Source organism: Helicobacter pylori (assembly GCF_009689985.1).
GTDB classification, from domain to species: Bacteria; Campylobacterota; Campylobacteria; order Campylobacterales; family Helicobacteraceae; genus Helicobacter; species Helicobacter pylori_CG.
This window is the reverse complement of sequence record NZ_QBAW01000003.1, coordinates 57672-115210: the sequence shown is the minus strand read 5'-3', so window position 1 is coordinate 115210 and position 57539 is coordinate 57672. Positions and strand designations below refer to the sequence as shown.

Here is a 57539-nt window from a genome sequence, read left to right as displayed (position 1 = left end):
CATACAACCCCCTATCTCTGATGATAAGGAAAAAGCGGAGTTTTTGAGGTCTGCCAAACAATCTTTTGCAGGAATTATCATAGGGAATCAAATCCGATCGGATGAAAAATTCATGGGCGTGTTTGATGAATCTTTGAAAGCAAGGCAAGAAGCAGAAAAAAATGCAGAGCCTAGTGGTGGGGATTGGCTTGATATTTTTTTATCATTTGTGTTTAACAAAAAACAATCTTCCGATCTCAAAGAAACGCTCAATCAAGAGCCAAGGCCTGATTTTGAACAAAATTTAGCCACTACCACCACCGACATACAAGGCTTACCGCCTGAAGCTAGAGATTTGCTTGATGAAAGGGGTAATTTTTTTAAATTCACTCTTGGTGATATGGAAATGTTGGATGTTGAGGGAGTCGCTGATAAGGATCCTAATTACAAGTTCAATCAATTATTGATCCACAATAACGCTCTATCTTCTGTGCTAATGGGGAGTCATAGTAACATAGAACCTGAAAAAGTTTCATTATTGTATGGGGATAATGGTGGCCCTGAAGCTAGGCATGATTGGAACGCCACCGTTGGTTATAAAAACCAACAAGGCAACAATGTGGCCACACTCATTAATGCGCATCTTAATAACGGCAGCGGGTTAATCATAGCGGGTAATGAAAATGGGATTAAAAACCCTAGCTTCTATCTCTATAAAGAAGATCAACTCACAGGTTTGAAACAAGCGTTGAGTCAAGAAGAGATCCAAAACAAAGTGGATTTCATGGAATTTCTTGCACGAAACAATGCTAAACTAGACAACTTGAGCGAGAAAGAGAAAGAAAAATTCCAAACTGAGATTGAAAATTTCCAAAAAGACCGTAAGGCTTATTTGGACGCCCTAGGGAGTGATCACATTGCTTTTGTTTCTAAAAAAGACCCAAAACATTTAGCTTTAATTACTGAGTTTGGTAATGGGGAAGTGAGCTATACTCTCAAAGATTATGGGAAAAAACAAGATAAAGCTTTAGATGGGGAGACAAAAACCACTCTTCAAGGTAGCCTAAAATATGATGGCGTGATGTTTGTCAATTATTCCAATTTCAAATACACCAACGCCTCCAAGAGTCCTGATAAGGGTGTGGGCACTACGAATGGCGTTTCCCATTTGGAAGCGAATTTTAGCAAGGTAGCTGTCTTTAATTTGCCTAATTTAAATAATCTCGCTATCACTAATTATATAAGGCGAGATTTAGAAGATAAATTGTGGGCTAAAGGATTGTCTCCACAAGAAGCTAATAAGCTCATCAAAGACTTTTTGAACAGCAACAAAGAATTGGTTGGAAAAGTTTCAAACTTCAATAAAGCTGTAGCTGAAGCTAAAAACACAGGCAATTATGATGGAGTGAAAAAAGCTCAGAAAGATCTTGAAAAATCTCTAAGGAAACGAGAGCATTTAGAGAAAGAAGTAGCGAAAAAATTGGAGAGCAGAAACGACAACAAAAATAGAATGGAAGCAAAAGCTCAAGCTAACAGCCAAAAAGATAAGATTTTTGCGTTGATCAATAAAGAGGCTAGTAAGGAAGCAAGAGCGGCCGCTTTCGATCCGAATCTTAAAGGCGTCAGGAGCGAATTGTCTGATAAACTTGAAAATATCAACAAGAATTTGAAAGACTTTGGTAAATCTTTTGATGAACTCAAAAATGGCAAAAATAATGATTTCAGCAAGGCAGAAGAAACGCTAAAAGCCCTTAAAGACTCGGTGAAAGATTTAGGCATCAATCCAGAATGGATTTCAAAAATTGAAAACCTTAATGCAGCTTTGAATGATTTCAAAAATGGCAAAAATAAGGATTTCAGCAAAGTAACACAAGCAAAAAGCGACCTTGAAAATTCCATTAAGGATGTGATCATTAATCAAAAGATAACGGATAAAGTTGACAATCTCAATCAGGCTGTATCAGAGACTAAATTAACAGGCGATTTCAGTAAGGTAGAGCAAGCCCTAGCCGAACTCAAAAGCTTGTCATTGGATCTTGGAAAAAATTCTGATCTACAAAAATCCGTTAAAAATGGTGTAAATGGAACCCTAGTTGGTAATGGGTTGTCTAAAACAGAAGCCACAACGCTCACCAAAAATTTTTCGGACATCAGGAAAGAATTGAACGAGAAATTATTTGGAAATTCCAATAACAATAATAATGGACTCAAAAACAACAACGAACCCATTTACGCTCAAGTTAATAAAAAGAAAGCAGGACAAGCAACTAGCCCTGAAGAGCCCATTTACGCTCAAGTTGCCAAAAAGGTGAGTGCAAAAATTGACCAACTCAACGAAGCTACATCAGCAATAAATAGAAAAATTGACCGGATTAACAAAATTGCATCAGCAGGTAAAGGAGTGGGCGGTTTCAGTGGAGCAGGGCAATCAGCTAGCCCTGAACCCATTTACGCTACAATTGATTTTGATGAGGCAAATCAAGCAGGCTTCCCTTTGAGGAGAAGTGCTGCAGTTAATGATCTCAGTAAAGTAGGGCTTTCAAGGGAACAAGAATTGACTCGTAGAATTGGCGATCTCAATCAGGCAGTTTCAGAAGCTAAAACAGGTCATTTTGACAAACTAGAACAAAAGATAGATGAACTCAAAGATTCTACAAAAAACAATGCTTTGAAGCTATGGGTTGAAAGCACGAAACAAGTGCCTACTGGTTTGCAGGCGAAATTGGACAATTACGCTACTAACAGCCACACACGCATTAATAGCAATGTCCACAATGGAACAATCAATGAAAAAGCGACCGGTATGCTAACGCAAAAAAACCCTGAGTGGTTCAAGCTTGTGAATGATAGGATAGTTGCGCATAATGTGGGAAGCACTCCTTTGTCAGAGTATGATAAAATTGGATTCAACCAAAAGAATATGAAAGATTATTCTGATTCGTTCAAGTTTTCCACCAAGTTGAACAATGCCGTAAAAGACATTAAGTCTAGCTTTGTGCAATTTTTAACCAATACATTTTCTACAGGATCTTACAACTTGATGAAAGCAAATGTGGAACATGGAGTCAAAAACACTACAAAAAGTGGTTTCCAGAAATCTTAAAGGATCGAGGAATACTAAAAACACCCCTTGCTAAAACAAGGGGATTCCTAACTAAAATATCCTAATAAACACTAACACGAAAGGCTTTGTTCTTTAAAGTCTGCAAGGACATTTCCTGCCCTAAAAAGACTTAACCCTTTATTCAAGATATTGTTCGCAGCGTTAATATCTCTGTGTTCTTTATACCCACAATCAGGGCACAAATATTGCCTGTGATTCAATTTGAGCTTGGGGTTGATGCTCCCGCAATGAGAGCAAGTTTTGCTAGTGTATTGTGGGGGAACTTTCACTAACAATTTGCCATTATGCTGTTGTTTGTAGTCTAGCAAACTTGTAGATAGGTAATTCTTTTCCAAATATAAAAACGCTTTTCTGGATCTCTCTAAAGCGCTTTATAATCAGCACAATACCCTTATAGTGTGAGCTATAGCCCTTTTTTGGAAAATTGTGTTATTTTGACTTTAAATTTTGCGTTACAATTTGAGCCATTCTTTAGCCTGTTTTTCTAGCCAAACCACATCGCCGCTCGCATGAAATTCTACTTTAGGGAATGCGCATGCGTTTTTCTTAAGGGCGTATTTTTGCTGCAAATATTCCACAATAGCATCGCCAGAATGGATGAGTAGGGGGGGCGTTGAAAGGGCAAAATGCTCCATAAAATAGCCCTCAATTTGGTGAGCGATCAAGGGAAAATGCGTGCAACCTAAAATAACCACTTTAGGCAAGATCTCTAATGGAGCAAAATAATAACGCATGCAAGTTTCTAACAATTCGCCCTCTAAAATATTTTCTTCAATCAAAGGCACAAAAAGAGAAGTGGCTAAATGCGAAACATTCAAATAGCCTTGTTGTTTCAGGGCGTTGTCATAAGCGTTGGATTGAATCGTCGCTTTTGTCCCTAGCACTAAAATAGGGGCGTTTTTATCTTTTACTTGTTGTTTGATCGCTAAAATGCTTGGCTCAATCACGCCCACAATAGGGATTTTGGAATATTTTTGCATCTCTTCTAAGGCTAGAGCGCTCGCTGTGTTGCATGCCACAATCAATAATTCAATCTTGTGCGGTTTGAAAAAATCCAAAGCCTCTAAGCCAAATTGCTTGATCGTGGTGGGGTCTTTAGTGCCATAAGGCACCCTAGCGCTATCGCCATAATAGATGATTTCATCAAATAATTGCGCTTTTAAAAGGCTTTTTAAAACGCTAAACCCTCCCACACCGCTATCAAAAACGCCTATTTTCATGACACTTTTTTAATTTAATGGGATTTTAATAAGGGATTTTATTTTTCATTCATTAAATTTAAAAATTCTTCATTGTCCTTAGTTTGTTGCATTTTAGAATACACAAAGCTTAAGGCTTCTATGTCATCCATTTGTTGCATCACATTCCTTAAAACCCACACTTTAGTCAAGCGGTCTTTGCCAAGCAAGATATTATCTTTTCGTGTGCCGGATTTTAAAATATCAAAGGCCGGGTAAATGCGTCTGTCTGCAATATTTCTCGCTAAAACGATTTCGCTATTCCCGGTGCCTTTAAATTCTTCAAAAATCACCTCATCCATTCTGGATCCCGTTTCAATCAATGCAGTAGCGATAATCGTCAAGCTCCCGCCTTCTTCAATATTCCTTGCGGCTCCAAAAAAGCGCTTGGGTCTGTGCAAGGCGTTCGCATCCACGCCTCCACTTAAAACCTTACCGCTTGAAGGCGTTACAGCGTTATACGCTCTGGCTAAACGGGTGATAGAATCCAATAAAACCACCACATCTTTTCCCATTTCCACTCGCCTTTTAGCCCTTTCTAGCACCAACTCAGCGATTCTTATGTGGTTGTTTGCGGGCAAATCAAAAGTGGAGCTAAAAACTTGACCTTTAACGCTTCGTTGCATATCCGTAACTTCTTCAGGGCGCTCATCCACTAAAAGAATAATCAGCTCCACTTCAGGGTGGTTAGAGGTGATGCCTTGGGCGAGTTCTTTCATGAGCTCCGTTTTCCCAGTCCTTGGTGGCGCAACGATCAAAGCCCTTTGACCTTTCCCCACAGGGCTGAATAAATCCAGCATTCTGCCGGTAACTTTAGTGGGTTCGTATTCTAATTTGATTTGTTCATCAGGGAATAGAGGGGTTAGATTGTCAAACAAAGGGCGGTTTTTAATCTCATCTGAAGGCAAATAATTGATGGCTTCTATTTTTAAAAGGGCGTAGTATTTTTCCTGGTCTTTGGGGGATCGCACTTGACCGGTAACAATATCGCCATTCCTTAAAGCAAAACGCCTGATTTGAGAAGGGCTGACATAAGTGTCATTATGCCCGTCTGAAAAACTCCCATCAAACCCTCTTAAAAAGCCATAGCCATCAGGCATGATTTCTAAAATCCCGGTAAAAAGAATGTATCCGCCTTGCGTAACTTGGGTTTTTAAAATTTCAAACATCAAGTCTTGTCGTTTGAATTCTTGGGGGTTTTCCACTTTGAGCTTGTTAGCGATTTCTAAAAGCTTTTCAGTAGGGTAGGTGCGTAAATCTTCAATGTGATAACCGCTCACTGGCGTGTGTGTTTTGACTTTGTGCGGACTTTTATGCGTAGGCGCGTTTTCGTTCATTAAATTTCCTTTTAATTAAAAAGAGATTTCTAGTTTGTTGCAATTAAGATAAAAATACAAAAAGCTAAAGCATTCTTAAAAAATTAGTGTAACCAAAAGATTCTAATAAGTGGCACATGCCACAAGTGTTGGATTTCGTAATGCTTCGCTATGCTATCATAAATTTTTTAACAAAGCAAATTTTATTTTAACTTTAGAGTGGTTTTAATTTATTGTTACTTATGCTATAATTTTAAGTTTAAATTTAAAAATAAAGGATACTTGATGAAAAAAGGCATTCACCCCGAATATATCCCATGCAAAGTTACTTGTGTAACTAGCGGGAAAGAAATTGAAGTTTTAAGCACTAAACCTGAAATGCGTATTGATATTTCTAGCTTTTGCCACCCTTTCTATACCGGTAGCGACAAAATCGCTGACACTGCAGGGAGAGTAGAGAAATTCAAGCAACGCTACAACTTGAAGTAATTCTTTTAAAAAGCGTGGCTTTTTGTGCTGTATTTTTTGCCCACTCCTATAGGTAATCTCGCTGACATTACGCTACGCGCCTTAGAAGTTTTAGAGCGTTGTGAGATTTTTTTATGCGAGGATACAAGGGTGAGTAAGAGGTTGTTGCACTTGCTTGCACAAAACCCTGTTATTAGCCATTCTTTCCCCAATATCGCTACTCAAAAAAGGGAATTTATCGCATTCCATTCGCACAACGACCGGGAATTTTTAAACAAAGTAGAGCTTTCTTTTTTTGACAAAGAAATCGCTGTGATGAGCGATGCGGGCATGCCAAGTTTGAGCGATCCAGGCATGAGTTTAGTCGCTCACGCTTTAAAACATAACATTCCCTACGATGTCTTGCCTGGGGCTAACGCGCTCACTACGGCGTTTTGCGCGAGCGGGTTTTTAGAAGGGCGGTTTTTTTATGCTGGCTTTTTACCTCATAAGAGTAAGGAAAGGCGCTTAAAAATCGCTAAAATTTTAAACGCTTTAGCGTATTTAGAAGAAAAAACCCCGGTGGTTTTTTATGAAAGCCCGCACCGATTGCTAGAGACTTTAAAGGATTTAAACGATTTGGCTAAAGGCATGCATTTGTTTGCGGCTAAAGAGCTTACTAAACTCCACCAGCAATATTATTTAGGAGAGGTTTCTCAAATCATAGAGCGGTTGCGACAAAATAATATCCAAGGGGAGTGGGTTTTAGTGCTTTTGAATGAGAAAAAAATAGAGCCTTGCATGGGGCTATCGGCGTTATTGGAGTTGGATTTACCTCCTAAAATTAAGGCTAAAATTGAAGCCGCTATGACACAAAAAAACGCTAAAGAGCTTTATTTCCAGCGTTTGTTAGAAGAAAAAAATCAATAAAAGGGGTTTAGCATGCAGGCAGTAATTTATGGCAAGCAGGTGATTATGCGCATTCTAAACTCTCATCAAGAAAAATTGCAAGAAATCTATCTTTCTAAAGAAATAGACAAAAAGTTTTTTTTCGCGCTCAAAAAAGCATGCCCTAATATCATCAAAGTGGATAACAAAAAAGCGCAAAGCTTGGCTAAGGGGGGGAACCATCAAGGGGTTTTAGCTAAGGTGGAATTGCCTTTAGCGCTTCCTTTAAAAGAGGTTAAAAAAGCTCAAAAACTTTTAGTGCTTTGTGGGATTACGGATGTGGGGAATATTGGGGGTATTTTTAGGAGCGCGTATTGCTTAGGAATGGATGGCGTTATTTTAGATTTTGCTAAAGAATTGGCTTATGAGGGGATTGTGCGATCCAGCTTGGGGCTTATGTATGATTTGCCTTTTAGCGTTGCGCCTAACACGCTGGATTTAATCAATGAATTGAAAACGAGCGGGTTTTTATGCTTGGGCACGAGCATGCAAGGCTCTAGTCAAGTAGAAAATCTATCCTTAAAAAAATGTGCTCTTTTTTTGGGGAGCGAGCATGAGGGGTTGTCTAAAAAAATCCTTGCTAAAATGGATACTATATTAAGCGTAAAAATGCGAAGAGATTTTGATTCGCTCAATGTGAGCGTGGCAGCAGGGATCTTAATGGATAAAATCAACTAGGTGGTCAATTGAATGGAACAGCATAAAAAAAGTTTAGAAAATTTAGATATTTCTGGTGTTCAAAACATTTCTAAAGATATTTCTGGTGCGGCATTAGAAGAATTATCGCTTAAAAATTTAGATAAAAATTTGCAGATTTTAAAAGAAGTTGGAGTAACAGAAATTTGCAAGGCGACTAAAATCGCTTCTAAAAATATCCATTCTATCTTGGAAAAACGCTATGAGTCTTTATCAAGGGTGCATGCTAGGGGATTTATACAAATTTTAGAGCGCGAGTATAAAATTGATTTGAGCGCATGGATGAAAGAATTTGACAAAGTGTGTGTTTTTAAAGAGGGCGTAAGTGAAGAGAAAAATCAAGAAACAGATCCTGAAGAAACAGCAAAAAAACCCCTTAAGGTTGAATTGGATTACAGCATCAATCAAGCCAATACTTCATTATCCAAAAAATCTTCCAAATGGAAACCCTTTGTTTTGGTTATAGGGGTGATTGTCATTGTGTTGGCGGTCGTTATCATTCAAAACAGCTCTTCTTTAAAAGAAGAAAAAGAGCGAGAAAGCGCTATTAAATCCGGCACTAAAAAGAGTTCTTTCAATGACGCTAATCTTGCAGAAGAAAACAAGCCAGAGCCAACGCCTAAACTAGAAGAAAAACCAAAAGAACAAGACAAGCAAGAAAAAGAAGCGATCAAAGAATATCCTAATACCATTTATATTATCCCTAAACGAGATATTTGGGTGGAAGTGATTGATTTAGATGAGAAAAAAAATTCTTTTCAAAAGGTTTTTAAAAAAAATTATTCTTTAGAAACCAAAAACCATCGCTTGTTGTTGCGTTTTGGGCATGGGCATCTTAGTCTTAAAAACAACCATCAAGAACAAAATTATAACGATAGCAAAACTAGGCGGTTTTTATACGAGCCAGCCAAAGGCTTAACGCTCATCAACGAGGCCCAATACAAAGAACTCCAGCAATGAAAAACCTTTTTTTAGCTTTTATTGTTGGGGGAACGCTATTGAACGCTGATGCTTTAAACGATAGGATTGAGAATTTAATGGGGGAGCGAGCTTATCATACAAACAAGCTTTTTTTAGAGCGTCTGTTTAAAAATCGTAAAGCTTTCTATGTAATGGGGCGTTTGGATTCCTTGAAACTGCTCAACACTCTCAAAGAAAACGGGCTTTTGTCTTTTAATTTTGACAAGCCAAGCATGTTAAAAATCACTTTCAAGGCTTCAAGCAATCCCCTAGCGTTTGCCAAAAGCATCAATAATTCTTTGAGCATGATGGGGTATTCGTATGTTTTGCCCATTAAAATGCAAAGCTCTTTGGGCGAGAATGTTTTTTCATACGAGCTTAAAACGGAATATGTTTTAGACCCTAACATTTTAATAGAAACGATGAAAAGGCATGGTTTTGATTTTACAGATATTAGACGGGTGTCTTTAAAAGAGTGGGAATACGACTTTGTCTTACAAAAAATCAAGCTCCCTAACGCAAGAGCCTTAGTTTTGAGTAGCGATCCTGTGGAATTTAAGGAAGCGAGTGGGAAGTATTGGCTGAGCGTGAATCAGAATGCGTATTTAAAAATAAGCTCTAATAACCCTTTATGGCAACCCAAAGTGATCTTTTATGATGAAAACTTAAAGATCATTCAAATCATTGCTAAAGAAAACAGACAGCAAGAAATCGCTCTTAATTTGCTTGATGGTGTGCGTTTTATCCATATCACTGATGCAAAAAACCCTATCATTTTAAAAAATGGGATTAGCGTGGTTTTTGATGCGATGCCTTAAGTAGGGGGTAACCCTATTGATTGGAATAAAACAGCTTGCTAATAAGCTCCGCTTCCACTTCTATAAAAAGGACAGCCCACCAATTAATAAACCATACAAAAAATAAATGCGCTGGTGTAAAGCACCAAGCAATAGTGAAATGCCGCTAACAATAGAAATTCCAAGGCGAGTTTAAAGATTTTACCTTTTTTGCCAAACGCCATTGTAATGAGAAGAAGTGAGAAAAATACATGCTTGAAGATGCAAAATGCCTGCCCCCTATTCCTTAAAGACCAATTCCTAGAAAAGCGGCTTTTGATTTTTCATGTATAACCATGGGATTTCTTTCTTTTTTAAAAATACCATTAGACCTAACTTTTGTATTGTAAAATGAGAATGCTTTTATTCAACACGTCGAGTTGGTAACGCAATGATGTTTTTTATATTATTATACAAGCTATGTAAAATATTCACTTTTTTCTAAAATGATAGCAAGTAGTGAAAAATTTAGCTTTGTTTTTATTGAGCGTTGGTTATAAAAAAATATTGCATTTTTTAAGATCGGATAGTAGAGAGCTTGATTTTATCAAGAGGTATTTTTAAAAGCGGTCTTTAGGGGATTTTAGTTGGGGAATTATTTCAAAATACCCCTTATCTCCTTAAGAGAATAGGTTTAAAATAAAGTTTAAAAACACAATCTTAAAAGTTAAAGAACCAGTTATCAATATTTCATTAACGCAAAGTTTTTTATAGATCTAATTCATGCCCTCCACAAACGAACCAAGCGACATCAATTTTTGATAACGGTTGTCAAGGAAATGAGGGTCTTGTTGGATAGTCCTTAGAGCGTCTAAAAAATACTCTTTGATCGTGTTAGCCGCTGAAAATTTGTCTCTATGAGCCCCTTTGCTAGGCTCTAAAATAATATCATCAATAAGCCCCGCCTCCTTTAAGTCTCTAGGCGTGATTTTCATCGCTTTAATCGCCACTTCAGTCTTGCTAGGGTCATCCCAAAGAATCGCCGCGCAACCTTCTGGGGATATAACGCTAAAAATGGAATATTCCATCATAGCCAATTTGTCAGCCACCGCAATCGCTAACGCACCACCACTGCCCCCTTCACCGATAATTACAGAAATAGTAGGGACTTTTAAGGAAGCGAACTCCTGGAGATTTTTAGCGATCGCTTCACTCTGGCCTCTTTCTTCTGCACCAATCCCCGGATACGCCCCGGCTGTATCTACAAGCATTAAAATGGGCAAATTAAACTTCTCAGCAAATTTCGCCATTTTCAAAGCCTTACGATAGCCGCAAGGGTTAGGCATGCCAAAATTTCTTAAAAGCTTGTTTTTAGTCCCTCTGCCCTTTTCTTCTCCGATCACCACAACTGGGACATTATCAATTTTGCCTATAAAACACACGATCGCTTTATCATCGTTATAGTGCCTATCCCCAAAGACTTCATACTTATCTTTTAAGATCAAATCAATGTAATCCATAGCGTAGGGTCTGTCAGGGTGTCTTGCTAATTGGAGTTTTTGAAAATCAGTGAGATTGGAGTAAATGCTTTTAACTTCTTTGTCCAATCTTTTTTCTAAGATTTCTTTAGCGTCCTCATCGCCTCTAATAAGGGCTAATTCAATTTCATTTTGAATTTCTTTAATATGATTTTCAAAATCTAAATAAATGGCCATTCAAAATCCTAACTTTGTAAAACTAGGCTTTTTTGAAAATCACAACACCATTAGTGCCACCAAAACCAAATGAGTTACTCATCACCGCATCCACTTGCTTTTCTCTGGCCGCATTAGGGATATAATCCAAATCGCATTCTGGGTCAGGCGTTTCTTGATTGATGGTAGGAGGTAAGATCCCTTGATTCATGGCCATGATAGAAATAACGGCTTCTAACGCGCCCGCAGCACCCAAACAATGCCCAATCTGCCCCTTAGTGGAGCTAACGGGAGGGACTTTTTCTTTAGAGCCAAACACATTTTTTAGAGCGATGCTTTCATACCAATCGTTATAATGCGTGCTAGTCCCATGAGCGTTCACATAGCCTACTTCCACTTTCGCCATTTCTAAAGCCATTTTCATGGCTCTAAAAGCCCCTTCACCCTCAGGAGCCGGAGCCGTGATGTGGTTAGCATCGCCACTCTCACCATACCCAGCAAATTCTGCATAGATTTTTGCCCCTCTTTTTTTCGCGCTCTCGTATTCTTCAAGCACCAAAGCCCCAGCGCCTTCGCCCATCACAAAGCCATTGCGATCTTTATCAAAAGGTCTTGAAGCTTTTTTGGGATCATCATTCCTTGTAGAAAGGGCTTTAATGCTCGCAAACCCCCCAATCCCTACAGGACAAATGGTGGATTCCGCTCCCACGACTAGCATTTTATCAGCCCCATTAAGCAAAATGGTTTTAACGGCTTCAATAATGGCATGAGTACCTGCTGCACAAGCCGTTACGCTAGAGAGGTTAGGCCCTTTAATGCCAAACTCAATGGAAGTGAAACCGCCAATCATATTCACTAACGCAGAAGTGATAAAAAAGGGATTGACTTTTCTAGGGCCTTTTTCAAAACAAAAAATGGAATTCGCTTCAATATTGCCTAACCCGCCAATCCCAGAGCCAGAGCTTACGCCCATGCGATTTGCCAATTCTTCAGGGCATTTATTGTGAGCGTCTAAAATCCCACTATCTTTCATCGCCTCTTTTGTGGCTTTCAAGGCTAATTGAATGAAACGACCCGCCTTTTTAACATCTTTGGGGTTCATCACCTCTGTAGGGTCAAAGTCAGTGATTTCTCCAGCAATACGCACAGGAAACGCGCTCGCATCAAAACTTTCTATGTTTTTGATACCGCATTCCCCTTTAGCGATCGCTAAAAAAGAATCTTCTTTATTTAAACCTAGCGAATTGATCATTCCCATTCCAGTTACTACAATCCGACGCACCAATAGCTCCTCATTTCAAAACTTTAATTCAGTGAAACCGCCCCTTTCTAAGGCAAGGGGCTTCCTAACTAAAGCATTCCATTGAATGCTAACACGAAAGGCTTTGTTCTTTAAAGTCTGCATGGATATTTCCTACCCCAAAAAGACTATTTTAACCTCTTTTAGCTTGAATATAGCCTAACGGCTACGCACTCACATCTTGCACCCTAAAGGACAGAGTTTTTTCGTGCTGTTGGGATAAAACTTAGCTAAAGCCAAATTTTTGACTAAAACCTGGAGAAAACGCTCCAAGTTAAAAAGATTAAGCTAGTTTATTATCCTCAATATACTTTACCACATCGCCCACATTGACGATTTTTTCCGCTTGCTCATCAGGAATTTCAATGCCAAACTTTTCTTCTAACGCCATGATTAGTTCCACGACATCTAAAGAGTCCGCACCCAAATCCTTCACAAATTCCGCCTCCGGCGTAACTTGCGCCGCATCCACATTCAACTGCTCAGCAATAACTGCCTGAATATCTTCAAATAAAGCCATAATTAAAACTCCCTTGTTTTTGTAAAAATTAAATCAACCATCATTGGAGCGTTTATTTTTGCTCCAAAACATCTAAAATCCTATACAACAAATAAATTACAATGAGAAACAATATTAAATAAATAATCCCCATTTGATAATAACCTCTTTGTTTTAGAATAACCTCATAATGTTAGCATGATTTTTGCTACTTACAAACTTTTATCGCTAAAAGAACCCTTTGTTTAGGACTACATATAAAGCCCGCCATTGACTTTGAGAGTCTCTCCAGTGATGTAACTAGAGTGATCGCTCAAAAGAAACGCTACCGCTTCTGCCACTTCCTTAGCAGACCCTAGCCTGTTTAAAGGAATGTTTTTAACATAATCCGCTTTGAGTTCATCTTTCAAATTGGCGTTCATGTCGGTTTCTATAAAACCGGGCGTCACAGAGTTGAAACGAATATTCCTTAAAGCTCCCTCATAAGCAAAGGACTTGCTCATCGCAATCATCCCTCCCTTACTCGCTGAGTAGTTTGTCTGCCCCATATTGCCTCTTTCACCAATGATAGACGCGATATTGACTACGCTCCCAAAACGGCTTTTGCTCATGATTTTTAGGGCTTCTCTGCAACCTATAAACGCTGAAGTGAGGTTATTGTCTATGACATGGTGAAAATCTTCTGTTTTCATTTTGATCGCTAATTTATCGCGCACCACACCGGCGTTATTCACCAAGTAAGACAAACCCCCATCGCTTTGGACAATGGTTTGTATCGCTTCAACAAAATCGCTTTCAGAAGCCGCATCAAATTTAATGACAGCTACCTTATAGCCTTTTTCTTCAAGCTCATTTTTCAAAGCGTCAGCCACTTCAGCATTACTGCGGTAATTGATCCAAACTTTCAACCCCATAGAAGCGAGAGTTTTGGCGATTTCAGCCCCAATGCCTTTAGAAGACCCAGTAATGAGAACATTTTTCCCTGTAAATTGCATTATTCAATAATCCTTAAATTTTAAATTCGTTCAAGTTCTTATAGTCTTGATTCATAACGCCTTAACATATAAAGACGCTTTAAAACCTTCTTTTTAGCGCTGATTTTTTGTTTTTTGCGTTTTTCAGTCTTAGACTCAAAGAACCTTCTAGCACGGCATTCTGTTACCACCAAATTGCGATCGGTTTGCTTTTTGAATCTCCTGTAAGCTTCATCAAACGCATCGCCTTCTCTAACCTTAATCCCTGGCATACTGCTATCACCTCTTTTCCATAGCTTAAAATCATTGCTCAAACAATGGCTACAAATGAAATAGCATTATATAAGACGAATTAACTGGTTGTCAAGAATTTTCACTTTTTTCTAGCAATTTTGTTAATAAGGTTATAAGGATCAAAGGCAACCGTCATATACACTTGATAAGATTCTGACCAAGGCAAGCTCCTATCAAAGCCCCCACGCATCGCATTAAGCACGAAGTTGATGCGAACCGATGCGAAGTCGTTTTTCCAATTGTAATACAAATCAAAACGATTATACATGTTGGCTTGAAAGAATGGCACGCCACGATAAATAGGCGTAGGGCAATACGAAGGCGTGCAATACATTTCAACATACTGGTATTGGTTATAAAAAGGCATTTCTGGAGTCTTGGCGAAGAAAAATAAATTGTGTATTCCAAAGCCTTTGTATTGAATCTCTACATCCAATTGCCCGCCCACGCTATTCATAAAAGGCACATTGTTGTGGATTTGCCTTAATCGGCTTGATTCAGAAACCATGCCAAAACTGGCGTTGAGTTTTTCCATAAAGGGGGCGATGTCTAAAAGACTTGTCCCTATGTAAGCGTTAAAGTAGAGGCGATCCATAAGATAAATATTATTATTGCCAATCGCTTTTTTTTCATTAAACTGCATGCCATCAGCCCCATTCAAAAGGTATTTGTCTTCGTTATGGAACAAGACAAAATACCCTCCAATACCCAATAAATCCTTAAAGAAATTATAAGCCACAGAGCCGTTCATTTGAAACCTGTCCATTGCGTTCCCATAAGGGTTTCTCCCGAATTTGCAAGTGTTGTAACAATTGCCTCCAAACCAATCTAGCATGAACTCCGCATGCCCATAATAGGGTTTTGAAGGCGAATAATGGTTTTGAAATTGCAATAAAAACCCTCTAGCGTTTGGATCTATAAACCAATAATAAGGGGCAAAAATATTCAAACCATACCTTCCTAAGAGGTTTTTCCTAGGAAAAATCCCTCCATAAAAAGTAAAACGCTTCCCCCTAGCCTTATAATACATAGTAGGCCCCCAGCGGTAGGGAAAATTAGTGCTGTAGTTATGGAAGTTTTGAAAAAAATACGCCCCCACAGTAAGGCTTTGCTCCACACCTTTTGTATAAAATTGGATCCCAAAATTTGGAGTCAAACGGGTTTTAAGATTGGTGTTAGTATTGACCCAATAAGGCGTTGATCCTTCATGGTCCATGATAAACATATTGAAACCCAAATTATATTTAAAAATATTCCAATCAAAAGCGTAAGAATTAACCGCTAACAAACAGAGCAGAAAAGAATGTTTTAAAAAGGTGTTTATTGCCACTTGTTGCCCCTATGCCATCATTATTTTTGATAAAAAAGCTTATCTTGTAACAAATGGGTATTTTAGCACATCTAAAAATATTTTTCTTTAGATTTAATATAAAATGGCGTTTATTTCATGTTAGAATAGCTGTTATGATATTACTACACACTAACTAAAAAAGGAAATTTTAATGGAATTAGGAAATAAAAATATAAAACCCGGTCGTAAGCGTGTCGCTGTAGATGAGTTGAAACGCAATTTTTCAGTGACTTTTTATCTCTCTAAAGACGAGCATGATGTTTTAAGACGATTGGCTGATGAAGAAGTAGAAAGCGTTAATTCTTTTGTCAAACGCCACATTTTAAAAACAATCATTTACAAAAAAGGCACTAACCAAGATTCTTCTATCAATTATGATTCTTCTAGTAGGCTTTAAGCCTACTTTAAGGCGTTCGCTCTTTAAGAGCAACACCCACTAGAGCATTTAGTTTTAATCCCTACTGATGAGCGATCCATCAAGCAAAACCCTTTCCTCTCTAAATAGCGTTTCGCATCAAACCCGGCCACAAACAAGCCTCCAGCAAATAACGCCAAGTCTTTAACCACTAACCTTCCAGCCCCAGAAAGCCATGGGAAATGCTGATTGACAAACACTTCTGGTGTGGTGAATAAAAAAGATAGAGTCGTGATCGTCATTCCAGCGACAAGCAAGCCCCCAATCACGCCCATTAAAGGCATCCAAAGCCCTAAAAGCACCAAAATACCTAGGATCATAATCGTGATCCCTAAAGCTTCAGCCACTAAATAAGTGCGGTTTTCTTTATGCCATTCTTTGTTTTCAACGATTTTAGGGTCATCTTGCATTTCTTCTTGCATGGATTGGGATTCAGACATTTTGTGCTGTTTGTATGCGGGTTTTTCAAATTTATACATGAAAGAAAAGAAAGGGGAGTTAGCCACAAAAGGAGCGATCCCTTCGGCTTCATACGGCACAAACTTAAGCCCTCCAATCCAAATAAAAATGATAAAAATAGCTATATGCATCAAATAGCCGCCTAGATTCTGGAGTTTTGTAATCATTTCAAGTAATGATTTTAACGCTTGCATGGTTTTATTCCTTTAGGATATTTTTTATATTGCTAAAAACAACTCGCAAATGATAGCGCATTATGTTTAATTGCAACAAAATCATTACTATTACAAGAAATAACCATCAAAAACACTCATGCCCAAAACACCCATGCCAATATAACGCACCGCGCCTTTATAAAAAATTTCATCATTTTTTAAAGAAAGTTCTAAAGATTCGTTGCTTTTAGGGATGAGAGCGGCTTTTTTAGGCGTGTTATAAAAAATGCGTGCGGCGATAAAAACCGCCGCCATGCCTGTCCCGCAAGCTAGCGTGAAATCTTCAACCCCTCTTTCATAAGTTTGTAAAAAAATCGTCTCTTTATTTTCTATAAAAGCGATGTTAATATTAGCGTTAAACGCATGCCTTAAAGCCCTTAATTCCAGCGTGTTAAGGGAATTTAACCACTCTTTGTTTTCCACAAATCCCACTAAATGCGGCACTCCTGTGTCTATGAGATAGAAAGTAGGGATATTTTCTAAAACGCTGTCGCTTGAAAAAAATTTTTCGCATCTTAAAGCAGGGATCACATCTAGGATTTTGTAGTTACCAAGATTGCTCTCTATGATATTGGGCTCTTCTATGCAAATAGAAATCTCTCTTTTTCCGGCTAAAAAAACATGCTCTTTAGGGGCTATAGCATGTTGGTAGGCAAATAACCCCACGCAACGGCTCGCATTCCCGCACATGCCAGCTTTAGAGCCGTCTGAATTGTAAAAATCCCATTCGTAGTCATAATCCTTACTCGGTAAGACGACTACAAGCCCATCAGCCCCAAAACCCTCATGCCTATGGCACACCTGTTTGGCTAAATTTGAAAAATCTTTTTTTTTGAAACTTTGAACGATTAAAAAATCATTCCCGCTCCCTGAATATTTGTAAAACACCATCTAATGTAAGCCTTTTTGATTTTAATTATAAGTTAAAAGAGGTTTTTTATCCTTTAAAGAGCGTTTTTTAGCTAACATTTGATAATTTTTGGTTCAGTTTAATGGGGATAATTTCATGAAAGCTCAGTATTTCTTTTGGATTCTTTTTTTGATTGGTTTTTATTGGATGATCTATCTGTATCAAGATTTTTTAATGGATGTGCTGATCGCTGGGCTTTTGTGCGTGGGATTTTTTCAAGTGAAAGTTTTTTTAGATAAGCGCTTTTTGAATTTGATCAGTTCGTTTTTATGCGTTTTGGTTTTAGCGAGCGTTTTGATCGTGCCGTTGTATTTTATTGTTTATAAAAGTTCTAATATCATTTTTGAAATCAATTTTGAAAAATTTTCAGCCCTAATCAAATGGCTTAAAGGGACAATCACCGAAAATTTATCGCATTTTCCTACCATTCATGATGGAGCGATCAAGTTTTTAGAAAATTTTAGTGCCACTTCAATCACGGGCTATTTGTTGAAAATAAGCAGCTATGTGGGAAAATACAGCTTGAAGCTCATTACAGACGCCTTGTTTATTTTGGGGCTGTTGTTTTTCTTTTTTTACTATGGGGAGAGATTTTATCGTTATTTTTTGGGAGTCTTGCCTCTTGGAACAAATCAAAGCAAAAAGATTTTTGAAGAAGTGGCTGGGATTTTACGCATCGTGCTTTTAACTTCTCTCATCACGGTTATTTTAGAGGGCGTGGCGTTTGGGTTGATGATCGTATGGTTTGGGCATGACGGCTGGTCTTTAGGGATTTTATACGGCCTAGCATCTTTGGTGCCGGCTGTTGGGGGGGCTTTGATTTGGATCCCTATAGCGATTTATGAGCTTTATCATGGGAATGTGAATGAGGCTATTTTTATCGCTTTGTATTCCATTTTATTGATTAGTGTGCTGATTGATAGCGTGATCAAGCCAATTTTAATCGTCTTCATCAAAAAAAGAATCTTTAAAACCACCCTTAAAATCAATGAAATGCTGATTTTCTTTTCCATGATTGCCGGGATTTCACAATTTGGTTTTTGGGGGATTATTGTAGGGCCTACTATCACGGCGTTTTTTATTGCACTGCTGCGATTGTATGAAAATTACTTTATCCAAAACGATCAAAAAGCATGCGAATGTTGAATAAAATAACGCAAAACAACTAAAAAGCGTAGGAATCAAAGAGTGGGGTCAATTAGTGTTTTTGAATGGCATCAAGAGAAGCCCACGATTTTTTTTTCGACCCCACAAGCTATTACAAAAGAAAAGAGTCACTTGTCTTTTAACCCTTAAAATTTTGACAATTCTAGCGGCACCAATCCAAACATAAAAGATAAGAATATTAAAGAGTAAAAGCTTTTAATCGCTGTTTATTACTGAAGCGAACTAAACGCCACCACAATTGCAAAACCAATGACTAACGAGCTATTGAAAGGATTACAAAACGCGCTAAAAATAACAGCCTTTTCAAGGAATAAGCAGGGCTAATCCTTAAGGGAGTGGTTTTATTTTTTATAACGGATCAAAGGGTAGGAGCAGTTTTTGCATAAAAGTTCTAACGCTTCGCCCTTTAAAAAATGGGTTTTGATAGCCATAGCTTTTTGGCTCTTTAAAACATCTTTTAGGGGCGTATGGTTTAAATCGCCAAGGCTGATATTAGCTTGCGTGTCCATGCAACACGGCACGACAACGCCATTAGATAAAATAGCGATTTGCTTGATTAATCCGTAACAATAGGGGATCTTTGATTTTTGATCTAAAGGATTTTGGGCGTTCAAATTCGGCCATTTAAAGGTTTTTTGGATATTCAAAAAACTTTTTTTAAACAAACGAGTGCGCCCTTGCGTTTTTAAACCCTCTAAAGAAACAAATTCAAAGCTTTCTAAAAAAGGTTTGATCAAATTCTGGTGTTTCTCAAGGGTGCTGTCTTGAATGCGTAAATTCAAAAACACTTCGCTGTTTTTTTCAAATTTGTAGCGGCAAAATTCTAAAATTTTTTGGATGTAGCGGTGCTGGTTGATTTTGTTGCGATTGTCTAGCCCTGCGTCTAAAGAAATAGAAATTTGATAGATTGCATCGTGTAAAAGTGCCTCAAAATCGCGCCAATACACCCCGCTAGTAACCAAATCCACTTTCAAAGAAAAGCGTTTAGCGGTGTTGAGATAGTGTTTTAAATTTTTGAGCTTGCAAGGATCGCCTAAAACATGCAAGGTGATAATTTGGGTTAAGAGGGCTACTTCTTTACAAACTTTTTCAAACAATTCTAAAGGCATCACGCCTCTGATATTTTTAGGGTTAGGGCAAAAACTGCATTGCAACCCGCAAATATCGCTTAATTCTATATAGATTTTTTTAAAAAGTTTCTTACTAGGTTTCAATTCAAAAAATAGTAACGCTTGTTTGAAAAAACACTAGACATTGAAGCGAAAATGCAACACATCGCCATCTTGAACGATATAATCCTTACCTTCAATGCGTAACGCTCCCTTTTCTTTCGCTCCGGCTTCGCCCTTATAAGCGATAAAATCATCGTAACTGATGGTTTCAGCTCTGATAAAGCCTTTTTCAAAATCCTTATGGATCACCCCAGCAGCCACAGGCGCACTAGAGCCTTTTTTAATCGTCCATGATCGCACTTCCTTGACTCCAGCGGTAAAGTAATTGATCAAGCCTAATTCCTTAAAACTCAAACGAATGGTCTTTTCTAGCCCGCTTTCTTCTACGCCTAAACTTTGCAAAAATTCTTTGACTTCATATTCACTCATAGAAACCATTTCTTCTTCTAATTTAGCGCACAAGGCAACAAACTCGCTATTTTGATCTTTCGCATAATTTTTGACTTTTTTAGCATGCTCATTGAGAGCGTTTAAATCTTCTTCGCCCACATTAGCGGCATAGATCATTTTTTTATGGGATAAAAAACGCAATTCCTTGTCCAATTCTAAAAAAGCCTCGCTTGTATTTAGGGCAAAAGTTTTCGCCGGCTTTAATTCTTCTAAATGCATTTTTAAACTCAAAGCACATTCTAAAAGATTTTTAGCGTCTTTTGAGCTTTTTAGGGCTTTTTGCAAGCGATCGATCCTTTTGTCTAAAGCGGCAATATCCGCTAAAATCAACTCCAATTCAATGATCTCTATATCATTTAAGGGGTCAATTCTATCGTTCACATGCGTGATATTGTCATCTTCAAAACAGCGCACCACTTGCAAGATCACTTCGCATTCCTTGATATTGGCTAAAAATTGATTGCCTAAACCCTCTCCTTTGCTCGCTCCCTTAATCAATCCGGCAATATCCACAAATTCCACCACAGAATGCAAAATGCGTTCAGGCTTTACGATTTGAGCCAACGCATCAAGCCGCCTATCAGGCACATTCACGATGGCTTTATTGGGTTCAATGGTGCAAAAAGGGTAGTTTGCACTCTCTGCGTTTTGGGTTTTAGTGAGTGCATTAAAAGTGCTGGATTTGCCCACATTAGGCAAACCCACAATACCTACAGACAAGCCCATTTCAAGCCTTTTTCAAAAATTCTTCCACAAAAGCTGTGCATGCTCTAACCCCAGCCCCACTCGCTCCAAAGCTATTCACATCCCATTCTTTTTCCACATAAGCAGGACCTGCAATGTCAATGTGTAGCCACTTATCCTTAAATTCATCTCTGATAAATTCATTTAAAAACAAGCCCGCTGTGATCGCACCGCCATAGCGTGAAGAAGAAATATTGCACACATCAGCGATTTTAGATTCGATCAATTTTTTTAAATGGCGGTTAAAGGGGAGTTTGGCTAATAATTCGCCGGATTCCAACCCTGAAGTTTCAAAGAGATTTTTTAACTCTTCATTATGCCCCATGATCGCTGAAGTGAATTCGCCTAAGCCCACAACACACGCCCCGGTAAGGGTCGCAAAATCCACGATCACATCAGGGCTTAAGTCTTGAGCGTAGCTCAAACAATCCGCTAAAACCAAACGCCCTTCAGCGTCGGTATTGCGCACCTCTATGCTCTTGCCTTCTTTGGAGATTAAAATATCATCTGGTTTATAAGCGGCTGGGCCTATCATGTTTTCTGTAGCCCCAATAATGCCATGCACTTCAGCTTCCACGCCCAGTTTGGCTAACGCGTTTAAAAGCCCAATCACCGCAGAGCCACCGCCTTTATCCGCTTTCATGGTAACCATGTAATCAGCCGGTTTCAAGCTCAAACCTCCGCAATCATAAGTCAAGCCCTTACCCACTAAAGCGATTTTTTTCTTCGCTTTTTTAGGCTTATAGACTAAATGGATCAAGCGAGGAGGATTGACGCCAAGAGAGGCTTTATTGACCGCTAAAAAGGCGTTCATTTTCTTTTCTTCTAAAAATTTTTCATCATAGACATGGATTTCTAAATGGTTTTCTTTAGCCACTTTTTGCGCCACTTCAGCCATATAAACCGGGGTGGCAATCATAGGGGGGGTATTGACTAGATCTTTAACGATATTCAAGCTTTCTGTCATGATTTCAGCGTATTTTAAAGCTTCTTTAGCGCTCTTTTCTAAAGAATTTGCGCAAGTTTTTTCGCAAGGTTTGTGCAATTCTAAAGCGACAACCGCTTCTTTTAAAACGCTTTCTTTTTTGTTGGATTTAAAAGTGTCGTATTCGTATAAGCCTAATTTCAAGCCCAAAAACAACGCTTTCAAGTTTTCTAAAAGCGCGTTATCTTTAGAATGTGCTCCGCAAGTATAAACCCCCACTTTAACGCTTTTAAAAGCGAGTTTTTTAAGGGTGCGAACGGCTAAACATGCACTCTCTCTTAATAAATGCACATCGTCTTCTTTAACGCCCGCATACAAGATTTTATTTTCTTGGTCTAAAAATACGCCTTCGCCTTCGTATTTAAAGGTTTCTAGCAATTTTTTATTTTTGACCCAAGCGTGATCAAAATCCTTATTGATAATAAAAACTAAACTGCATTCAGCTTTTGCGTTTTCAAAAGTGGTTTTTTCTAATTTGATTTTCAACATAAAGTCTCCTTTTTTAATTTCATATCTTCCAAGAATTGTATTGAAATCTAGCGGTTTTTCTTACTATAGTATTGGAAATACCATAGAACCAACGCCAAGAAAGATACTAATAGTAATATTAGCACATAAGGGTGTTTTTTAAGCCACCCTAACGCATGCAATAATTCTTCTCCCAAATACCACGCCAAAATAATGGTAATGCTCGCCCACACCATCGCGCTAATGAGATTGATAATAGCGAATTTTAAAGCGCTATAGCGCGTGAGGCCTATGCTAATGGGAATGATGGTGCGCATGCCATACATGTAGCGTTGGATAAAAATGATAAACCAGCCGTGTTTTTGCAACAATAAATGGGCTAGGGCTAGTTTTCGGCGTTGTTTTTCTAGCTTTTTTTGGATGTAAGCTTTATTGGTGCGGCCGATGTAAAAATAGATCTGATCCCCCACAAAACCCCCAATCCCTGCGACTAAAATGGCTAACCCTAAATGCATATGACCGGTATAGCTGGCAATCCCTGCTAGAATTAACCCAATTTCGCCTTCTAAAATGCTCCACCCAAATAAAATGAGATACCCCCAAGTCGCTGCATGCTGATTCCATAAGTCAATGATGTATTCTTCCAAAATTCACCCTTATTCTAGCACTCTAACAAACAAAAGGTTTTCACTCGTTCTTCTAAAAGTTGGATACCCGGTAATTCTTTTAACCCTATCAAAAAGCATGCTTCTATGCATTCGGCTTGTAGGGCTTTGATAAGCTCAAGGCTCGCTAAAGCTGTGCCTCCAGTGGCTAATAAGTCATCAATTAACACCACCCTTACCCCCTTAACCCCCCTAAAAGCGTCGGAGTGGATTTCTATGCTATCGCTCCCGTATTCTAGGCTGTAGCTTTGAGATAGGGTGTGCGCGGGGAGTTTGCCCTTTTTCCTCACAGGCACAAAACCCACCCCAAGCGCATAAGCGAGAGCAGAGCCTAAAATAAACCCCCTAGCTTCAATGCCCACGATAAAGTCTATATTGAGAGCGAGATAGCGTTTTTTGAGCGCGTCAATGAGTTTATTAAAGAGTTTAGGGTAGTTGAGTAGTGTGGTAATGTCTTTGAATAAAATCCCTTTTTTAGGGTAATCTTTCACTTCTCTGATGCTTTGTAAAAGTTCTTCTTTGAGCGTTTCATTCATTTTAATATCCTTTAATATAACTGATTGGTTGCAGGATTTTGATTTATTATAGCGTTTTTAAAGGAGAGCTTCTATTTTTTGCTCCAATTCTTTAATACGATTTTTATATTTATCCGATTCGCCTTTGTATTCAGAATTGCGCTGTTTAAGGGCCTTTAGTTCTGTTTTTAACGAGCTCATTTCTTGAGTAAGAATATCAATATTGCCTAAAGCCCTTTGGAGTTGCAACTGGTGTTTTTGGATCAAAATTTCAGCTTCTTGTAAGGTGAGCTTCATGGATGCGTTGGTGCGTTCTTGCCGTTTAGCCACGGTTTTAAAAAAGAAAGTGCGCACACCCATATAAAGGATAAAAACAATAGCGATAGTGATGATAAACCATTGGGTGAACATGCCTATTAAAATATCCTTTTTAACGAAACGATGCAATTATACTACATTAGGTTTATGATTTCAGCGATTCATCTAGTTTTTGGATGCGCAACACATGACGGCCTTGTTCAAATTCTGTAGAGAAAAACGCTTCTAAAATGCTTTCCACTACGCCAATACCGCTAATCTTTTCGCCCAAACACAAGACATTAGCGTTATTGTGCAAGCGAGTCATTTTGGCCATGTAAGCATCAAGGCACAAAGCGGCTCTAATACCCTTAAAACGATTAGCGCCCATGCTCATGCCTATCCCTGTAGCGCACACCAAAATACCATAACTTTGCGGGTTTTCTAGGACCTTTTGGCACACTAATTTAGCATAATCAGGGTAATCCACTCTCATAGTGGGTAAAAAAGCTTGGATCTTAAAATCCTTGTCTTCTAAAAAATGTTGGACAAACTCTGCAAGATGCAACCCTGCATGATCGCTGCCTACAAAAACTTGAGAAGGCTTTAAGGGCTTATTCATAAACTCTCCTTGATGAAAGATTAAGAAAGGAGTAAGGAAAATAAAAATCTTGTGGGCGCATGGATAAAAAACTCCGATAAAGGGGGGATAAACAAAAAGATAAACACTACCAAAAAGCCGTAGCGTTCCATTTTAGAAAACCATTCCAATAAAAACGCGCTTTTAAAATACAACGCTAAAAAGCCTAACGCTTTGGAGCCGTCTAAGGGTGGGATAGGGAGGCTATTGAAAACGCCTAAGACAAGATTATAAAGAATGCCTTGAATGAGAAAGGTTACTAAAGCGAGCTGATAAAGGTTCAATTCATTGATGCTTAAAGCGTTAATCCATGGTTCTTGGAAGCTTAAATGCGTGATAAAAGCGAGCAGAACGGCCAAAGTGAAATTATAAGCCACCCCAGCTAAACTCACCACTACGCATGCCAGAGAGCCTTTTTGAGAAACAATATAGCGCATATCCACGGGCACGGGTTTGGCCCACCCAAACAAAAAGGGGGCTTGAAAAATGAGTAATAGGGCCGGTAAAAGCACCGATCCCATCATGTCTAAATGCCTGATAGGGTTTAAACTCAAACGATTAGCGTCTTTTGCGCTCCTGTCCCCAAATAAAAACGCGCTCAAGCCATGCATGATCTCATGCCCTATGATAGCGATTAAAAGGGCTAGGATCTTCATTAAGGTGGCGATAAAACTTTCTAAAGAGAAATTAAAAAATTGCACAAAAAACCTTAAGGCGTTGCTTTTTCTTTTTTAATGATTTTTTCTAAGCCTTCAACGCTTTTAAACATGCGCTCCCAACGCACCAGATAGCGTTTTTTGGGGTTATTTTCTGCATCCATTTCCAGGCTATTTTTTAAACTCAAACTGAAATAAACAAACCATGGCGAACCCACGATGTTTTTATAAGCCACACTCCCCCAAAAGCGCGAGTCGCTAGAATTATCTCTGTTATCGCCGATCATGAAAAATTCATCGTTATTGATTTTCTTGTAAAACACCTTTTCGCCCTCCATTTGAATGAGTTGCATGCTGATATTAGCTTCTGCGCCTTGAGCGGCTAACTGCTCCATTAAGTGGAAGGTTTCATTGTCTTTTTGGTAATGGACACCCGGATGATCACTTTTATAGGGGTTCAAAACAAAAATTTTACCCATAAATTCTTTAGTCATGGCGTTAGGGTAATGTTTAGCAATGTAATTTTTGTCCATGTCGCTCTCAAAAGGGTGCAAATAAAGCCCCTCATTAGTGAATAACACCTCATCGCCTCCAATGGCAAAATTCCTTTTGACATAGTAAGATTTTTTTTCATGGGGAGGGATAAACACCACCACTTCGCCACGATTAGGGCGATCCCCCTCTATCAAATGCCCATTATTTTTAAAATCAGGCATAACAGGAAGCTCAATCCATGGGATTTTAGGAATGGGTATGCCGTAAGAAAATTTTTTGACAAAGAGCATATCGCCCTCATAGAGCGTGCCTACCATAGAGCGAGAGGGAATGATAAAGGCTTGTGCGATAAAAAAAATAACCAACAGCACAATAATAATCGTCCCTACCCAACTGGAGCAAAATGCATAAACAGAGCGTAAAAATTTCATTAAAATCCCTTCCTTTGTTGTTTTTCAAAAGCGATGAGAGTGTTTTCTAAAAGCGAAACAATCGTCATAGGCCCCACGCCTTTAGGCACAGGGGTGATAAAACCGGCAACTTTTTGCGCGTTGTTAAAATCCACATCGCCCACGATACGCCCATCATTCAAATGATTGATCCCAATATCCACCACTACAGCCCCTTTTTTTAACATGCTCGCTTTAATCAAATCAGGCTTACCCACGCCCACGCAGATAATATCAGCGTTTTGGGTGTAAAAGCTAATGTCTTTAGTCAAAATATGGCACACGCTCACGCTAGCCCCAGCGTTTAACATGAGCATGCTTAAAGGTTTTCCAATGATATTGCTCGCCCCAATAATCGCCACATCCTTGCCCTTGATTTCAATATGATAATGCTCTAAAAGACGCATCACGCCCATAGGGGTAGCTGGCAGAAACGATTCTTTTTGAGTGCAGAGCTTGCCGATATTAAGGGGGTGGAAACCATCCACATCTTTACTGGGGTCAATGGCTTCTAAAATCATTTTAGTGTCAATGTGTCTGGGTAGGGGGAGCTGGACTAAAACGCCTGAAATGTTTTGATCGGTATTGTAATCTTTAATCAAGGACAGCAATTTGGCTTCAGTGATATTTTCTTGGAGGGTTTTTAAGTCAAAATCCATGCCCACCCTTTCGCATGCTTTGATCTTCATATTGACATAAGTGATACTAGCAGGATCTTTCCCCACTAAAATCACGGCTAGTTTGGGGCGTTTGTGCGTTTGCGTGGTTATTATTTGGATTTTATTTTTCAAATCTTTTTCTATATCATAAGCTAGCGCTTGCCCGTCTAATAAAACAACGCCTCTATTTGGCATGCTTATTTGTCCTTTATCCATTAAAATCCTATTATTGTAGCAAAAATCATGCGTTTAATGGAATTAAAAACTCAGTTTGTCAATCTTTAAGGTTAGCCCCATGATAGAGCAAGTAATAACTAAGGGCTTTTAAGGATTCTAATTGCTGGTAAAAATGAGAAGCTTTTGTTTTGTCGTTTTGTTTATCCTTTTGTTCCTTGTGGTTTTCATTCAAATACCTTAACCCCAAACTCGGATTATAAAAATAATCTTTGGTAGCGATCGCTTCATAACCTAGCGCGTAATTGGGGTGGCTTGGAGAGTTTGTTGTATTGTTAGAAAATAAAGGTTTTCCAAAACTCACAAATTGAAAACCTTTAGGAGCGACCAGTTCAACAATCGTAGGGGCGATGTCTAAATGCGATCCGACTTGACTGATTTTTTCAGGCTTTAAAGTAGGGGCGAACAAAATAAGCGGCACGGATTTAATCGTATATAAATCGTTTTTAGCGTATTCATAGCTCCTGTCAAAATGATCCCCTGTGATGATAAAAAGCGAGTTAGGGAATTTTTGGCTGGCTTTTTGGATGAAATTGACTACCACTTTGTCATACCAGTAAATATGCCCTAAAGAATTAGCGTCCGGTATATTTTCTGCTTTGGGGGTGTTTTCCACAAATTTTTGGATTTTTTCTAAAGGCACGCCAAAGGCTTTGAGATTCACATTTTTGATCGCATGATTGCTTAAAGTCATGACCATGCTGAAAGTTTTTTCATTAGGGTTAGTGTTTTCTAAAATATAGTCAAATAAAATATTATCATGCACTCCCCAGTTGCTCTCTATGGGCTTAGGGTAGGGCTTGTTTTTGGCAAATTCTAAGAGGTGGTTATTGAAATAAAGGGCGTGAAAACCTTGTTTTTTGGTGAAACTAGTTAGTTTGTTCCAAATCCCGCTACCCCCATAATAAAAGTTGTTTTTATAACCCAGAGTTTTCATGATATTGCCAATCGCCATAGGAAAGCTTTTAAGGATCACTCCTGAATTAACTAAATTATTATCATTGATATAGGGTAAGCCTGTGATTTGGACATCTAGGCTTTTAACGGTCCGTGGGGCGCTTTCAATAAAAGCAGAAAGCATGTAGGCATGCTCTTTTTTAACCAAATTTTGTAAAGCGCTCGTTAGTCCTATAGCGTCAAATTTTGGATCAAAATGCCATGAACTCAAAGACTCTGAAACGATATAAAAAACATGTTGAATGGTTTGATTGGAATTGTTGCGGCTTGTCTGAGTTAGCAACTCATAGAGGTTGTTTGAGGGGTTTTCTTTAAGATTGAAATAATTTTTCGCCACTTCTAAAGGCGTTTCTTTAGCAAAATCGCTGAATTTAAGATTATGGCTTTGTCTGTAATTGCGTGCTAAAAGATAAAGGTTACGAAACGCACCGGGGGTGATTTTCATTAAAAAAGGATCTTTGGCTGGCTCTATGCTGAGATCTAAAGATGCGCCAACAAAGCTCAATTGCGCGTTAATGTAAAACATTTGCGTGAGTGAAAAAAGCGCAAATAAAATGAAAGTTTTAAGGGGTTTGGTGGTTTGATAAACATTTGTGGGCTTAAAAAGGGCGTTTTGGAGTTTGAAATAGATAAAAGAAATTAAAACGCTAAGGATTATAAAGAGTGAAAAACTAGAAAAAATAGGGTATTCCCCACTCATTTTTAAAATCGTGAGCGTGTCTTCATGCAGAAATTCCAATAAATTTTCATCAAACACATTCCCATAAATGCCATAATAAACAATGTTAGCAATATTTAAAAACAGGATAATAACGATAGAAAAACACGCCACAACATTAAGCATTCTGGTTTGGTGTTTAGGGGCCAATAACCCCAATAATCCGATGAGGATAAAAAGAATCGCTAAGCTTGAGACTACACGATTATCGTATCTGGCTCCATTGAATAGGGTTTTGATGATTTCATCAAAAATAGGGTTTTTTAAAGCATGCTTATAATAGCCTGTATAAATGATAAAGCCGATACGATTAAAAACAAACAACAAGCTCATAAAAAAGGTGAAATAAAAACCTTTTAAAAAGAGCGAAAAAAGGGCATTAGATAAGGATTTCATAAGCGTTACTATAACCTTTTTTGAACAAGATATAAAGTCTTAAAAAAGACAAAAAGAAGCAAAGGGAAATCCAATAAAGAATCCAAGATTTGAAAATTAGAACGCATCAAAAGCGAACTGGATAAAGCCACTAAAGCGATCACACCCAATAAGGGGCTGCTCAAAAACAAACTGCTGCAAAAAAGCACGCTAAAAATAAGAGAAGCCATGAAATGATGATAGATTGAAAAAGGCAAAAACCCTAAAATATCTGTCAAAAGCAACAGATTGAAAAACAGCATGACGCTATAAGATTGCAAGGTTTCTAAAGGGGGTTTTTTGAGTATATGACAAGAAAAGATCACATAAGCAAGGATTAAAAGACAGCTAAAGGGGCTTAAGGGGGCTGTAAAACTGCTTAAAAATGCATTGAGCGATAGAGAGCCTTTAAAAGCGATATTGCTTAAAATCACGCTTAAAAAAGAGAGTGAAAATCTCAAACCCAATGGCTTATTTTTGAAAAAAAAGAAAATTAAAAAAACCCATACAAAACTCAGCGTGTAAGAAGAATATATAAGCATGACTGATTACTTGAGAAGGGAATTTAAATAAGCCATATTGAAACGGATGTGTTTGATATGAGAGCGGTTATAGGTATAGACAATATCTATAAAATGAGGATTAAGACTATAGCTTGGGTAACTCACTTCATTGGCTTTGTCTAAAACTTTTAAGGTTTTAAACGAGTTGGAGGTTTCTAATTTAGAAAGCCAGAGTTCTTTACGACGCAGTGATAAATCGCTAGGGTTGTGGATCAGATACAATTCTTCGTTTAAATTGATCAAATTCAAAGCGTCATTCAAGTTTTTCAAATTCGTGAGCATGGGTTTTTGCCAAGCGGTGGGGGTTTTACAGGTTTCTAGCATGAGATTATCTTTAAAAGAATGGTTTCTAAACGCCATGACAGCGCAGTCTTTAAAGGGGGTTAGGCTTGGCTGGAGCTGGTGGTTTAGGGTATTAGGCCTTAAAAGCTCTCTTGGGTTATTTTGTTTGTCAAATTTCAACAACAAGGGGTATTGGGTGGCTAATTCGTGATAGAGCGGTAGCATAAACCCGCCATCAGTGGTGTTTAAGGGTTTATTTTTTATCAAATGGCTTAAGTTTAAAAAAGGGCTTAAAGAGAGTTTTCGCACAAACTTAAAATGAATCGGCTCTAAAGTGCTTTCAAGTTGATAGATTTTAGAAGTGGCCCACCCGCCCATGCTCACCCCTACCACAAACAACAAGATTTTATTATCATGCAAAAAAAGCAAGGGGTTACCCAGTTTTTTGATGTATTCATGCGCGTTTTTGGAAAGTTCTTCTTTGGTTAAAATAATGAAGGCTTCGCTCCAGCGATTAGTCTTGCCATCAAAAAGATTCGCGCTGATTTTCACATCCCTTGCCCCTTCTTTAGTGCCGCTAAAATAAGCGCTCAAAAGATTATCGTTAGGCAAGCTGATTAAAGAGCTCGCATGCACGCTTAAAGCGTCATTTGGTTTAGGGATAGTGAGCTGTGTGAAATAGGGGGGGTTTTGAGTAACAAGGGTTTGATTGTGCGTGAAAGCATAGGGGGGGGTTTGGTGCTTCATTATAATTAAAAATAAAACGATAAAAAGCCCCACGAAAAAGGCGGTGTTTTTTAGGCGATTTCTTGAAGATTCCAAGATAGCGTTTCGCCCCCTCTTAAGATAGTAATTTTTTCATTCAAGCAAAGCGTGTGTGTAGGGACTATAAAGGGTTTTTTAGACAGATGCACTTTTTTATTAGGCAAATTGTCTAGCGCGTAGATTTTTTTAGCGTTATCGCTGATAAAGGCTTGCAAGTTTTCTAAAGCGTTGTGTTTTTCAAAAAGTTCGCACAACGCAGGCAACAAAATAGGAGCAGAAAAGATGCCTGCCGGGATGTTAGCACTATGCTTTTTAGAGATAAAATGCGGGGCACTATCAGATCCAAAAGAGATTTTAGGGTGGGCTTTTAAAGCAAGGGATAAAAGCCTTTCTTGGTCTTTTTTGGTTTTGATTAAAGGTTTGCAAAAACAATGCGGGTTCAAGCTCCCCCCTAACAAATCATCTAAAGTCATGCTGATATGGTGTAAGGTTAAAGTCGCATAGAGGTTGTCATGCTTTTCAATTAAAGCGATACTGCGCCAATCGCTCAAATGCTCTATAATGATTTTGAGTTTAGGGAATGAAAGCGCGAAAGTTTCTAAAACGCTATGGCATAAAAATTCCTTATCCAAACAAAACCCGGCTTGTTCTGCATGGATGCATAAAATAAAGCCTAATTTTTGGGCGTTTTCTAAAATCTCTAAAGTTTTTTCACCCAACAAATCCGAAGTGCCGTTTTGCGCGTTTGTGGTCATGCCTTTGGGGTAGAGCTTTAAAAATCTGATGCCTTTTTCTTGAGCGCGTTGCAATTCTATTAAAGTCAAGCCATCATTAAAATACAAACTCATTAAAGGCTTGAAGTTTGAAGAATGGTTTAAAATTTCTTCTTCGTATTCAAGGGTGGTTGGAGTGTCAATCAAGGGCTTACTAAGGTTAGGCATGATCACCGCAGCGCTAAAAGGCTCACTAGAATATCCTAACACCACTTTTAAAAGCGCGTTTTCTCGCACATGCAAGTGGGCGTCTATGGGATCAAAAAGTGCGATTTCCATTTTTTAATTGCCCCCTAAGTAATAACGCACTCTAATGCGAATGAGGGTTTTAGTTTTGGGGCGTGGGTAATCCTTATAAGCGATCTGAATGGTTTTTAAAGTGTTGTCATCAAGCATTTTGTATTCAGAGCCAATGATGATTTTAAGATCGGTAATATCGCCGTTAGGGTGCAAGTAAAACTCTACCGCATTCGTCCCGTCCTGCCCTAAATAAGCCGCCACTTGAGGGTATTCTAAATATTTTTGCGTGATGCGCCCAATATCCCTTAAATTATTCCTGATGAAATCTTTTTCGGCTGTGCCTAAATCACCAAATTCTTCGCCATACAATTCATCAATATCCCTTCTGGTTTGGTTATCCAAGCCTTTATTATTTTCTTTTCTGGGTGGCGCAACTTCTTTAGGCAAGAAAGAAAGCTGGTTAGGGTCAAATTCTTTTTTGACAGGTTTTTTCTCTTCTATTTTTTTCTGCTCTACTTTTTGTTCTACCACTTTTTTCTCTTCTTTTTTCTCCTCTACTACTTTTTTCTCTTCCACTTTTTCCACTTTTTTAAGAGCCTTATGTTTGTGGTTGGGCTTTTTGGGTTCTGGTTTGGGCTTTGGTTTAGGCTCAGGCTTTGGCTTTTCTATAGGTTTTGGTGGGGTTGGCGGAGTGGGGGGTGTTGGGGGTGTTGGGGGTTTTTGAGGGCCAGCTAGCGTGGGTTTAGGAGCACCTGGGTTGTTTTTACTGGGATCTTGTGAATGGCCTCTTTTTAAAACCAATAAATTTTCAGGATTTAATTTAACGAGCTTGGGTTTTGAAGGAAAAAAATCTTCTCTGTGTTCAAATAAAAAATAAATCAACCAATGTAACAATACAGACAGAATGAGAGAAAAGAAAAAATTCCTGTTAGAATGATCCACAGGGTCAAAATTTTTCCCTAACTTAGCAGGTTGTAGTTTAGAATTTTCCGGCATATAAATTTCCTAATTTTGAATTCTTTATATTATTTTCAGCTTCTTTAATCAGTTCTTCCTTAGATGTTTTTGGGCTTATTTTGTCTAAAAGCAGGCCGTATTTATCGCTTAGTAAGACCAAGTAACGCTCCTTATTAGTTTCTATGGAAATGATTTTATGGTTCGCATCAACACGACCCAAAACGCTAATTTCTAACTTAAAATCTTTTGCAGAAAAAGACCCTTGTGCAGGAACAATTTTTTTTTTGATTATATACAATATTAGAAGTAAGGCAGCAATAACTGCTAGCGCCTTATAAGCATGGCTTAAATCCAGTGGGGGTTTTAACTCTAGAGTGTTTAAGGGACTTTTGGCTCGCTCTTTTTCATCTTGGCTTGCGAGATTGGCATGCTGAGGTTTTTCTTCATGGCTAGGCGTTGGGGCTAAATGAAACCCTTTAGGCAAAAAAAGAAAGCGGATCCGTTTTTTATCCTTGCTGTTTGAAGCTTGGATTTCTAATTCCACTTTAGCTTTTTTAGACAAGAGATAGATGTCATTTTGGTAGGAAAACATTTCTAAAGCATTCAAAGAGGCTTCTTTAAAATCCATGGTTTTTTTAGAATCCAATTTAGCGTTTTTTAAAACGATCACCTTTTGCCCTTCAACTTCCATGATTTTAGGCGTTTTGTTAAACGGCGTTTCAAAAGTGAGCGTGGTTTGCACGGCTTTTATGGGTGGTGTTGCTGAAGCGTTTGAATCAGGTTGGACTTCTTTTAATGCATTTTGCCAATGCACTAATTTAATGGGGGCGTCATCATTTAAAGGTATTTCTTCTTCAGCCAGTAACATAAAAGTAGCGCTCAATAACAAGAATAACAATCTCATGAATTTTTAGCGAGATAATACACAATGGCGTTAGAATCAAGGATTTCATTCAAACGAATGGCTAAATTCCTTTCAAAAACCATCACCTCACCCTTACCAATAACCCGCCCGTTCACAAAAGTATCCACGCTCTCTCCGGCGGGTTTTTGCAAATCAATCACAGAGCCTTTTTCAAAACGCAAAATTTGCAATAAAGGGATTTGCGTAGAGCCAAGTTCTGCACTAAAAACAATCTCCATGTCTAAAAGGTTTTTATAATCGCAAATGAGTTCTTCTAAATAAGTGGAAAGCTCTAGCTCTCTTTCCTTGTTAGCTTTTTCTTTCTCTTTTTCGGCTATTTTTAACTTATTAGATTCTGTTTCTGACATAAAACCCTACTCTTTCAAGAATGATTTAACTTTGATTATAAAATCTTAATTTTACTATAAATTTTATAACAAATAAAGCCACTACGCTTTAAAGCTAGCCTTAGAAACGCAAAATTCTTTTAAAAAACACGCGCCGCATAAGGGGTTTTTAGCCTTGCAGGTGTAGCGGCCAAACAAGATTAAGGCATGGTGGAGTTTGGATAGGTTGTCTTTAAAAAGATCGCTGAGTTCTTCTTCGGTTTTAATGGGCGTGTTAGCGTCGCTTAAGCCTAATCGGTGCGTCGTGCGGAACACATGGGTATCTACGGCTATGTAATTTGCATCAAAGCACACTGAAAGCACCACATTAGCGGTTTTTTGCCCCACGCCATCTAGACTCATCAATTCTTTTTGCGTAGAGGGGATAACGCCCTTAAAATCCCTAACCACTTTTTGCGCCATACTGATTAAATGCTTGCTTTTATTGTTGAAATACGAAACGGATTTGATGATTCCTTTAACTTCTTCTAAAGAAGCGAGGGCTAAATCACTCACGCTTGGGTATTTTTCAAATAACTTGGGCGTTATTTTATTCACTCTAGCGTCCGTGCATTGAGCGCTTAAAATGGTAGCCACCAACAATTCATAGGGGTTTTTATGGTGCAATTCGGTGGTTTGGTTGGGGTAATGTTTTAAAAGCAATTCTTTGATTTGTTGGGCTTTTTGGTAAGTTTTAGCGCATTTTAAACCCATTTTCACACGCTTTCTTTGATGAGAAGGTATTGCGCTTCATGGGATCTTAAAGCCACTTGAATGCGGTTGATTTTAACCGAAAGCGTGGCTTTTTTCATGGAATAATGCAAAAGGGTGCATTGAACCCCTTCATGGATACCAAAAGACAGAAAGCGTTTTTTAAGGGATTCATCGCAGTTAGCGATTTCTACGATTTCATAAACTTTGTCTTTAACGGCTTCATTGAGCGTCATTTTAATTTCCTTTTTGATTCAATATTTTTTTTGACTTCATCCACGATGATGTCAATGGGCGTGAAAATGCGGCGCAAGATTTTAAAAGGCGCTTGGATAATATCTGTCGCTAAAGTTACTTTGGTTTTAGGGTTATCCAGCGTGCCTTTGACATTCACATTAGTGGTTACTTTTCCTTCTTTCCCTAAAATGAGGTAACCCACGATAGGGATTTTACTCAAAACATTACTCAAAGCCTTGATGGTGGAAACTTCTAAATTCAAATCTAATTTGTTTTTGTCTAATTCAATGATCCCATTGCCAGCAACATCAAGCGTTTTGCCGATAAGATCAATTTTTTCTAACCCTAAATATTCTTTAGTGATCCCAAAAACAACAGACCCCTTTTTGATTTGATAGCCATTAGCCCCTAAATGAGGGTTCCTAAAGACAATGAGGGAGGGAATGGTGTTGATGAGATTGATCATGTTTTGCATGAGAGCGAAATTCTTTAAGCTTGTGTTTTGGAATTTCAATTCGCCGTTGAAAACTTGATCTTCAAGAGCTCCAATAAGCGTGAATAAGCCCCCTTCTACGAAATCTTTTTGGAGGATGGTGTTGATATAATCCCCGCTAAAATTATGAGCCTTAAGATACAAAGCCCCATGCACTAAATCCGCCATGATCATGGCGTTTTTATAATTGCCATCAATTTTCACTCTGTCGTCTTGAGCGACAATATCAAGATTTTCTAAAGGAAAAGGCATTTTTTTATAGATTAACACGACATCTTTAGCATGGATGCGTGTAGAGATAGGGATAATTTTGTGGGCTTTTTCATAGCGTTGTTTGGCGCTAATGAAAATATCTTCATCTTGGATTTCTTTAGAGCTAGGCTTTTCTTTTCGTTCTTTTGAGAATAATCCTGCAATAGCTGGCATCTTACTATCTAAAAAATCATCAATACTCAAATCAATGTTATTAAGGGTAATATCCTTTTGATCCCCCTTAACTTTTATAGATATGCTTTTGCTTGGAGTATAGACAGAAATTTCATCTTTATTAATAGATCCAAATAAAGAGAGGGAATTAAATTGCTTGCCGTTGCTATGATAGATGGGTAAAGTGATTTTTAAATCCTTAGCAAAAAAATCAATATTGACAAAATCGCTCGTAGAAACTTCCAAAGAGCCATCTTCTAAGGCGAAATATTTCATAATAGGGGAATAGGGCTTGATTTTTTTCAAATCTTTGATTCTAAAAACATAGGCGTTATCTTTAAATTCGCCCTCTAATAAAAGTTGTGGCACGCTCCATTGCATGTAATTGGGGTTAGAAAAATCAAAATTCAAAGAAAGGTTTTTAAGAGTGTCTTCTGTAGCGTAGAAAACATCTTTAGTGAATTTGTCTTCACTTTGAGCTTTAATGGTGTCTATGATTTTTCTTCTAAACGCCTCTGAATTTTCACCCTCTTGAATGATAGAATGCAAGCTTTTTAAATCTAAAGAAAATTTAGTAGGCTGTGGGTTATCTTGGTCGTTATTCAAGCCATAAGAACGCATGTTGACATTATTGTTAGTGTTGAATCGTATTTTATGGACTAAAGAATCTAAAGAAAGGATTTTTTTATTCAAGTCTAAAGCGATTTTAGCGTCTAAATCCAACATGTTTTCATAGCGGGTGTGGGTAGTTTCTATGTAAATGTATTGGTATTCTTGGGTAATATCTAGGCTTATATTAGCGTTTTGCGTATAAAGGGGGATATTATAGAGCGAGAGAGTGCCTTCTTGCAAATTAACGCTGCCTTGAACGCTAAATAAGGGGGCGGTGTTTTTTAAGAATTGCAAGGTGAGTTTCAAATCCGCGCTAGATGGCATGCTGATTTTATCCAAAGGCAAAACGACTTTATAAGCGCTCAATAAATCCTTAATGCTATCGCCATAATAATTAGGGGTCGTTTTTAAAAAAATCTCCAACTTGGGGGCTTCTAACAAATTGGAAAAAGTGGCGTAAGAGCCGGTTAATTCCATGGTTTCATAAGTGATTTTTTGGGGCTGTATGAGGAGCTGTTTGTTTTTGAAAACTAATTCGGTTTTATCCATTTTAATGGGCGATAAGCCATCATTAAAAACGACTGAAGGTTTAATCAAAGTGGCTTTAACTACAGAATTTTCCAAAAGCGATGGGATAAACTCGCTAGGAGTGAAATTAGCTTTAATTAAAGCGTTATCAATTTTAAAGCTAGCAAATTGGATCTTGTCAAAAATCCATGTTTTTAAATTTTTTTGCGATTGGCGTTGGAAAAGGGGCTTTAAAAACGCCAAGCTTTTCATTGGAGAAGTGTTAACTTTTAATTCTATGGTTTTTAAATCGGTTAGCCCTTGCAAATAAATTGCAGCACTGGGTTCAATTAAGGGCTTGACAATCAAATTGAACGCCATTTTCCTAGCTTTGGGTGAATAGTGGGCGTTGCCATCTACTTGGACTTTAATATCTTTAAAAAGCAAATTGATGATTTTAAGCTTGATATTTTTATCATCTTCTAGGGAAAATTCCCCTTTGACTCCTGGAAATTCCAACTCGTATTTATTCCCGTCAAAAAAGATATTGGCTTTATTTTTATCATCTAAAACAATTTCTTTGACTTTAAGCTTTTCAAAATAAGACACTGCCCAAATGCCATAACGGATATTTTTAATCAGATCAGAAACTTCTAAACGCTTTTTAGTGGGTTTTTGATGGAAGAAAGCAGATAGATCAACCCGTTCAACTTCTAAAGAAAGCTTGTTATTAAGTTTTAAGTATAATTCAGAAATGCCAAGCTTTCCAATTTTTAAATTTTGTATGTGAATGCCGTTTGAAAGGGTCTTATGGATGACGACTAAAAGAGTGAATACTGCCACAAACAAGATAATGACATTAAACACTTTCTTGGATACATGCTTTCTTTTATTCATCAGCGTTCTTTTTTATTTAAGTATACCAATTTATTCTAACAAAGTGGTGGTTGTCCCGCAAGGTTCGCTCAAAAGAGTGTTTTTTTCTTTAAAAGATCAAGGCGTGGATATTAACGCTTTGGATGTGCTTTTTTTACGCCTAATAGGCATGCCTAAAAAAGGTTATATTGATATGGGCGATGGGGCTTTAAGGAAGGGGGATTTTTTAGTCCGTTTGATTAAAGCAAAAGCGGCGTATAAAAGCGTTACTTTAATCCCTGGAGAAACCCGCTATTTTTTCACGCAAATTTTGAGCGAGACTTACCAGCTAGAAACAAGCGATCTCAATCAGGCTTATGAAAGCATCGCTCCACGATTGAATGGCGCTGTGATAGAAGATGGGGTGATATGGCCAGACACTTATCATTTGCCTTTAGGGGAGGATGCTTTTAAAATCATGCAAACTTTGATCGGCCAATCTATGAAAAAACACGAAGCTTTAAGCAAACAATGGCTTGGATACTACCATAAAGAAGAGTGGTTTGAAAAAATCATTCTCGCTTCTATTGTGCAAAAAGAAGCCGCCAATATTGAAGAAATGCCCTTGATTGCGAGCGTGATTTTTAACCGCTTGAAAAAAGGCATGCCTTTACAAATGGATGGGGCTTTGAATTATCAGGAATTTTCACACGCTAAAGTAACAAAAGAGCGCATTAAAACCGATAACACCCCCTACAATACCTATAAATTTAAGGGCTTGCCTAAAAACCCTGTAGGGAGCGTGAGCCTAGAAGCGATTAGAGCCGTGGTTTTCCCTAAAAAAACTGATTTCTTGTATTTTGTGAAAATGCCGGATAAAAAACATGCTTTCAGCGCGACTTATAAGGAGCATTTAAAAAACATTAATCTTTCTAATAATCATTTTTAAGATTAAGGTAAATGGGGCGTTTTTTCTTTTAAATTGAGTAAAAAGTGTTTATTATTTTCTCATTTTAATTTTAAGTTCCTACTATTAAAGCATTTTAGAATTTGTTAAAAAAGGCTTGCTACAATTTTAGGCAAATTTTGATTGCTAAGGCTTTAAATACAGCTTTTAGCACAAAGGAGAATGAATGGCTAAAATGAGCGCTCCAGATGGGGTTGCCGTTTGGGTGAATGAAGACAGGTGTAAGGGTTGTGATATTTGCGTATCGGTATGCCCTGCTGGGGTTCTTGGCATGGGGGTTGAAAAAGAAAGGGTGCTTGGAAAAGTGGCCAAAGTAGCCTATCCAGAGAGTTGTATCGGTTGCGTGCAATGCGAGTTGCACTGCCCGGATTTTGCGATTTATGTGGCTGACAGGAAGGATTTCAAATTCGCTAAAGTTTCTAAAGAAGCCCAAGAAAGAAGCGAAAAGGTTAAGGCCAATAAATACATGCTCTTAGAAGAGACTATTTTAGAAGGGAGAGGCAAATAATGCGTGAGATTATTTCTGATGGGAATGAATTAGTCGCTAAAGCGGCGATTGAAGTGGGGTGTCGGTTTTTTGGGGGCTATCCTATCACGCCAAGCTCAGATATTATGCATGCGATGAGCGTGACTTTACCCAAATGCGGCGGCCATTTTATCCAAATGGAAGATGAAATCAGCGGGATTAGCGTGTCTTTAGGGGCAAGCATGAGCGGGACGAAGTCTATGACAGCGAGCTCTGGTCCTGGTATTTCATTAAAAGTGGAGCAAATCGGTTATTCTTTCATGGCAGAAATCCCTTTAGTGATCGCTGATGTGATGCGTTCAGGCCCATCAACCGGAATGCCCACTCGTGTGGCTCAAGGCGATGTGAATTTCTTAAAACACCCCATACATGGGGATTTTAAAGCCGTTGCACTCGCTCCTGCTAGCTTAGAGGAAGCTTACACAGAAACCGTTCGCGCGTTCAATTTGGCTGAAATGCTCATGACTCCTGTATTCTTGCTCATGGATGAAACCGTGGGGCATATGTATGGCAAGGTGCAAATCCCAGATTTAGAAGAAGTGCAAAAGATAACTATCAATCGTAAGGAATTTGTAGGCGATAAAAAAGACTACAAACCTTATGGGGTCGCGCAAGATGAGCCGGCTGTTTTGAACCCTTTCTTTAAAGGCTATCGCTACCATGTTTCAGGCTTGCACCATGGGCCTATTGGCTTTCCTACTGAAGACGCCAAAATCGGGGGGGATTTGATTGATAGATTATTCCATAAGATTGAATCCAAGCAAGACATTATCAATGAAAATGAGGAAATGGATTTAGAGGGCGCTGAGATCGTTATCATCGCTTATGGTTCGGTTTCTCTAGCGGTTAAAGAAGCCTTGAAAGATTACAACAAAGAAAGCAAGCAAAAAGTCGGCTTTTTCAGGCCTAAAACCTTATGGCCAAGCCCGGCTAAACGCTTGAAAGAAATAGGGGAAAAATACGAAAAAATCCTTGTGATTGAATTGAATAAGGGGCAGTATTTAGAAGAAATTGAAAGGGCTATGCAAAGAAAGGTGCATTTCTTTGGGCAAGCCAATGGGCGCACGATTTCGCCCAAACAAATCATCGCAAAGTTGAAGGAGCTTTAAAATGGCGTTTAATTATGATGAATATTTGCGTGTGGATAAAATACCCACTTTGTGGTGTTGGGGCTGTGGCGATGGCGTGATTTTAAAATCCATTATCCGCACGATTGACGCTTTAGGTTGGAAAATGGATGATGTGTGCTTGGTGAGCGGGATTGGTTGCAGCGGGCGCATGAGTTCGTATGTGAATTGCAACACCGTTCATACCACGCATGGCAGGGCTGTAGCGTATGCGACAGGGATTAAATTGGCTAACCCTAGTAAGCATGTGATCGTGGTTTCTGGCGATGGCGATGGCTTTGCGATTGGAGGCAATCACACCATGCATGCATGCAGAAGAAACATTGATTTGAATTTTATTTTAGTGAATAATTTCATTTATGGTTTGACCAACTCCCAAACTTCGCCCACCACGCCTAATGGCATGTGGACGGTTACGGCTCAATGGGGGAATATTGATAACCAATTTGACCCATGTGCTTTAACCACCGCTGCCGGGGCGAGTTTTGTGGCTAGAGAGAGCGTTTTAGACCCTCAAAAATTAGAAAAAGTGCTTAAAGAAGGCTTTACGCACAAGGGCTTTAGTTTCTTTGATGTCCATAGCAATTGCCATATCAATTTAGGGCGCAAGAATAAAATGGGCGAGGCGTCTCAAATGCTAAAATGGATGGAAAGCCGATTAGTGAGCAAACGCCAATTTGAAGCCATGAGCCCTGAAGAAAGGGTGGATAAATTCCCTACCGGCGTTTTAAAGCATGACACGGACAGGAAAGAATATTGCGAAGCGTATCAAGAAATCATTGAAAAAGCACAAGGAAAACAATAATGGAAGCGCAATTACGATTTACGGGCGTTGGAGGGCAAGGTGTGCTGTTAGCGGGAGAGATTTTAGCTGAAGCTAAGATTGTGAGTGGGGGCTATGGCACTAAGACTTCCACCTACACTTCGCAAGTGCGTGGAGGGCCCACTAAAGTGGATATTTTGCTAGACAAAGATGAAATTATTTTCCCTTATGCTAAAGAGGGCGAGATTGATTTCATGCTTTCAGTCGCTCAAATCAGCTACAACCAGTTTAAAAGCGATATTAAAAAAGGCGGTATCGTTGTCATTGATCCCAATCTGGTAACCCCTACTAAAGAAGATGAAGAAAAGTATCAAATTTATAAAATCCCCATTATCAGCATCGCTAAAGATGAAGTGGGTAACATTATCACGCAATCTGTGGTAGCGTTAGCCATTACCGTGGAGCTTACTAAATGCGTAGAAGAAAATATCGTGCTGGACACCATGCTTAAAAAAGTCCCTGCAAAAGTCGCTGAAACGAACAAAAAAGCCTTTGAAATTGGCAAAAAACATGCTTTAGAAGCTTTGAAAAAATAAGGGGGTAACTCCTTATCTTATTTTTCTTTAGCTATAGCTTCTTCCCCTTTTTTTGTATTTTTGAAAAAAAAAAAATGGTATAATGCTCAAATTTTACAAAGGATTCTTGTATGCGCAAATTTTTGGATGGGGCAAAAAGTGAGATTTTAAAATATGATGTGATTTCTTTTGATATTTTTGATACCCTTCTTCTAAGACCTTTCATTAAACCCACAGATTTATTTTTGTATATTGAGACTAAATATAATATTAAAGGTTTTCATCAAGCAAGAATCCTGGCAGAAATGCAATCCAGAGAAATCAGTAAAAGACAAGACGTTACTCTAGATGAAATTTATCATCAAATTCCAAAAGAGTTTCATTCATATAAGGAAGTAGAAATTGCCACTGAAAAAGAGATGCTTATTCCAAACTTAGAAATGTTAGAACTCTATCGTTTCGCTAAAGAGAACAATAAGAGAGTGATTATTGTATCAGATATGTATTTACCTTTAGAGATCCTTGAAGATATTTTAATTTCTAAGGGTTTTGATAGTTATACAAATTTTTATCTTAGTAGCCATATAATGCTTACTAAACATTCAAAGGATTTGTTTAAACATGTTTTAAAACAAGAAAATATTACTCACACACAAATGTTGCATATTGGTGATAATTCTTGGGCAGATGACGCTATGCCTAAAAGTTTAGGTATAGCAACGCTATTTAGAAAAAGCGTGTTGAGGCAATTTGAAGAAATTTTTCCTAAATACAAAACATTTAGTCCAACTAGTGTTGCACAAAGCTTTATTCTAGGATCTTTATGCGTTTTTTATAAAAATTATATTCAAAAACATGAAAAGTTTGATTATTGGTTTCTTTTGGGAGCGATGCAGGCAGGAATTGTAGCCGTTGCTTATTGCCAGTTTATCTATAAAGAGATTCATAAAAGAAATATTGATACTTTAGTGTTTGTTGCACGAGATGGTTATTTATTGCAAAAAATTTTTAATATTTTATATCCAAATTCATATAAAACTACTTATGTCTATGCTCCCAGAATTTTAAAAAAAGCGGTATTTTTAGAAGTCATAGAGGGCGAGAGTTTGGAAATTTTGCGTATTTTAGAAGGCGAAGAAGAAATTCAAAAGAAGCAAATCACCACTAACCAACAAGCATATATATATATATATAGTAACTTTGAACATTGCCGCCATTTAGCGTTAAAATGTTTAGATAATTACAGAAAATACTTGTCTTCATCAAATTTAGAGGGAAATATCGCTATTGTGGATACGATTACTTTGGGCTACTCTTCGCAAGAGTTAATACAAAAAGCTTTGAATAAAGAAGTTTTTGGATGCTATGTGGATCTCTTAAGAATTTTAAATCATGATTGCGTGAGTTTCTTACCTTTTTCACACCCTAAATCCATTTATTTTCATAATTGGGATTTTATGGAGTTTTTGCTAACAAGCCCTGAATACCCCATTTTAAATGTAGAAAATGGCGTTCCAATTTATCAAAAAAATGTTTCATCTTGCGAAAAACACCGCTCTAAAGCTTATGAAAAAATAGTAGAAGGGGCTGTTGGATATGCTTCATATTTTAAAGAAAGTCAAATTTCTTTAGACATTCATGATGTGATAAAGTGGGTCAATTTCTTCATTGATCATCCTAGTATTCAAGATCAAGAGCAATTTAAACAAATTTATTTTCTTCCAGATGCAACGCATAAAAACGCTCTGCCCTTGTTTTACAACGATGTTTCTTTATTATCTTGTATTTTAAAACCTTCACAAAGTTATGGCATATTAAAAAGAAGCCTTAGGACAAACAAGCAAGAGAGATTGTTTAAAATATTATCTCTAATTAAAAAAATCTATGGGAAGTTAAAAAAGAAATCATAAAATTGGCTTTGTTTCAATCAAATATGGATAACTAGGGCTTTCTCCTTTAAAATAATTCTCTCAAAAGTTATCCACTAGATATTTTTTATTTATCCAATAGTAGTTTGTTTTTTGGGTATAATCCTACAAAAATTTTAAGGAATGGCATGGAGTTTTTAGGACTGATTCTAAGTCTAGCCGCTGTTTTGATAGCGTTTAAAAAGCCTGAAAAAGAAAATTGGGCGTTTGGGATTTTGATTGTGGTATGGTTGATGGAGCTTATTATTTTTATAGGCCACAGCTCTAGCGTTTTGCCTAATATGAATTTATAGGAGGATACATGAATAAAGAAACCCGATTTTATAATCTTTTTTCTTTGGCGATTTTGGGGATTTTAATCTTTCCTGTGGGTTTGGCGAATTTTTATTTTGGCTATGTTTTGAAAGATTCGCCTTGTATTTTTTGTTGGGCGCTACGCATCAACATGATTTTAATAGGGGCTGTGGCGCTTTTGGTGGTGCGTTTTGGGTTTAAGCCTAAATACATCGCCTTGCTATTACTCATGGCTGGTAGCGGGTTATATGAGGGCTTTTATTATACCGGTAGCCATGCTTTAGAAGATGTTGGGCAGGGCTTTGCACTCCCTATTTTGGGATTGCACACGCAGTTTTGGGCGCTTTTTGTCTTTTTTAGCGTGGTGGTGTTTTTAGCGGTTTTGCTCTTTTTCGCCCCTAATACCCAACTTTTTAAAAATTATTCATTAAACACGCTCCAAAAAAGCGCTTTTTATATTTTCTTTATTGTGGTGGGTTCTAACGCCGTGCAAGCGTTTATCTCTACCGGGCCTTTGCCTTATGTAGGGCAAAGCAGTCCGGTGCGTTTTTCTTGGAATTTGAAAGAATCTGTCTGGTCTATGGAGAATTGGAATCGTTTGTTCCCAAGAAGCGTTTTGGGCAGAAGAGATGTGGGTGAGCCTTTGAAATTGAGCGCTTTGCCTAAAGATAATGATTATGATCATTCGCCTTTAGAAATTACAAAAGCGTTGAAGATTGAAAAAAAAGAAGAGCTTTTTTTAAAACTGAACGGAGCGATCACGGATTTGAGTTTCAATGAAGATAGGGCAATCCTTACCACAGAAAACCAAGGCCTTTATCTTGTGGGTAACGATTTGAAAACCATTCACAGCCATATGGTGCTAGATAGCTATTATAGCGCGACGGTGGGGTCGTTTGTGGGGGCGGATTTTAACGAAGATGAAAACATTGTGATCATGGGCAATAATAAAACGAGCGTAGAAATCACTCCTAACAAAAACGCTAACGCGCTTAAAAACTTCCCTTATTTTTTAGAAGGGGCTAACTCTTTTGATGAAGTGGAGCGCAGCCGCTTGAAAACTTCTAGGGCGAAAAACTATTATGTTAGTGCTGCAAGAAGAGGGGCTAAATTCACTTATTTAATTACCGCTCCTAACAAGCGTTATAAGGATTTGATTATCATCTCCATGCTCAATAGCGACAAACAAGTGCATGGGGAGTTTTTACTTGAACTAGGCAATGCCAAACTTAAAGAAAAAAGGAAACTGGGCGAGTTAGTCATCAGCGTGCTAGCTTTAAAGGATAATAAGCTTTATGCGTTCAGTAAGGAATTTAACACGCTTTTAGTCATAGACCCTACAAAAGAAGAAATCCTTGAAGTTTATGGCTTGCCAAAAGAGATTAAAAATATCAGCGCTTGTGGGTTTAGGGATAATGAGCTTATCCTTGTGAGCTATGAGAATGATAAAAATATTCTCTATACTCTTGATTTTTAAACTCTTTTAAAGCTACTTTTTTCTAATATATTAACGCATTAGAAGATGGTCGCTATTTTAGAATAGAGGAAAGTCCGGGCTACATTAGACAAAATTCCATCTAACAGATGGCTAGCGTAAGCTAAGGGAAAGTGCCACAGAAAGCAAACCGCCTTTTTAAGGTAAGGGTGAAAGGGTGGGGTAAGAGCCCACCAGAGCTAAAGCAATTTAGTTTGTTTGGGCAAACCCAATTTGTAGCAAGAAGCGCATGGTAAGTCTAAATTGATACGCGCTTCGCTTGAGGAATATTGCAAAATATTTCCCAGATAAATGGCCATCCATTGACAGAACCCGGCTTATTCTAATGCTTAACTGCGTGTTGATTTTTTAAATAAAGTTTTAATCATTTTATTTTTTTATTTTTTACCCAATTATTGCTTAAATCTTAAAGATTTGTGTTACACTCTGTAAAATCAAAATCAAAGGGGATAGCGTGTTAGAAAAATCTTTTTTAAAGAGCAAGCAATTGGTTTTATGCGGATTGGGTGTTTTGATGTTGCAAGCTTGCACTTGCCCAAACACTTCACAAAGAAATTCTTTTTTACAAGATGTGCCTTATTGGATGTTGCAAAATCGTAGCGAGTATATCACGCAAGGGGTGGATAGCTCGCACATTGTAGATGGTAAGAAAACAGAAGAGATAGAAAAAATCGCTACCAAAAGAGCGACAATAAGAGTGGCGCAAAATATCGTGCATAAACTCAAAGAGACTTACCTTTCCAAATCCAACCGCATCAAGCAAAAGATCACTAATGAGATGTTTATCCAAATGACACAGCCCATTTATGACAGCTTGATGAATGTGGATCGTTTAGGGATTTATATCAATCCTAACAATGAGGAAGTGTTTGCGTTAGTGCGCGCGCGTGGTTTTGATAAGGACGCTTTGAGCGAAGGGTTGCATAAAATGGGATTAGACAATCAAGCGGTGAGTATCCTTGTTGCTAAAGTGGAAGAAATCTTTAAAGATTCTATCAATTACAGCGATGTGAAAGTCCCTATAGCCATGTAGGCTTAGAACAATAGGCGTTCTTCGCCATCGTCGGTTTTTTGTGGGGTAGGGGTGATGGAATTAGGGGTTGAGTAGTAGGGGATTTTATCCACGATTTCTTTACGCAAGCCTTTGGGGACATCAAACTTTCTTTTTAAAGAAGGTTCGATCGCTAAAATATTACGCATGAAATACGAATACACAGGTGCACTCACAACGCCTCCTCCTGTCGCTCCTTTGCCAATGGGCGTGTTGTCGTCCCTCCCAAACCAGATCACGCTTTGTAGGGTGGGGGTAAAGCCAATGAACCAAGCATCAATATTGTTGTTAGAAGTCCCGGTTTTACCGGCAATTTCTAAACCTTTAATGCGAGCCAAACTCCCTGTGCCGTTTTCTACCGCATTCATCAGCACTGAGAGGGTTAAAAAAGCTTGCTCTTTAGAGGTGATCTTTTTAGTTTCCATGGGCGTGAAAGTTTTGACATCGTTTTGTTGGTCAGTGATGCTTTCAATGAGCATGGGTTTGAGCATGGTGCCGTAATTAGAAAATAAAGAATACTTTTCAGCCGCTTCAATCGGTGAGATAGCAAAGCTCCCTAATACAATAGACAAGTCTTTAGGGAGGTTTTTAAACCCCATATCGCTTAAAGATTGATAAATTTTTTCAAAGCCAAGCTGATCGCTTAAATTGATCGTGGCTAGATTTAACGAATGGCTCAAAGCTTCTTGCAAGGTTACAAGCCCTAAAAACTTGCGAGAATAATTGCTAGGGTGCCATGCGTGGTTTTGTTCGCTGTTTTTACTATAATTGCCATTTTCAAAATTTCGCGCGGTATCAGGGATTTTAGAAGTGGTGGAATAGCCATTATCAAAAGCGATTTGATACACAAAAGGCTTTATCGCGCTCCCAAATTGCCGTTTGGCTTGCGTGGCGCGATTGAAAGCGCTTTTTTTATAATCAATCCCCCCCACTAAAGCTAAAATCTTACCGGTGCTTGTGTCTGTAACTATCATGCTGGCGTTTAAGTTGTCTTCATCTTCATTAGAGGCGTTAGTTTTTGGCTCTTCTTTAGCGATTTTTTCTAAGATTTTTTGATGCCCAAAACGCAAGGACTCTAACGCTAAGCGTTGGTAATCCAAATCTATCGTGAGCTTTATGGTATAGCCTTGAGTTTTTAACCCGTCTAATTGATCCAATTGTTTCAACACTTCATCCACGACATAGGGGGCGATGTTTTGCGTGGAAGTCTGGTTATAGACGATTGGCACTTCATTGAGAGCGGATTTGAACTCGTTAGAAGAAATCCAGCCTAAAGAATACAACCGTCTTAAAATATCATTAGCCCTAGAGAGTGAAAATTCTAAATTTTTGGTAGGGTCATAAAAACTTGGAGCCCTAGGCAAGGCGACTAACATGGTGATTTCTTTAAGCGTGAGTTTGTCAAGGGGTTTTTTAAAATACCCTAAACTTGCGGTTTTGACGCCATAATACCCATGCCCAAAAAAAGTTTGGTTCAAATAGCGCTCTAAAATTTCTTCTTTGCTTAAGACTTTTTCAATGCGTATGGAAATGATAGCTTCTTTGAGTTTTCTGGTTAGGGTTTTTTCTCGTGTGAGCACCATGTTTTTAACGAGTTGTTGGGTTAGGGTGCTACCCCCCTCGGTGTAACGACCGCTTTTAGCGTTTTTAATCATAGCGCGCATGATAGCGTCTAAATTGATCCCCCCATGTTCAAAAAAGAGGGTGTCTTCTACCGCTAAAAGGCTTTCAATAAATCGTGTGGGGATTTCTTCAAAACGCGTATAAAAACGGAATTCCTTATCATAGATATTAGCAATCAAACGCCCTTTTCTGTCTAAAATCTGTGAAGCAACACTTGGGCGATAATCTTTAATTTTAGCAATATCCTTATCTGTAGTTACCCAAACTTGAGCGATAAGAATAGCTAACAACCCTATGATAATCAAAAATAAAACGATAAAACCATAAAAAATCTTTTTTAGCATTTAACCACTCTTAAAAGAAGATTGTATTTTAGAATAATCTAAAAGGGTGTTCGCAAGCTCTTTAGTGTCTTCTAGGCTGTTTTTGAGGGACAAAGAGACTCGTAAAAGGGGTTTAGAAACCGTGGGGGGGCGGATAGCTCCCACTAAAAACCCTTTTTCTTTCAAAAAATGATGAGCGTTTAAAAGAGCGGGATTGTTTTCAAATTCTAGGGTAAAAAATCCTGCGAGCGTTCTAACGCCTAAGGTTTCAAAAATAATCTGTTGGTGTTTGCTAAGCTCATTTTTTAATTCTTGTTTTTGCGCGATAAAGTATTCTAAATGGGCTAAAGTTAAAGCGGTGTCTAACAGGCTTAAAGCGGTGGTGTAAATCACGCTTTTAGCGCGATTGGTTAAAAATTCTATGACTTGTAAAGGGGCTAAAATACACGCCCCATAGCTCGCAAGTGCTTTAGAAAAAGTGCTGAGCTTAATGATTTTGTCTTTTTCTTTGATGCGATAATATTCTAAAAAACCCAACAAATTTTCGCCGATAGTCCCAAAACTATGGGCTTCATCTACAATTAAAAAAGCGTTAGGAGTCTCTTGAATGATTTCATAAAAATCATAAGGAGCGATGCTCGCATCCATAGAATAAACCCCCTCAATGGCTATGAATTTGAGCTTGTTTTTAGGGGCGTTAAAGAGTTTTTGTTTCAAATCCTTAGCGTCATTGTGCGAGAAAAAAACCACTTGATTAGGTTTAGCTTTGGCGCTAAAAATCCCGCTTGCATGGTAGTGTTCATCCATGAATAAGAGGGCGTTTTTGACTAAAAGGGTGTCTATTAAAGCCAGATTACCCAAAAAACCACTCCCCACTAAAAGAGTGCTTTCAAATTCTAACAAATCCGCTAATCGCTCTTCTAATTCTGCATGCAAAGGGTGGTAGCCATTCACTAGCATAGAAGCCTTGGGGGAATGAGTATCAAAGGATTGGAGCTTATTAAAAGCGTTTTGAAGCAAATCTTTTTTAACGCTCAAACCCAAATAATCATTAGAAGCGTAATCCTTTAATAAAGGGTCAAACAACTCTCTTTTGCGGTAGCGTTTGGCATGGCGTAAGGCTTCTAAGGATTTAGAAAACATCAAAACACTTCATTGAATGAAATCATTCGCCTTTTTGAATTTTTTCAATGATTTTATTGAGTTCATCTTGTTTTTCGTAAAACATCTTATCAATATTTTCTTTGACATGTTTAGCACTATCTTCCATTAAATGCACTTTATGCTCTAGGTATTTTGAATCGGTAATGTGATCTTCTTGAACGGCTTTAACCAAATCATTAGATTCAGCATGCACGCTCGCATGGTGGCTTTCTAAAGCTCTATAGCCTGAAGTGTTGGAAAAATTCTCTTTGCCCGCGCCCTCATAATACCATTTGCCTAAGCGGCAATTCTTATGGCTGGTAATGTCAAAGGAGTTAAGACCAAAAATCATGCCATAAAGATTGTTTTTAAAGACCACATGATCAAGTTTGGCTAGACCGCAAAACACCCGGTTATTGATATTGTAGATGGTGTATTTTGCCGCTTGCGCGACAATCATGTTATTTTTCACGGCGGATTTAAGCTCTTCCACATCGCCCTTAATAGAGCCTACAATAGAATTAATATCGTGGGTGTTGGTTTGAATGTCGTTCGCTTCTTGCTGCATGCTTTTAACCACGACAGCGATTTCTTTAGTGGCTTTTTGGGTTTTTTCAGCGAGTTTTCTCACCTCATCAGCCACCACCGCAAACCCTCTCCCATGCTCGCCCGCTCGTGCGGCCTCAATAGCGGCATTTAGGGCTAATAGATTGGTTTGTTCTGCAATATCATCAATCAAAGAAATGACTTGAGTGATTTCATTGCTCCGTTGGTTGAGAGAGTCCGCTAACGAAGTGGCGTTTTGCATCTTTTCATAAAGCGATTCAATGTCTTGACCCGTTTTATTAACCGTCCCTAATCCTTCAGCAGAATGTTCTTCACCACTTTTAGCCGCATTTAAGAGCAAGCCGGTTTCTTGATGGAAATACTGCATGCTTTCTTGCGCGTTCTCTAATCCTTCTTTTAAGCTCGCGCAAAAAGTCTTAAACAAATCATTTTTATGGTATTCCCCCACACCCCCTGTTTTTTTGGCTAGTGAAAAATACTGCACGCCATCAATATTTTGGCTTTTTAAAGAATAAGAAACCCCTTGTAAATTAACGCTCTCTGCATTCTCTTTAAAATGAACGCTTTGTTCTTCTAAATTGTTTAAGCTTGCAAGATTCCCACTCTTAAAAACGACTTTATTGTTTTTAATACCTACAAAACCTTCATGCAAGCACAAATTTAAAAGGCTTTGATAGAGATTGATTTCTTTTTTTAACTCCGTAATTTCAGAATCTTTTTGACTGATTTGAAGCTGTAACTGCTTATTCCCAAACATGGTGGCATTCCTTATTTAAATTTGAAGAGATTATACCCAAAATTACCAAACATTTTAACCGCTCGTTAGTATTGTTGCTTCAAAAACAATTCGTAAAATAATCCCTGTTTTTTCATAAGGGTTTCAAAGTTACCCTGTTCTATTAGTTTGCCTTGATCTAACACGATAATTTCATCAGCTTGCTTGACACTATTCATGCGGTGTGTAATAATTAAAGCCATCTTAGATTGCGATTTTTTAAAAATAAAATCTAAAAACTCTTTTTCCATAATGGGATCGATGGCGCTGCTTGGCTCATCTAAAACAATACAATTACTTGGTTTTAAAAAGGCTCTTATGGTAGCTATGCGTTGCTTTTGACCCAGAGAAAAATCTATCCCATTATACTGTGTTCCAAATAATGCGTTGCTATAATCATTAAGACAATTTTGAAAATTCTCATCAAAAGATTTTAGCATTTCTCTCTTTTGCTTTAATTGCTCTCTTGTGGGGTTGTTTTGCATGAAAAGATTATCATCAATGCTATACCCAGCATAAAGAGAAAAATCTTGGAATATAGCGCTCATTTGTTGGTGGTAGCTGTTTAGCTCTAAATCCTGTAATGAGTATTTGTTATTGATAATAATTTGACCTGAATTTGGGATATAAAACCCTAGCAATAATTTAATCAGCGTAGTTTTTCCGCTAGCATTCTTGCCGACTAATGCATAAATTTTATCAGAGTGTAAAGAGAGATTAAAGTTTTCAAAAATAAGCTTTGAATTAGGATAAGAGAAACTAACATTTTCAAATGTAATGCTATGGATTTTTTCTTCTAATTTGATTTGTGTTTCTGGTTTTGGTGTTTTGTGATCTAAAATACAGAAATAATTTTCAAAGTATTTATTGATAGCAAAAAACCACTTTCCATAAAATGATAAATCTTGTAGTTGCTGCTGGGTAGAGCTAAATGCTTGGATATACCCAGCAATTGCTCCCACACCAATTGATTTTGAAAGGATAATAAAAACCATTAGAAAAAATAGTGCAATACTTAAAATAGTGGTTAAAATATCAGTATATATGGTGAATATTAAGTTTTTTTGGGCTGCTTTCACAAAATGATTAAGATACAGTTCTTTGTTTTCAATAAATTTATGATGAAAATTTAGCATGAAGTTAAATAACAAGTTGTCCTTGTTCTTTTGGTTATCTAATCCAGAGTATAGGTAATTTTGCATGCTCTCTTTTTGGTCTTGAAGCTTATCTATGGAAGTGCTATGTTTTTTTGCTATATGGTTGGATATGAGAATACAAGGCATTGTTGCAAAAATCATTATAAAGGGTAGATAAATACTAATGGAAAATAATATCCCAAACAGACTTACAAGCCCTATAATGCGTTGCAGATTGAAAAAGAGATTACTGACATAATTTAGGGGGCGGATGTGCAGTCCGTTATGGATAGCGTTAAGCTTAATAGTGTGATCTTTGTTTTCAAAAAAATTTAGATTTTTAACTTTTGTGAGTTTATTAGCGAGCTGAGTGATGATGTTTATAGAAAATTGTTCAGCAATAATGGTTTGCAAGCTTGATGAAATTCCTGAGAACACATGCGTTAAAAACAGCAAGGCTCCCCATAGTAGCAAAGTTGGTAACAGCAAGCTGTATTCAAAATGCGTATGATTTTGCAATAGGTCTACTACAATATCAATCAATCTTATCATAACAAGAATATTTATAGATGGAATAATGCCGATAAATAGCACTGTAATTGATGCCAACACAACACATTTTGGTGAGCTTTTGTAGAGTAAAACAAAAGTCCTTAATGGAATGTTTTTTATGGTATCCATTGGTGTCTGCATTCAATAATCAAATTTTCTTTATTATAACCCATTTTCATGCTCCTAATTTTGTTTTTAAAATAAAGCCCTTTAAAATTTCAAACTTTAACCGATTATAGTTCCAACCAAAAGCAAGGATGCCTTTGGGTTTTTTATAACAAGGAGTTACAACAATGGCTTTTCAGGTCAATACAAATATCAATGCGATGAATGCGCATGTGCAATCCGCACTCACTCAAAATGCGCTTAAAACTTCATTGGAGCGATTGAGTTCAGGTTTAAGGATTAATAAAGCGGCTGATGACGCATCAGGCATGACGGTGGCGGATTCTTTGCGTTCACAAGCGAGCAGTTTGGGTCAAGCGATTGCCAACACGAATGACGGCATGGGGATTATCCAGGTTGCGGATAAGGCTATGGATGAGCAGTTAAAAATCTTAGACACCGTTAAGGTTAAAGCGACTCAAGCGGCTCAAGACGGGCAAACTACGGAGTCTCGTAAAGCGATTCAATCTGACATCGTTCGTTTGATTCAAGGTTTAGATAATATCGGTAACACGACTACTTATAACGGGCAAGCGTTATTGTCTGGTCAATTCACTAACAAAGAATTCCAAGTAGGGGCTTATTCTAACCAAAGCATTAAGGCTTCTATTGGCTCTACCACTTCCGATAAAATCGGTCAGGTTCGTATCGCTACGGGTGCGTTAATCACCGCTTCTGGAGATATTAGCTTGACTTTCAAACAAGTGGATGGCGTGAATGATGTAACTTTAGAGAGCGTAAAAGTCTCTAGTTCAGCAGGCACGGGGATCGGTGTGTTAGCGGAAGTGATCAACAAAAACTCTAACCGAACAGGCGTTAAAGCTTATGCGAGCGTTATCACCACGAGCGATGTGGCGGTCCAGTCAGGAAGTTTGAGTAATTTAACCTTAAATGGGATCCATTTGGGCAATATCGCAGATATTAAGAAAAACGACTCAGACGGACGATTGGTTGCAGCGATCAATGCGGTTACTTCAGAAACCGGCGTGGAAGCTTATACGGATCAAAAAGGGCGCTTGAATTTGCGCAGTATAGATGGCCGTGGGATTGAAATTAAAACCGATAGCGTCAGTAGTGGGCCTAGCGCTTTAACGATGGTCAATGGCGGTCAGGATTTAACAAAAGGCTCTACTAACTATGGGAGGCTTTCTCTTACACGATTAGACGCTAAGAGCATCAATGTCGTTTCAGCTTCTGACTCACAGCATTTAGGCTTCACAGCGATTGGTTTTGGGGAATCTCAAGTGGCGGAAACCACGGTGAATTTGCGCGATGTTACCGGGAATTTTAACGCTAATGTCAAATCAGCTAGTGGTGCGAACTATAACGCCGTCATCGCTAGCGGTAATCAAAGCTTGGGATCTGGGGTAACTACCTTAAGAGGCGCGATGGTGGTGATTGATATTGCCGAGTCTGCGATGAAAATGTTGGATAAAGTCCGCTCTGATTTAGGTTCTGTGCAAAATCAAATGATTAGCACTGTGAATAACATCAGCATCACTCAAGTGAATGTTAAAGCGGCTGAATCTCAAATCAGGGATGTGGATTTTGCTGAAGAGAGCGCGAATTTCAACAAAAACAACATTTTGGCGCAATCAGGTAGCTATGCGATGAGTCAAGCCAATACCGTTCAACAAAATATCTTAAGGCTTTTAACTTAGTTTTAAGAAAGGTGTTTGTATGGGGCTAACGCTTCAAGCGTTGGCTTTTCGCTTTAATTTTTGCTTCTTTTTCAATAAAATACTCTTTTTGATTTCTTTATTTATATTTTAATTACAGGCGGTTATTGTGTTAGATAGTTTTGAAATTTTAAAGGCTTTAAAGAGCTTGGATTTATTGAAAAACGCCCCCGCTTGGTGGTGGCCTAACGCTTTGAAATTTGAAGCTCTATTAGGGGCGGTTTTAACGCAAAACACTAAATTTGAAGCCGTTGTGAAATCTTTGGAAAATTTAAAAAACGCTTTCATTTTAGAAAATGATGATGAGATCAATCTTAAAAAAATCGCTGATACGGAGTTTTTAAAGCTTGCAGAGTGTGTCCGCCCTAGCGGGTTTTATAACCAAAAAGCCAAACGACTGATTAATTTGAGTAAGAATATTTTAAAAGACTTTCAAAGTTTTGAAAATTTTAAACAAGAAGTAACCAGAGAGTGGCTTTTAGACCAAAAGGGCATTGGCAAAGAAAGCGCGGATGCGATTTTATGCTATGCGTGCGCTAAAGAAGTGATGGTGGTGGATAAATACAGCTATCTTTTTTTAAAAAAATTAGGCATAGAGATAGAAGATTATGACGAATTGCAACATTTTTTTGAAAAAGGCGTTCAAGAGAATTTAAATTCCGCCTTAGCGCTTTATGAAAACACCATTTCTTTAGCTCAACTTTATGCGAGATTCCATGGAAAGATTGTAGAATTTTCCAAACAAAAATTGGAATTAAAGCTTTGATTTTTAGATTTTTCTTAATTTTAAGCCTTTTAAAAGGAGTTTTACTAGCCAAAAAGGATGGGGATTTTTTTAAACCTTTAGAGCCTACTAAAAAATATTTTGGCTCTTTTAAAATCGGCTATCTTTACCAGCATGCAGAGACGACTAAAAGATCCCCCATCCGCCCTAAAAACCGCCCCCCTATTTTAATGGATAAAATCTACCATGACGCTTCTTTAGGTTTTGAAGCGGGTTATACTTTGAAAAAGAAAGCTTTGTTAGGGGGGTATTTGGATGCAGGAATGGGCGATTCGTATTTCATGAGCGCTGGGTTTATGGCTGGGGTGAGGCTTTTTAAGGGGTGGGTTATCCCTAAAATCGCTTTAGGCTATCAGCTTCAAATTTTAGGGGCTAAGATTGATAAGTATCAATTCAATATCCAATCAGCGGTGGGGAGTGTGGGCTTGTTTTTCAATGCGGCTAAAAATTTTGGCTTGAGCATAGAAGCAAGGGGTGGTATCCCTTTTTATTTTATCCAAAGCAAATTTTCTAAAGCCTTTGGCACGCCACGATTGAATATCTATTCTATTGGTATCACTTTCACCTTTTATGATTTTACGAGATTTTTAGGGTAAAATATTCACTTTAATAATTAACTATAGAGTATAAAAACAATAATCAGACAAACCTTTAAGGATTTATGATGATTTTCATTGATGCATGTTTTAGAAAAGAAACACCCTATACGCCCATTTGGATGATGAGGCAAGCGGGGCGTTACCTTAGCGAATACCAAGAGAGCCGTAAAAAAGCGGGGAGTTTCTTGGAATTGTGTAAAAATAGCGATTTAGCCACAGAAGTTACTTTGCAGCCAGTAGAGATTTTAGGCGTGGATGCGGCTATTTTGTTTAGCGATATTTTAGTAGTGCCTTTGGAAATGGGCTTGAATTTGGAGTTTATCCCCAAAAAGGGGCCGCATTTTTTAGAAACCATTACGGATTTAAAAAGCGTGGAAAGCCTAAAAATAGGGGCTTATAAACAACTAAACTATGTCTATGATACGATTTCTCAAACGCGCCAAAAGCTTTCTAAAGAGAAAGCGTTAATCGGTTTTTGCGGATCGCCTTGGACTTTAGCGACTTACATGATAGAAGGCGAAGGGAGCAAATCGTATGCTAAAAGCAAGAAAATGCTTTATAGCGAGCCTGAAGTTTTAAAAGCGCTTTTAGAAAAATTAAGCCTTGAATTGATAGAGTATTTGAGCCTTCAAATCCAAGCAGGGGTTAATGCGGTGATGATCTTTGACTCATGGGCTAGCGCTTTAGAAAAAGAAGCGTATTTGAAATTCAGTTGGGATTATTTGAAAAAAATATCTAAAGAGCTTAAAAAACGCTATGCGCATATCCCGGTTATCCTTTTCCCTAAAGGGGTTGGCGCTTATTTGGATAGCATAGACGGGGAATTTGATGTGTTTGGCGTGGATTGGGGCACTCCTTTAGAAGTGGCAAAAAAGATTTTAGGCGATAAGTATGTTTTGCAAGGGAATTTAGAACCCACCCGCCTTTATGATAAAAACGCTTTAGAAGAAGGGGTTGAAAAGATTCTAAAAGTCATGGGCCATCAAGGGCATATTTTTAATTTAGGGCATGGGATGCTGCCGGATTTACCCAGAGAAAACGCAAAATATTTAGTGCAATTAGTGCATGCTAAAACCAGGCGATAGGGGGGCTTGGTGAAAACTATTATGATGAAAACTATTATAAGATATGTTAGTTTATGGGGCTTGTGTGCAGTTTTAGCTCTAGCCCAAACCCCCTCTAAAACCCCAGATGAAATCAAGCAAATCCTTAACAATTACAGCCATAAGAATTTAAAGCTCATTGATCCGCCGACAAGTTCTTTAGAAGCAACACCGGGTTTTTTGCATTCGCCTAAAGAAACAGCGACCACCATCAATCAAGAGATTGCTAAATACCATGAAAAAAGCGATAAAGCCGCTTTGGGGCTTTATGAATTGCTAAAGGGGGCTACCACTAATCTCAGTCTGCAAGCGCAAGAACTCAGCGTCAAGCAAGCGATGAAGAACCACACCATCGCCAAAGCGATGTTTTTAC

56 protein-coding genes, 1 other RNA gene and 2 pseudogenes (2 of these 59 cut by a window edge) are annotated in these 57539 nt (G+C 38.1%); 23 read left to right on the top strand and 36 right to left on the bottom strand.

All coding sequences use genetic code 11. The annotated features are described in order from the left end of the window. Positions 1-3082 carry the 3' portion of a type IV secretion system oncogenic effector CagA gene (gene cagA / locus DBU79_RS03495; protein ID WP_154411544.1) on the top strand. It extends 437 nt beyond the left edge of the window, so 3082 of the gene's 3519 nt are visible here — the last part of the coding sequence; the start codon falls outside the window, past its left edge; its stop codon occupies positions 3080-3082. 71 nt (positions 3083-3153) lie between these two features. On the opposite strand, the pseudogene DBU79_RS03490 reads toward cagA, so the two are convergent. The 3 genes and pseudogenes from DBU79_RS03490 to rho form a co-directional block, all read right to left on the bottom strand. After that, positions 3154-3426: pseudogene (locus tag DBU79_RS03490) on the bottom strand (zinc ribbon domain-containing protein); the annotation flags it as partial. A gap of 129 nt (positions 3427-3555) precedes the next feature. Continuing rightward, entirely contained in the window at positions 3556-4323 is a 768-nt protein-coding gene (gene murI, locus DBU79_RS03485) for a glutamate racemase (RefSeq protein ID WP_154411542.1), read from the bottom strand. Positions 4324-4361: 38 nt separating this feature from the next. Next, complete coding sequence (gene rho / locus DBU79_RS03480; protein WP_001004691.1) at positions 4362-5678, bottom strand: transcription termination factor Rho; 1317 nt, start codon at positions 5676-5678, stop codon at positions 4362-4364. Positions 5679-5942: 264 nt separating this feature from the next. On the opposite strand from rho, the gene rpmE reads away from it, so the two are divergent. The 5 genes from rpmE to DBU79_RS03455 are packed head-to-tail and all read left to right on the top strand — an operon-like array spanning position 5943 to position 9526. Beyond that, complete coding sequence (gene rpmE, locus DBU79_RS03475) at positions 5943-6146, top strand: 50S ribosomal protein L31 (RefSeq protein ID WP_000715278.1); 204 nt, start codon at positions 5943-5945, stop codon at positions 6144-6146. A gap of 24 nt (positions 6147-6170) precedes the next feature. Next, entirely contained in the window at positions 6171-7034 is an 864-nt protein-coding gene (gene rsmI, locus DBU79_RS03470; RefSeq protein WP_154411541.1) for a 16S rRNA (cytidine(1402)-2'-O)-methyltransferase, read from the top strand. 12 nt (positions 7035-7046) lie between these two features. Continuing rightward, positions 7047-7730 carry a 23S rRNA (guanosine(2251)-2'-O)-methyltransferase RlmB gene (gene rlmB / locus DBU79_RS03465; RefSeq protein ID WP_154411540.1) on the top strand — a complete coding sequence of 228 codons (684 nt, stop codon included), beginning with the start codon at positions 7047-7049 and terminating at the stop codon, positions 7728-7730. Positions 7731-7742: 12 nt separating this feature from the next. After that, positions 7743-8708, top strand: a complete 966-nt coding sequence (locus DBU79_RS03460; RefSeq protein ID WP_154411539.1) for a sialidase — start codon at positions 7743-7745, stop codon at positions 8706-8708. Continuing rightward, positions 8705-9526: a hypothetical protein gene (locus DBU79_RS03455; protein WP_120824540.1), complete on the top strand. Its 822-nt coding sequence runs from the start codon at positions 8705-8707 to the stop codon at positions 9524-9526. Before DBU79_RS03460 ends, DBU79_RS03455 begins: the two co-directional genes overlap by 4 nt. A 13-nt stretch (positions 9527-9539) precedes the next feature. Here DBU79_RS03455 and DBU79_RS03450 read toward each other — a convergent pair. The 7 genes and pseudogenes from DBU79_RS03450 to DBU79_RS03420 form a co-directional block, all read right to left on the bottom strand. Beyond that, positions 9540-9768, bottom strand: a pseudogene (locus DBU79_RS03450) (hypothetical protein). Positions 9769-10260: 492 nt separating this feature from the next. Continuing rightward, a complete protein-coding gene (accA, locus tag DBU79_RS03445; protein ID WP_001029385.1) occupies positions 10261-11199 on the bottom strand; it encodes an acetyl-CoA carboxylase carboxyl transferase subunit alpha in 939 nt (312 codons plus the stop codon). Between the two features lie 22 nt (positions 11200-11221). Continuing rightward, positions 11222-12460 (bottom strand): beta-ketoacyl-ACP synthase II, encoded by a 1239-nt coding sequence (locus DBU79_RS03440; protein WP_014536895.1) that lies wholly within the window; start codon positions 12458-12460, stop codon positions 11222-11224. Between the two features lie 301 nt (positions 12461-12761). Then, positions 12762-12998: an acyl carrier protein gene (acpP, locus tag DBU79_RS03435; protein ID WP_001163091.1), complete on the bottom strand. Its 237-nt coding sequence runs from the start codon at positions 12996-12998 to the stop codon at positions 12762-12764. Positions 12999-13228: 230 nt separating this feature from the next. Then, positions 13229-13972, bottom strand: coding sequence for a 3-oxoacyl-ACP reductase FabG (fabG, locus tag DBU79_RS03430; RefSeq protein ID WP_140447676.1), 744 nt, complete (start codon positions 13970-13972; stop codon positions 13229-13231). Between the two features lie 38 nt (positions 13973-14010). Then, entirely contained in the window at positions 14011-14223 is a 213-nt protein-coding gene (gene rpsU / locus DBU79_RS03425) for a 30S ribosomal protein S21 (protein ID WP_001117778.1), read from the bottom strand. A 101-nt stretch (positions 14224-14324) separates the two neighbouring features. Continuing rightward, positions 14325-15575, bottom strand: coding sequence for a hypothetical protein (locus DBU79_RS03420; RefSeq protein WP_154411538.1), 1251 nt, complete (start codon positions 15573-15575; stop codon positions 14325-14327). Positions 15576-15747: 172 nt separating this feature from the next. On the opposite strand from DBU79_RS03420, the gene DBU79_RS03415 reads away from it, so the two are divergent. After that, positions 15748-15993 (top strand): ribbon-helix-helix domain-containing protein, encoded by a 246-nt coding sequence (locus DBU79_RS03415; RefSeq protein WP_000418865.1) that lies wholly within the window; start codon positions 15748-15750, stop codon positions 15991-15993. Positions 15994-16016: 23 nt separating this feature from the next. On the opposite strand, the gene DBU79_RS03410 is transcribed toward DBU79_RS03415, so the two are convergent. Beyond that, on the bottom strand, positions 16017-16664 hold the full coding sequence (locus tag DBU79_RS03410; protein ID WP_120801032.1) for a YkgB family protein: 648 nt from the start codon (positions 16662-16664) through the stop codon (positions 16017-16019). Between the two features lie 90 nt (positions 16665-16754). After that, on the bottom strand, positions 16755-17576 hold the full coding sequence (gene dapF, locus DBU79_RS03405) for a diaminopimelate epimerase (protein WP_154411537.1): 822 nt from the start codon (positions 17574-17576) through the stop codon (positions 16755-16757). Between the two features lie 115 nt (positions 17577-17691). Between dapF and DBU79_RS03400 the strand changes: the two genes are divergently transcribed. Then, on the top strand, positions 17692-18741 hold the full coding sequence (locus tag DBU79_RS03400; protein ID WP_154411536.1) for an AI-2E family transporter: 1050 nt from the start codon (positions 17692-17694) through the stop codon (positions 18739-18741). 362 nt (positions 18742-19103) lie between these two features. Here the strand turns inward: DBU79_RS03400 and DBU79_RS03395 are convergent, their stop codons facing one another. From DBU79_RS03395 to DBU79_RS03300, 20 genes are all read right to left on the bottom strand, one after another. Beyond that, positions 19104-19976: a radical SAM/SPASM domain-containing protein gene (locus tag DBU79_RS03395; RefSeq protein WP_195834219.1), complete on the bottom strand. Its 873-nt coding sequence runs from the start codon at positions 19974-19976 to the stop codon at positions 19104-19106. A 33-nt stretch (positions 19977-20009) separates the two neighbouring features. Further along, positions 20010-21110, bottom strand: a complete 1101-nt coding sequence (ychF, locus tag DBU79_RS03390; protein ID WP_154411535.1) for a redox-regulated ATPase YchF — start codon at positions 21108-21110, stop codon at positions 20010-20012. 1 nt (position 21111) lies between these two features. Beyond that, a complete protein-coding gene (locus DBU79_RS03385) occupies positions 21112-22602 on the bottom strand; it encodes a leucyl aminopeptidase (protein WP_154411534.1) in 1491 nt (496 codons plus the stop codon). A gap of 47 nt (positions 22603-22649) precedes the next feature. Continuing rightward, the gene (locus DBU79_RS03380; protein ID WP_000393407.1) at positions 22650-23228 is read right to left on the bottom strand and encodes a DedA family protein; all 579 of its coding nucleotides are present in this window, start codon (positions 23226-23228) and stop codon (positions 22650-22652) included. A gap of 14 nt (positions 23229-23242) precedes the next feature. Then, complete coding sequence (apt, locus tag DBU79_RS03375; protein WP_001006117.1) at positions 23243-23782, bottom strand: adenine phosphoribosyltransferase; 540 nt, start codon at positions 23780-23782, stop codon at positions 23243-23245. A 57-nt stretch (positions 23783-23839) separates the two neighbouring features. Continuing rightward, the gene (locus DBU79_RS03370; RefSeq protein ID WP_000495089.1) at positions 23840-24172 is read right to left on the bottom strand and encodes a hypothetical protein; all 333 of its coding nucleotides are present in this window, start codon (positions 24170-24172) and stop codon (positions 23840-23842) included. A gap of 52 nt (positions 24173-24224) precedes the next feature. Continuing rightward, positions 24225-24680, bottom strand: a complete 456-nt coding sequence (gene rpiB / locus DBU79_RS03365; protein WP_001039784.1) for a ribose 5-phosphate isomerase B — start codon at positions 24678-24680, stop codon at positions 24225-24227. Positions 24681-24700: 20 nt separating this feature from the next. Further along, entirely contained in the window at positions 24701-25399 is a 699-nt protein-coding gene (locus tag DBU79_RS03360; RefSeq protein WP_154411533.1) for a site-2 protease family protein, read from the bottom strand. An 8-nt stretch (positions 25400-25407) separates the two neighbouring features. Further along, positions 25408-26280: a signal peptidase I gene (gene lepB / locus DBU79_RS03355; RefSeq protein ID WP_154411532.1), complete on the bottom strand. Its 873-nt coding sequence runs from the start codon at positions 26278-26280 to the stop codon at positions 25408-25410. Continuing rightward, positions 26280-27152, bottom strand: a complete 873-nt coding sequence (gene folD / locus DBU79_RS03350) for a bifunctional methylenetetrahydrofolate dehydrogenase/methenyltetrahydrofolate cyclohydrolase FolD (RefSeq protein ID WP_195834222.1) — start codon at positions 27150-27152, stop codon at positions 26280-26282. The genes lepB and folD overlap by 1 nt, the downstream gene beginning before the upstream one ends. Positions 27153-27231: 79 nt before the next feature. After that, positions 27232-29262 carry an LTA synthase family protein gene (locus DBU79_RS03345; protein WP_154411531.1) on the bottom strand — a complete coding sequence of 677 codons (2031 nt, stop codon included), beginning with the start codon at positions 29260-29262 and terminating at the stop codon, positions 27232-27234. An 8-nt stretch (positions 29263-29270) separates the two neighbouring features. Further along, a complete protein-coding gene (locus tag DBU79_RS03340; RefSeq protein ID WP_154411530.1) occupies positions 29271-29822 on the bottom strand; it encodes a 3-deoxy-d-manno-octulosonic acid hydrolase subunit 1 in 552 nt (183 codons plus the stop codon). Between the two features lie 6 nt (positions 29823-29828). Continuing rightward, on the bottom strand, positions 29829-30947 hold the full coding sequence (locus DBU79_RS03335) for a 3-deoxy-d-manno-octulosonic acid hydrolase subunit 2 (protein ID WP_154411529.1): 1119 nt from the start codon (positions 30945-30947) through the stop codon (positions 29829-29831). Beyond that, on the bottom strand, positions 30923-31942 hold the full coding sequence (gene pyrC / locus DBU79_RS03330) for a dihydroorotase (RefSeq protein WP_154411528.1): 1020 nt from the start codon (positions 31940-31942) through the stop codon (positions 30923-30925). The genes DBU79_RS03335 and pyrC overlap by 25 nt, the downstream gene beginning before the upstream one ends. A 3-nt stretch (positions 31943-31945) precedes the next feature. Next, positions 31946-32899, bottom strand: a complete 954-nt coding sequence (locus DBU79_RS03325; RefSeq protein WP_127924682.1) for an energy transducer TonB — start codon at positions 32897-32899, stop codon at positions 31946-31948. Continuing rightward, positions 32883-33764: a hypothetical protein gene (locus tag DBU79_RS03320; RefSeq protein WP_154411527.1), complete on the bottom strand. Its 882-nt coding sequence runs from the start codon at positions 33762-33764 to the stop codon at positions 32883-32885. The genes DBU79_RS03325 and DBU79_RS03320 overlap by 17 nt, the downstream gene beginning before the upstream one ends. Then, positions 33761-34132: a flagellar motor switch protein FliN gene (gene fliN, locus DBU79_RS03315; RefSeq protein ID WP_000004851.1), complete on the bottom strand. Its 372-nt coding sequence runs from the start codon at positions 34130-34132 to the stop codon at positions 33761-33763. Before fliN ends, DBU79_RS03320 begins: the two co-directional genes overlap by 4 nt. An 81-nt stretch (positions 34133-34213) precedes the next feature. Further along, complete coding sequence (gene nth, locus DBU79_RS03310; RefSeq protein ID WP_195834218.1) at positions 34214-34864, bottom strand: endonuclease III; 651 nt, start codon at positions 34862-34864, stop codon at positions 34214-34216. Positions 34865-34866: 2 nt separating this feature from the next. Next, on the bottom strand, positions 34867-35097 hold the full coding sequence (locus DBU79_RS03305) for a FeoA family protein (protein ID WP_000174160.1): 231 nt from the start codon (positions 35095-35097) through the stop codon (positions 34867-34869). Next, the gene (locus tag DBU79_RS03300; protein ID WP_154411525.1) at positions 35094-38033 is read right to left on the bottom strand and encodes a DUF3971 domain-containing protein; all 2940 of its coding nucleotides are present in this window, start codon (positions 38031-38033) and stop codon (positions 35094-35096) included. The genes DBU79_RS03305 and DBU79_RS03300 overlap by 4 nt, the downstream gene beginning before the upstream one ends. On the opposite strand from DBU79_RS03300, the gene mltG reads away from it, so the two are divergent. The 10 genes from mltG to DBU79_RS03250 all read left to right on the top strand — a co-directional run bounded on the left by mltG (position 37951) and on the right by DBU79_RS03250 (position 46699). Continuing rightward, entirely contained in the window at positions 37951-38940 is a 990-nt protein-coding gene (gene mltG, locus DBU79_RS03295) for an endolytic transglycosylase MltG (protein ID WP_154411524.1), read from the top strand. The genes DBU79_RS03300 and mltG overlap by 83 nt on opposite strands. Positions 38941-39124: 184 nt before the next feature. Beyond that, on the top strand, positions 39125-39466 hold the full coding sequence (locus DBU79_RS03290; RefSeq protein WP_001096903.1) for a 4Fe-4S dicluster domain-containing protein: 342 nt from the start codon (positions 39125-39127) through the stop codon (positions 39464-39466). Next, positions 39466-40593 carry a 2-oxoglutarate synthase subunit alpha gene (locus DBU79_RS03285; protein WP_154411523.1) on the top strand — a complete coding sequence of 376 codons (1128 nt, stop codon included), beginning with the start codon at positions 39466-39468 and terminating at the stop codon, positions 40591-40593. The genes DBU79_RS03290 and DBU79_RS03285 overlap by 1 nt, the downstream gene beginning before the upstream one ends. Position 40594: 1 nt before the next feature. Continuing rightward, a complete protein-coding gene (locus tag DBU79_RS03280; RefSeq protein WP_000885307.1) occupies positions 40595-41416 on the top strand; it encodes a 2-oxoglutarate ferredoxin oxidoreductase subunit beta in 822 nt (273 codons plus the stop codon). Next, entirely contained in the window at positions 41416-41970 is a 555-nt protein-coding gene (locus DBU79_RS03275; protein WP_000388015.1) for a 2-oxoacid:acceptor oxidoreductase family protein, read from the top strand. Before DBU79_RS03280 ends, DBU79_RS03275 begins: the two co-directional genes overlap by 1 nt. 110 nt (positions 41971-42080) lie before the next feature. Further along, on the top strand, positions 42081-43859 hold the full coding sequence (locus tag DBU79_RS03270; protein WP_154411522.1) for an HAD-IA family hydrolase: 1779 nt from the start codon (positions 42081-42083) through the stop codon (positions 43857-43859). A 146-nt stretch (positions 43860-44005) separates the two neighbouring features. Then, the gene (locus tag DBU79_RS03265) at positions 44006-44170 is read left to right on the top strand and encodes a hypothetical protein (RefSeq protein WP_000394808.1); all 165 of its coding nucleotides are present in this window, start codon (positions 44006-44008) and stop codon (positions 44168-44170) included. 8 nt (positions 44171-44178) lie between these two features. Then, positions 44179-45648, top strand: a complete 1470-nt coding sequence (locus DBU79_RS03260; RefSeq protein ID WP_154411521.1) for a disulfide bond formation protein B — start codon at positions 44179-44181, stop codon at positions 45646-45648. A 35-nt stretch (positions 45649-45683) separates the two neighbouring features. Further along, positions 45684-45999: RNase P RNA component class A (rnpB, locus tag DBU79_RS03255), an RNA gene on the top strand. 181 nt (positions 46000-46180) lie between these two features. Then, entirely contained in the window at positions 46181-46699 is a 519-nt protein-coding gene (locus DBU79_RS03250; protein WP_269201857.1) for a tumor necrosis factor alpha-inducing protein, read from the top strand. Positions 46700-46701: 2 nt separating this feature from the next. Here the strand turns inward: DBU79_RS03250 and pbp1a are convergent, their stop codons facing one another. From pbp1a to DBU79_RS03230, 4 genes are all read right to left on the bottom strand, one after another. Further along, positions 46702-48684, bottom strand: a complete 1983-nt coding sequence (gene pbp1a / locus DBU79_RS03245; protein ID WP_154411520.1) for a penicillin-binding protein 1A — start codon at positions 48682-48684, stop codon at positions 46702-46704. Further along, complete coding sequence (locus DBU79_RS03240; RefSeq protein WP_134890466.1) at positions 48685-49806, bottom strand: aminotransferase class I/II-fold pyridoxal phosphate-dependent enzyme; 1122 nt, start codon at positions 49804-49806, stop codon at positions 48685-48687. A 22-nt stretch (positions 49807-49828) separates the two neighbouring features. Further along, positions 49829-51130, bottom strand: a complete 1302-nt coding sequence (gene tlpD, locus DBU79_RS03235) for a chemotaxis chemoreceptor TlpD (protein WP_120901638.1) — start codon at positions 51128-51130, stop codon at positions 49829-49831. A 65-nt stretch (positions 51131-51195) separates the two neighbouring features. Further along, entirely contained in the window at positions 51196-52977 is a 1782-nt protein-coding gene (locus DBU79_RS03230; protein ID WP_154411519.1) for an ATP-binding cassette domain-containing protein, read from the bottom strand. A 152-nt stretch (positions 52978-53129) separates the two neighbouring features. On the opposite strand from DBU79_RS03230, the gene DBU79_RS03225 reads away from it, so the two are divergent. The 5 genes from DBU79_RS03225 to hefA all read left to right on the top strand — a co-directional run. Beyond that, positions 53130-54662: a flagellin A gene (locus tag DBU79_RS03225; protein ID WP_000885498.1), complete on the top strand. Its 1533-nt coding sequence runs from the start codon at positions 53130-53132 to the stop codon at positions 54660-54662. A 127-nt stretch (positions 54663-54789) separates the two neighbouring features. After that, complete coding sequence (locus tag DBU79_RS03220; protein ID WP_154411518.1) at positions 54790-55446, top strand: 3-methyladenine DNA glycosylase; 657 nt, start codon at positions 54790-54792, stop codon at positions 55444-55446. Then, the gene (locus tag DBU79_RS03215) at positions 55443-56060 is read left to right on the top strand and encodes a hypothetical protein (protein WP_000577351.1); all 618 of its coding nucleotides are present in this window, start codon (positions 55443-55445) and stop codon (positions 56058-56060) included. Before DBU79_RS03220 ends, DBU79_RS03215 begins: the two co-directional genes overlap by 4 nt. A gap of 68 nt (positions 56061-56128) precedes the next feature. Then, a complete protein-coding gene (gene hemE, locus DBU79_RS03210; RefSeq protein WP_195834217.1) occupies positions 56129-57148 on the top strand; it encodes a uroporphyrinogen decarboxylase in 1020 nt (339 codons plus the stop codon). Positions 57149-57172: 24 nt separating this feature from the next. Further along, positions 57173-57539, top strand: partial view of an efflux RND transporter outer membrane subunit HefA gene (hefA, locus tag DBU79_RS03205; RefSeq protein ID WP_154411579.1) — the 5' portion only. It continues 1067 nt past the right edge of the window; the window shows 367 of its 1434 coding nt (coding positions 1-367); the start codon lies at positions 57173-57175; the stop codon falls past the right edge of the window.

Excerpts from the sequence above, each read along its gene's own strand:
- DBU79_RS03320 (WP_154411527.1), bottom strand. The coding sequence starts at position 33,764 with ATGAGATTGTTATTCTTGTTATTGAGCGCTACTTTTATGTTACTGGCT.
- fabG (WP_140447676.1), bottom strand. The coding sequence starts at position 13,972 with ATGCAATTTACAGGGAAAAATGTTCTCATTACTGGGTCTTCTAAAGGC.
- pbp1a (WP_154411520.1), bottom strand. The coding sequence starts at position 48,684 with ATGCTAAAAAAGATTTTTTATGGTTTTATCGTTTTATTTTTGATTATC.
- pyrC (WP_154411528.1), bottom strand. The coding sequence starts at position 31,942 with ATGGAAATCGCACTTTTTGATCCCATAGACGCCCACTTGCATGTGCGA.
- DBU79_RS03265 (WP_000394808.1), top strand. The coding sequence starts at position 44,006 with ATGGAGTTTTTAGGACTGATTCTAAGTCTAGCCGCTGTTTTGATAGCG.
- DBU79_RS03290 (WP_001096903.1), top strand. The coding sequence starts at position 39,125 with ATGGCTAAAATGAGCGCTCCAGATGGGGTTGCCGTTTGGGTGAATGAA.
- acpP (WP_001163091.1), bottom strand. The coding sequence starts at position 12,998 with ATGGCTTTATTTGAAGATATTCAGGCAGTTATTGCTGAGCAGTTGAAT.
- nth (WP_195834218.1), bottom strand. The coding sequence starts at position 34,864 with ATGGGTTTAAAATGCGCTAAAACTTACCAAAAAGCCCAACAAATCAAA.
- DBU79_RS03275 (WP_000388015.1), top strand. The coding sequence starts at position 41,416 with ATGGAAGCGCAATTACGATTTACGGGCGTTGGAGGGCAAGGTGTGCTG.
- DBU79_RS03230 (WP_154411519.1), bottom strand. The coding sequence starts at position 52,977 with ATGCAGACACCAATGGATACCATAAAAAACATTCCATTAAGGACTTTT.
- mltG (WP_154411524.1), top strand. The coding sequence starts at position 37,951 with ATGACGACTAAAAGAGTGAATACTGCCACAAACAAGATAATGACATTA.
- DBU79_RS03415 (WP_000418865.1), top strand. The coding sequence starts at position 15,748 with ATGGAATTAGGAAATAAAAATATAAAACCCGGTCGTAAGCGTGTCGCT.
- rpsU (WP_001117778.1), bottom strand. The coding sequence starts at position 14,223 with ATGCCAGGGATTAAGGTTAGAGAAGGCGATGCGTTTGATGAAGCTTAC.
- DBU79_RS03260 (WP_154411521.1), top strand. The coding sequence starts at position 44,179 with ATGAATAAAGAAACCCGATTTTATAATCTTTTTTCTTTGGCGATTTTG.
- dapF (WP_154411537.1), bottom strand. The coding sequence starts at position 17,576 with ATGGTGTTTTACAAATATTCAGGGAGCGGGAATGATTTTTTAATCGTT.
- DBU79_RS03400 (WP_154411536.1), top strand. The coding sequence starts at position 17,692 with ATGAAAGCTCAGTATTTCTTTTGGATTCTTTTTTTGATTGGTTTTTAT.
- DBU79_RS03240 (WP_134890466.1), bottom strand. The coding sequence starts at position 49,806 with ATGTTTTCTAAATCCTTAGAAGCCTTACGCCATGCCAAACGCTACCGC.
- tlpD (WP_120901638.1), bottom strand. The coding sequence starts at position 51,130 with ATGTTTGGGAATAAGCAGTTACAGCTTCAAATCAGTCAAAAAGATTCT.
- DBU79_RS03285 (WP_154411523.1), top strand. The coding sequence starts at position 39,466 with ATGCGTGAGATTATTTCTGATGGGAATGAATTAGTCGCTAAAGCGGCG.
- rpmE (WP_000715278.1), top strand. The coding sequence starts at position 5,943 with ATGAAAAAAGGCATTCACCCCGAATATATCCCATGCAAAGTTACTTGT.
- DBU79_RS03410 (WP_120801032.1), bottom strand. The coding sequence starts at position 16,664 with ATGCAAGCGTTAAAATCATTACTTGAAATGATTACAAAACTCCAGAAT.
- accA (WP_001029385.1), bottom strand. The coding sequence starts at position 11,199 with ATGGCCATTTATTTAGATTTTGAAAATCATATTAAAGAAATTCAAAAT.
- murI (WP_154411542.1), bottom strand. The coding sequence starts at position 4,323 with ATGAAAATAGGCGTTTTTGATAGCGGTGTGGGAGGGTTTAGCGTTTTA.
- folD (WP_195834222.1), bottom strand. The coding sequence starts at position 27,152 with ATGCCAAATAGAGGCGTTGTTTTATTAGACGGGCAAGCGCTAGCTTAT.
- DBU79_RS03225 (WP_000885498.1), top strand. The coding sequence starts at position 53,130 with ATGGCTTTTCAGGTCAATACAAATATCAATGCGATGAATGCGCATGTG.
- DBU79_RS03270 (WP_154411522.1), top strand. The coding sequence starts at position 42,081 with ATGCGCAAATTTTTGGATGGGGCAAAAAGTGAGATTTTAAAATATGAT.
- DBU79_RS03345 (WP_154411531.1), bottom strand. The coding sequence starts at position 29,262 with ATGAAATCCTTATCTAATGCCCTTTTTTCGCTCTTTTTAAAAGGTTTT.
- rpiB (WP_001039784.1), bottom strand. The coding sequence starts at position 24,680 with ATGAATAAGCCCTTAAAGCCTTCTCAAGTTTTTGTAGGCAGCGATCAT.
- DBU79_RS03250 (WP_269201857.1), top strand. The coding sequence starts at position 46,181 with ATGTTGCAAGCTTGCACTTGCCCAAACACTTCACAAAGAAATTCTTTT.
- DBU79_RS03385 (WP_154411534.1), bottom strand. The coding sequence starts at position 22,602 with ATGTTGAAAATCAAATTAGAAAAAACCACTTTTGAAAACGCAAAAGCT.
- DBU79_RS03340 (WP_154411530.1), bottom strand. The coding sequence starts at position 29,822 with ATGCTTATATATTCTTCTTACACGCTGAGTTTTGTATGGGTTTTTTTA.
- DBU79_RS03300 (WP_154411525.1), bottom strand. The coding sequence starts at position 38,033 with ATGAATAAAAGAAAGCATGTATCCAAGAAAGTGTTTAATGTCATTATC.
- rho (WP_001004691.1), bottom strand. The coding sequence starts at position 5,678 with ATGAACGAAAACGCGCCTACGCATAAAAGTCCGCACAAAGTCAAAACA.
- fliN (WP_000004851.1), bottom strand. The coding sequence starts at position 34,132 with ATGTCAGAAACAGAATCTAATAAGTTAAAAATAGCCGAAAAAGAGAAA.
- rlmB (WP_154411540.1), top strand. The coding sequence starts at position 7,047 with ATGCAGGCAGTAATTTATGGCAAGCAGGTGATTATGCGCATTCTAAAC.
- DBU79_RS03370 (WP_000495089.1), bottom strand. The coding sequence starts at position 24,172 with ATGTTCACCCAATGGTTTATCATCACTATCGCTATTGTTTTTATCCTT.
- DBU79_RS03280 (WP_000885307.1), top strand. The coding sequence starts at position 40,595 with ATGGCGTTTAATTATGATGAATATTTGCGTGTGGATAAAATACCCACT.
- apt (WP_001006117.1), bottom strand. The coding sequence starts at position 23,782 with ATGAATGAAACGCTCAAAGAAGAACTTTTACAAAGCATCAGAGAAGTG.
- ychF (WP_154411535.1), bottom strand. The coding sequence starts at position 21,110 with ATGGGCTTGTCTGTAGGTATTGTGGGTTTGCCTAATGTGGGCAAATCC.
- DBU79_RS03455 (WP_120824540.1), top strand. The coding sequence starts at position 8,705 with ATGAAAAACCTTTTTTTAGCTTTTATTGTTGGGGGAACGCTATTGAAC.
- DBU79_RS03460 (WP_154411539.1), top strand. The coding sequence starts at position 7,743 with ATGGAACAGCATAAAAAAAGTTTAGAAAATTTAGATATTTCTGGTGTT.
- DBU79_RS03305 (WP_000174160.1), bottom strand. The coding sequence starts at position 35,097 with ATGACGCTCAATGAAGCCGTTAAAGACAAAGTTTATGAAATCGTAGAA.
- lepB (WP_154411532.1), bottom strand. The coding sequence starts at position 26,280 with ATGAAATTTTTACGCTCTGTTTATGCATTTTGCTCCAGTTGGGTAGGG.
- DBU79_RS03325 (WP_127924682.1), bottom strand. The coding sequence starts at position 32,899 with ATGCCGGAAAATTCTAAACTACAACCTGCTAAGTTAGGGAAAAATTTT.
- hemE (WP_195834217.1), top strand. The coding sequence starts at position 56,129 with ATGATTTTCATTGATGCATGTTTTAGAAAAGAAACACCCTATACGCCC.